The organism is Nocardia sp. NPDC050793 (genome assembly GCF_040654065.1).
GTDB lineage: Bacteria > Actinomycetota > Actinomycetes > Mycobacteriales > Mycobacteriaceae > Nocardia.
On record NZ_JBFAHG010000002.1, the window covers coordinates 56,597 to 113,044 of the forward strand.

The 56,448-nt window shown below is 68.3% G+C and carries 55 protein-coding genes (1 of these 55 running past the window's edge); 27 read left to right on the top strand and 28 right to left on the bottom strand.

The window, feature by feature from the left end; all coding sequences use genetic code 11:
* Positions 1-168 precede the first annotated feature (168 nt).
* Positions 169-672 (bottom strand): 2-oxo-4-hydroxy-4-carboxy-5-ureidoimidazoline decarboxylase, encoded by a 504-nt coding sequence (gene uraD, locus AB0H50_RS05760; RefSeq protein WP_357449304.1) that lies wholly within the window; start codon positions 670-672, stop codon positions 169-171.
* 283 nt (positions 673-955) lie between these two features.
* On the opposite strand from uraD, the gene AB0H50_RS05765 reads away from it, so the two are divergent.
* Together AB0H50_RS05765 and AB0H50_RS05770 are read left to right on the top strand one after the other, a co-directional pair.
* Positions 956-1,567 (top strand): nucleotidyltransferase family protein, encoded by a 612-nt coding sequence (locus tag AB0H50_RS05765; protein ID WP_357447483.1) that lies wholly within the window; start codon positions 956-958, stop codon positions 1,565-1,567.
* Between the two features lie 15 nt (positions 1,568-1,582).
* Positions 1,583-2,623, top strand: coding sequence for an XdhC family protein (locus AB0H50_RS05770; protein ID WP_357447486.1), 1,041 nt, complete (start codon positions 1,583-1,585; stop codon positions 2,621-2,623).
* A 10-nt stretch (positions 2,624-2,633) separates the two neighbouring features.
* On the opposite strand, the gene AB0H50_RS05775 is transcribed toward AB0H50_RS05770, so the two are convergent.
* The 4 genes from AB0H50_RS05775 to AB0H50_RS05790 all read right to left on the bottom strand — a co-directional run bounded on the left by AB0H50_RS05775 (position 2,634) and on the right by AB0H50_RS05790 (position 6,170).
* Positions 2,634-3,728: an ABC transporter substrate-binding protein gene (locus AB0H50_RS05775; RefSeq protein ID WP_357447489.1), complete on the bottom strand. Its 1,095-nt coding sequence runs from the start codon at positions 3,726-3,728 to the stop codon at positions 2,634-2,636.
* A 68-nt stretch (positions 3,729-3,796) separates the two neighbouring features.
* Positions 3,797-4,594 carry an ABC transporter permease subunit gene (locus tag AB0H50_RS05780; protein WP_357447492.1) on the bottom strand — a complete coding sequence of 266 codons (798 nt, stop codon included), beginning with the start codon at positions 4,592-4,594 and terminating at the stop codon, positions 3,797-3,799.
* Complete coding sequence (locus tag AB0H50_RS05785) at positions 4,591-5,337, bottom strand: ABC transporter permease subunit (RefSeq protein WP_357447495.1); 747 nt, start codon at positions 5,335-5,337, stop codon at positions 4,591-4,593. Before AB0H50_RS05785 ends, AB0H50_RS05780 begins: the two co-directional genes overlap by 4 nt.
* Positions 5,334-6,170, bottom strand: a complete 837-nt coding sequence (locus AB0H50_RS05790; protein WP_357447498.1) for an ABC transporter ATP-binding protein — start codon at positions 6,168-6,170, stop codon at positions 5,334-5,336. The genes AB0H50_RS05785 and AB0H50_RS05790 overlap by 4 nt, the downstream gene beginning before the upstream one ends.
* 228 nt (positions 6,171-6,398) lie before the next feature.
* On the opposite strand from AB0H50_RS05790, the gene pnuC reads away from it, so the two are divergent.
* Positions 6,399-7,106: a nicotinamide riboside transporter PnuC gene (gene pnuC / locus AB0H50_RS05795; RefSeq protein ID WP_357449306.1), complete on the top strand. Its 708-nt coding sequence runs from the start codon at positions 6,399-6,401 to the stop codon at positions 7,104-7,106.
* 105 nt (positions 7,107-7,211) lie between these two features.
* Here the strand turns inward: pnuC and AB0H50_RS05800 are convergent, their stop codons facing one another.
* The 5 genes from AB0H50_RS05800 to AB0H50_RS05820 all read right to left on the bottom strand — a co-directional run bounded on the left by AB0H50_RS05800 (position 7,212) and on the right by AB0H50_RS05820 (position 11,825).
* Positions 7,212-8,003 carry a DeoR/GlpR family DNA-binding transcription regulator gene (locus AB0H50_RS05800; protein ID WP_357447501.1) on the bottom strand — a complete coding sequence of 264 codons (792 nt, stop codon included), beginning with the start codon at positions 8,001-8,003 and terminating at the stop codon, positions 7,212-7,214.
* 123 nt (positions 8,004-8,126) lie between these two features.
* Positions 8,127-8,780, bottom strand: coding sequence for a TetR/AcrR family transcriptional regulator (locus tag AB0H50_RS05805; RefSeq protein ID WP_357447504.1), 654 nt, complete (start codon positions 8,778-8,780; stop codon positions 8,127-8,129).
* A gap of 21 nt (positions 8,781-8,801) precedes the next feature.
* Entirely contained in the window at positions 8,802-9,701 is a 900-nt protein-coding gene (locus AB0H50_RS05810; protein WP_357447507.1) for a carbohydrate ABC transporter permease, read from the bottom strand.
* A complete protein-coding gene (locus AB0H50_RS05815; RefSeq protein WP_357447510.1) occupies positions 9,698-10,564 on the bottom strand; it encodes a sugar ABC transporter permease in 867 nt (288 codons plus the stop codon). The genes AB0H50_RS05810 and AB0H50_RS05815 overlap by 4 nt, the downstream gene beginning before the upstream one ends.
* Positions 10,565-10,580: 16 nt before the next feature.
* Positions 10,581-11,825, bottom strand: coding sequence for an extracellular solute-binding protein (locus AB0H50_RS05820; protein ID WP_357447513.1), 1,245 nt, complete (start codon positions 11,823-11,825; stop codon positions 10,581-10,583).
* A gap of 125 nt (positions 11,826-11,950) precedes the next feature.
* On the opposite strand from AB0H50_RS05820, the gene AB0H50_RS05825 reads away from it, so the two are divergent.
* From AB0H50_RS05825 to AB0H50_RS05845, 5 genes are all read left to right on the top strand, one after another.
* Entirely contained in the window at positions 11,951-12,895 is a 945-nt protein-coding gene (locus AB0H50_RS05825) for a sugar isomerase (protein WP_357447514.1), read from the top strand.
* Between the two features lie 85 nt (positions 12,896-12,980).
* Positions 12,981-14,156 carry an ROK family protein gene (locus AB0H50_RS05830; protein WP_357447517.1) on the top strand — a complete coding sequence of 392 codons (1,176 nt, stop codon included), beginning with the start codon at positions 12,981-12,983 and terminating at the stop codon, positions 14,154-14,156.
* Positions 14,157-14,229: 73 nt separating this feature from the next.
* Entirely contained in the window at positions 14,230-15,393 is a 1,164-nt protein-coding gene (locus tag AB0H50_RS05835) for an amidohydrolase family protein (protein ID WP_357447520.1), read from the top strand.
* Complete coding sequence (locus AB0H50_RS05840; protein ID WP_357447522.1) at positions 15,390-16,343, top strand: 1-phosphofructokinase family hexose kinase; 954 nt, start codon at positions 15,390-15,392, stop codon at positions 16,341-16,343. Before AB0H50_RS05835 ends, AB0H50_RS05840 begins: the two co-directional genes overlap by 4 nt.
* A 16-nt stretch (positions 16,344-16,359) precedes the next feature.
* Positions 16,360-17,223 (top strand): class II fructose-bisphosphate aldolase, encoded by an 864-nt coding sequence (locus AB0H50_RS05845; protein WP_357447525.1) that lies wholly within the window; start codon positions 16,360-16,362, stop codon positions 17,221-17,223.
* Here the strand turns inward: AB0H50_RS05845 and AB0H50_RS05850 are convergent.
* Positions 17,199-17,633, bottom strand: coding sequence for a DUF4254 domain-containing protein (locus AB0H50_RS05850; protein ID WP_357447528.1), 435 nt, complete (start codon positions 17,631-17,633; stop codon positions 17,199-17,201). The two genes, AB0H50_RS05845 and AB0H50_RS05850, sit on opposite strands and share 25 nt — an antisense overlap.
* Before the next feature lie 132 nt (positions 17,634-17,765).
* Positions 17,766-18,029, bottom strand: coding sequence for a hypothetical protein (locus AB0H50_RS05855; RefSeq protein WP_357447531.1), 264 nt, complete (start codon positions 18,027-18,029; stop codon positions 17,766-17,768).
* 219 nt (positions 18,030-18,248) lie between these two features.
* Here AB0H50_RS05855 and AB0H50_RS05860 point away from each other — a divergent pair, with 219 nt between their 5' ends.
* Together AB0H50_RS05860 and AB0H50_RS05865 are read left to right on the top strand one after the other, a co-directional pair.
* Positions 18,249-19,109, top strand: a complete 861-nt coding sequence (locus AB0H50_RS05860; RefSeq protein WP_357447533.1) for a helix-turn-helix transcriptional regulator — start codon at positions 18,249-18,251, stop codon at positions 19,107-19,109.
* Between the two features lie 9 nt (positions 19,110-19,118).
* Positions 19,119-19,337: a DUF397 domain-containing protein gene (locus tag AB0H50_RS05865; RefSeq protein WP_357447536.1), complete on the top strand. Its 219-nt coding sequence runs from the start codon at positions 19,119-19,121 to the stop codon at positions 19,335-19,337.
* 289 nt (positions 19,338-19,626) lie between these two features.
* Here the strand turns inward: AB0H50_RS05865 and AB0H50_RS05870 are convergent, their stop codons facing one another.
* The 5 genes from AB0H50_RS05870 to AB0H50_RS05890 all read right to left on the bottom strand — a co-directional run bounded on the left by AB0H50_RS05870 (position 19,627) and on the right by AB0H50_RS05890 (position 24,891).
* Positions 19,627-19,956: a DUF3349 domain-containing protein gene (locus AB0H50_RS05870; protein ID WP_357447538.1), complete on the bottom strand. Its 330-nt coding sequence runs from the start codon at positions 19,954-19,956 to the stop codon at positions 19,627-19,629.
* Positions 19,957-19,967: 11 nt separating this feature from the next.
* Positions 19,968-20,252 (bottom strand): hypothetical protein, encoded by a 285-nt coding sequence (locus tag AB0H50_RS05875; RefSeq protein WP_357447541.1) that lies wholly within the window; start codon positions 20,250-20,252, stop codon positions 19,968-19,970.
* 10 nt (positions 20,253-20,262) lie between these two features.
* Entirely contained in the window at positions 20,263-21,612 is a 1,350-nt protein-coding gene (locus AB0H50_RS05880; protein ID WP_357447544.1) for an inorganic phosphate transporter, read from the bottom strand.
* 106 nt (positions 21,613-21,718) lie between these two features.
* Positions 21,719-23,011 (bottom strand): lipase family protein, encoded by a 1,293-nt coding sequence (locus tag AB0H50_RS05885; protein ID WP_357447547.1) that lies wholly within the window; start codon positions 23,009-23,011, stop codon positions 21,719-21,721.
* Positions 23,012-23,316: 305 nt separating this feature from the next.
* Positions 23,317-24,891, bottom strand: a complete 1,575-nt coding sequence (locus AB0H50_RS05890; RefSeq protein WP_357447550.1) for an ATP-dependent DNA ligase — start codon at positions 24,889-24,891, stop codon at positions 23,317-23,319.
* A gap of 92 nt (positions 24,892-24,983) precedes the next feature.
* Here AB0H50_RS05890 and ramB point away from each other — a divergent pair, with 92 nt between their 5' ends.
* On the top strand, positions 24,984-26,390 hold the full coding sequence (gene ramB / locus AB0H50_RS05895; RefSeq protein WP_357447553.1) for an acetate metabolism transcriptional regulator RamB: 1,407 nt from the start codon (positions 24,984-24,986) through the stop codon (positions 26,388-26,390).
* 1,678 nt (positions 26,391-28,068) lie between these two features.
* On the opposite strand, the gene AB0H50_RS05900 is transcribed toward ramB, so the two are convergent.
* A complete protein-coding gene (locus tag AB0H50_RS05900; protein ID WP_357447555.1) occupies positions 28,069-29,304 on the bottom strand; it encodes an MFS transporter in 1,236 nt (411 codons plus the stop codon).
* Between the two features lie 76 nt (positions 29,305-29,380).
* On the opposite strand from AB0H50_RS05900, the gene AB0H50_RS05905 reads away from it, so the two are divergent.
* A complete protein-coding gene (locus AB0H50_RS05905) occupies positions 29,381-30,328 on the top strand; it encodes a TetR family transcriptional regulator (RefSeq protein ID WP_357447558.1) in 948 nt (315 codons plus the stop codon).
* Positions 30,329-30,453: 125 nt separating this feature from the next.
* On the opposite strand, the gene AB0H50_RS05910 is transcribed toward AB0H50_RS05905, so the two are convergent.
* The gene (locus AB0H50_RS05910) at positions 30,454-32,283 is read right to left on the bottom strand and encodes an acyl-CoA dehydrogenase (RefSeq protein WP_357447561.1); all 1,830 of its coding nucleotides are present in this window, start codon (positions 32,281-32,283) and stop codon (positions 30,454-30,456) included.
* Between the two features lie 461 nt (positions 32,284-32,744).
* Between AB0H50_RS05910 and urtA the strand changes: the two genes are divergently transcribed.
* From urtA to urtE, 5 genes are all read left to right on the top strand, one after another.
* Positions 32,745-34,016, top strand: coding sequence for an urea ABC transporter substrate-binding protein (urtA, locus tag AB0H50_RS05915; RefSeq protein WP_357447564.1), 1,272 nt, complete (start codon positions 32,745-32,747; stop codon positions 34,014-34,016).
* A gap of 219 nt (positions 34,017-34,235) precedes the next feature.
* On the top strand, positions 34,236-35,120 hold the full coding sequence (gene urtB, locus AB0H50_RS05920; protein ID WP_357447567.1) for an urea ABC transporter permease subunit UrtB: 885 nt from the start codon (positions 34,236-34,238) through the stop codon (positions 35,118-35,120).
* A complete protein-coding gene (gene urtC, locus AB0H50_RS05925; RefSeq protein WP_357447570.1) occupies positions 35,117-36,283 on the top strand; it encodes an urea ABC transporter permease subunit UrtC in 1,167 nt (388 codons plus the stop codon). Before urtB ends, urtC begins: the two co-directional genes overlap by 4 nt.
* Entirely contained in the window at positions 36,280-37,140 is an 861-nt protein-coding gene (urtD, locus tag AB0H50_RS05930) for an urea ABC transporter ATP-binding protein UrtD (RefSeq protein WP_357447573.1), read from the top strand. Before urtC ends, urtD begins: the two co-directional genes overlap by 4 nt.
* Positions 37,133-37,825: an urea ABC transporter ATP-binding subunit UrtE gene (gene urtE / locus AB0H50_RS05935; protein ID WP_357447576.1), complete on the top strand. Its 693-nt coding sequence runs from the start codon at positions 37,133-37,135 to the stop codon at positions 37,823-37,825. Before urtD ends, urtE begins: the two co-directional genes overlap by 8 nt.
* Before the next feature lie 6 nt (positions 37,826-37,831).
* On the opposite strand, the gene AB0H50_RS05940 is transcribed toward urtE, so the two are convergent.
* Positions 37,832-38,713: a nuclease-related domain-containing protein gene (locus tag AB0H50_RS05940; RefSeq protein WP_357447579.1), complete on the bottom strand. Its 882-nt coding sequence runs from the start codon at positions 38,711-38,713 to the stop codon at positions 37,832-37,834.
* Positions 38,714-38,920: 207 nt separating this feature from the next.
* On the opposite strand from AB0H50_RS05940, the gene AB0H50_RS05945 reads away from it, so the two are divergent.
* Together AB0H50_RS05945 and AB0H50_RS05950 are read left to right on the top strand one after the other, a co-directional pair.
* On the top strand, positions 38,921-39,466 hold the full coding sequence (locus AB0H50_RS05945; protein WP_357447582.1) for a carboxymuconolactone decarboxylase family protein: 546 nt from the start codon (positions 38,921-38,923) through the stop codon (positions 39,464-39,466).
* A gap of 390 nt (positions 39,467-39,856) precedes the next feature.
* Positions 39,857-40,234 (top strand): VOC family protein, encoded by a 378-nt coding sequence (locus AB0H50_RS05950; protein WP_357447585.1) that lies wholly within the window; start codon positions 39,857-39,859, stop codon positions 40,232-40,234.
* A gap of 61 nt (positions 40,235-40,295) precedes the next feature.
* Here AB0H50_RS05950 and AB0H50_RS05955 read toward each other — a convergent pair whose 3' ends face one another.
* Complete coding sequence (locus tag AB0H50_RS05955) at positions 40,296-41,144, bottom strand: SDR family oxidoreductase (protein WP_357447588.1); 849 nt, start codon at positions 41,142-41,144, stop codon at positions 40,296-40,298.
* A 100-nt stretch (positions 41,145-41,244) separates the two neighbouring features.
* On the opposite strand from AB0H50_RS05955, the gene AB0H50_RS05960 reads away from it, so the two are divergent.
* Both AB0H50_RS05960 and AB0H50_RS05965 read left to right on the top strand, forming a co-directional pair.
* Entirely contained in the window at positions 41,245-41,643 is a 399-nt protein-coding gene (locus AB0H50_RS05960; protein ID WP_357447591.1) for a helix-turn-helix domain-containing protein, read from the top strand.
* Between the two features lie 47 nt (positions 41,644-41,690).
* Positions 41,691-42,107 carry a PPOX class F420-dependent oxidoreductase gene (locus AB0H50_RS05965; protein ID WP_357447594.1) on the top strand — a complete coding sequence of 139 codons (417 nt, stop codon included), beginning with the start codon at positions 41,691-41,693 and terminating at the stop codon, positions 42,105-42,107.
* Between the two features lie 102 nt (positions 42,108-42,209).
* Here AB0H50_RS05965 and AB0H50_RS05970 read toward each other — a convergent pair whose 3' ends face one another.
* Both AB0H50_RS05970 and lpdA read right to left on the bottom strand, forming a co-directional pair.
* Positions 42,210-42,908 carry a polysaccharide deacetylase family protein gene (locus tag AB0H50_RS05970; RefSeq protein WP_357447597.1) on the bottom strand — a complete coding sequence of 233 codons (699 nt, stop codon included), beginning with the start codon at positions 42,906-42,908 and terminating at the stop codon, positions 42,210-42,212.
* A 342-nt stretch (positions 42,909-43,250) separates the two neighbouring features.
* Positions 43,251-44,651, bottom strand: coding sequence for a dihydrolipoyl dehydrogenase (gene lpdA, locus AB0H50_RS05975; protein WP_357447600.1), 1,401 nt, complete (start codon positions 44,649-44,651; stop codon positions 43,251-43,253).
* Positions 44,652-45,045: 394 nt separating this feature from the next.
* Between lpdA and AB0H50_RS05980 the strand changes: the two genes are divergently transcribed.
* On the top strand, positions 45,046-46,095 hold the full coding sequence (locus AB0H50_RS05980; RefSeq protein ID WP_357447602.1) for an AraC family transcriptional regulator ligand-binding domain-containing protein: 1,050 nt from the start codon (positions 45,046-45,048) through the stop codon (positions 46,093-46,095).
* Between the two features lie 246 nt (positions 46,096-46,341).
* A complete protein-coding gene (locus AB0H50_RS05985; RefSeq protein ID WP_357449308.1) occupies positions 46,342-47,361 on the top strand; it encodes an NADP-dependent oxidoreductase in 1,020 nt (339 codons plus the stop codon).
* A gap of 330 nt (positions 47,362-47,691) precedes the next feature.
* Here AB0H50_RS05985 and AB0H50_RS05990 read toward each other — a convergent pair whose 3' ends face one another.
* The gene (locus AB0H50_RS05990; protein ID WP_357447605.1) at positions 47,692-48,666 is read right to left on the bottom strand and encodes a membrane dipeptidase; all 975 of its coding nucleotides are present in this window, start codon (positions 48,664-48,666) and stop codon (positions 47,692-47,694) included.
* A gap of 192 nt (positions 48,667-48,858) precedes the next feature.
* Between AB0H50_RS05990 and AB0H50_RS05995 the strand changes: the two genes are divergently transcribed.
* Positions 48,859-49,404: a hypothetical protein gene (locus AB0H50_RS05995; RefSeq protein ID WP_357447608.1), complete on the top strand. Its 546-nt coding sequence runs from the start codon at positions 48,859-48,861 to the stop codon at positions 49,402-49,404.
* 118 nt (positions 49,405-49,522) lie between these two features.
* The gene (locus tag AB0H50_RS06000; RefSeq protein ID WP_357447610.1) at positions 49,523-51,592 is read left to right on the top strand and encodes a prolyl oligopeptidase family serine peptidase; all 2,070 of its coding nucleotides are present in this window, start codon (positions 49,523-49,525) and stop codon (positions 51,590-51,592) included.
* 185 nt (positions 51,593-51,777) lie between these two features.
* On the opposite strand, the gene AB0H50_RS06005 is transcribed toward AB0H50_RS06000, so the two are convergent.
* From AB0H50_RS06005 to AB0H50_RS06020, 4 genes are all read right to left on the bottom strand, one after another.
* Complete coding sequence (locus AB0H50_RS06005; RefSeq protein WP_357447613.1) at positions 51,778-52,638, bottom strand: alpha/beta fold hydrolase; 861 nt, start codon at positions 52,636-52,638, stop codon at positions 51,778-51,780.
* 62 nt (positions 52,639-52,700) lie between these two features.
* On the bottom strand, positions 52,701-53,333 hold the full coding sequence (locus AB0H50_RS06010; protein ID WP_357447616.1) for a TetR/AcrR family transcriptional regulator: 633 nt from the start codon (positions 53,331-53,333) through the stop codon (positions 52,701-52,703).
* A gap of 252 nt (positions 53,334-53,585) precedes the next feature.
* On the bottom strand, positions 53,586-54,380 hold the full coding sequence (locus AB0H50_RS06015; protein WP_357447618.1) for an HAD-IIA family hydrolase: 795 nt from the start codon (positions 54,378-54,380) through the stop codon (positions 53,586-53,588).
* 165 nt (positions 54,381-54,545) lie between these two features.
* Positions 54,546-55,010, bottom strand: coding sequence for a MarR family transcriptional regulator (locus tag AB0H50_RS06020; RefSeq protein ID WP_357447621.1), 465 nt, complete (start codon positions 55,008-55,010; stop codon positions 54,546-54,548).
* Positions 55,011-55,113: 103 nt separating this feature from the next.
* Here AB0H50_RS06020 and AB0H50_RS06025 point away from each other — a divergent pair, with 103 nt between their 5' ends.
* Both AB0H50_RS06025 and AB0H50_RS06030 read left to right on the top strand, forming a co-directional pair.
* Positions 55,114-56,091: an SMP-30/gluconolactonase/LRE family protein gene (locus tag AB0H50_RS06025; protein ID WP_357447624.1), complete on the top strand. Its 978-nt coding sequence runs from the start codon at positions 55,114-55,116 to the stop codon at positions 56,089-56,091.
* Positions 56,092-56,308: 217 nt separating this feature from the next.
* Positions 56,309-56,448 carry the beginning of a ZIP family metal transporter gene (locus AB0H50_RS06030; protein ID WP_357447627.1) on the top strand. It continues 550 nt past the right edge of the window, so only the first 140 of its 690 coding nucleotides appear in the window; its start codon is at positions 56,309-56,311; its stop codon lies off the right edge, out of view.

Sequence of the window (56,448 nt, forward strand, 5' to 3'; positions counted from 1 at the left end):
CTCACTACGTTCGCTCATGCCTGCACCTCGCTGACGCTCGGCTCCGGCATGCGCGAAGCGCACAGGCACATGATTCGCTCACTACGTTCGCTCATGCCTGCACCTCGCTGACGCTCGGCTCCGGCATGCGCGAAGCGCACAGGCACATGATTCGCTCACTACGTTCGCTCATGACGACTCTCCGAGCATCCACCGCAAGCGGATTCGATTGATCTTCGCCAATTCGGTTCGCATCACAGCCCTTTCGGTCGCCGGGTCGTTGTGCAGCCGGGTGGTGAGCAGGTCGAGCAGTTCCGCGCCGGATCTCCCGGTCGCGCACACCAGGTAGCGGTGGCCGAACCGCTGTTCGTAGGCGCGGTTGCCCTCGGCGAGCGCGGCGCGCACCGCGTCGGTCGCGGCCGTCACCTCGGATTGCTCGCGGGCCGAGGCCGCGCTGTCCGTCCGGTCGCCGATGCGTGGGTGCCCGGCCAGCGCGCGGTCGATGTCTTCCTCGGGGAGTGTGGCGAGCACGGCGTCGGCGGTCTCGTACAGGTCGTCGGCGCTGCGGTACGGCCGCCCCGCGAGCACGTCGCGCGCCCAGGCGGTCGATGCGCAGCAGGCGAGCAACGCGGCGCGGGCCGCCGCGTTGGACAGCGCGTTGAACCGGGTGACGCCGGCCGCCTCGTCCGTCATCGAACCAGCATCGAATACGTCGAGCCCGTGCGCCACCAGAAGGGCGGAGATCACCTTCGGCGTGTCGGGCGGACGCGCCCACCACACGACCCGCCTGCCGAGCGCCGGAGCATGCCTCGCCTGGTCGATGTGTCCGGCGAAGTCGGCGAGCGCGCCGATCCCGTGCTCGCCGTCCACCTCGGCGCGAAGGCGCGGACTCGCCGCTCGCGGTTAACCGCGCACCCCGGTTGTCCGGCACTTTCAGGTAACCCACCGGCAACGCGGGCGGTCTAGCGTGGGACGCGTGGCTACATCGGATCGCACCGGGGACGCCCCGGCCGCGCGCACGGGTTGCGCGGGCATCGTGCTCGCCGCGGGCGCGGGCACCCGCTACGGCCGCCCCAAGGCGCTGGCCGAGGGCGGCGCCTGGCTGCGCGCCGCGGTGGACGCCCTGCGGGACGGCGGCTGCGCGCCGGTGATCGTGGTGCTCGGCGCCACCGGGCCGGCACCGGAGACGGTCGGACTACCGGCGGGCGCGGTGCCCGTCTGGGCAGCCGACTGGGCCACCGGCGTCGGCGCCTCGCTGCGGGCCGGGCTGCGCGAGGCCGCGCGGACCCGTGCGCGGGCCGTCGCGATCATGCCGGTGGACACCCCCGATGTCGGCGCCGACGTCGTCGCGCGGGTGCTCGCGGCGGAGCGGACGGCGCCGAGCGGGCTGGCCCGCGCTGTGTTCCGTAGCACACCCGGTCACCCCGTTGTGATCGACCACAAGCACTGGACCTCGGTGAGCTCCGAGGCGACAGGAGATTCGGGAGCGCGTACCTATTTGTCCAGTAGGGACGATATGGTGTGCGTCACGTGCGACGATTTGGCGACGGGAAGGGATCATGACTTCCCGGCCTCGACCGCACGCTGATCGGAGCGGAAACTGATGCGCGACATCGTCGACGACCTCTTGCGGGTATGGCACTCGGGCCGGATCGGTGGCCTGGCAACCATCGTGCGGACCGTTGGTTCGGGGCGGCTTCCGGTCGGCACAGCGATGCTGATCGACGCCAACGGCGCCGTCTACGGCTCCGGGGTGGGCGGCTCGGTGGAGACCGCGATGCACGAGGCCGCGGTGACCGCGGCGCGCACCGGGCGGCGGACCATGCACCGCCTACCCGTGCCGCCCGGCGAGCCAGGAATGGAGGCGGGCGGCATGATCGACGTCTTCGCCGAACCCTTCTCCCGGCACGATTTCCCCGAATTCCCCACTGTCGCATCCGAAATCGCCGCGCATCGGCGGGTTACCGTGTTCACCGTGGTATGGAACTCCGACCCCGATATGATCGGCCAGCATCTGATCACCGGTCAGCCGCACAACACCGAACTGGTCGCGCTGCCCGAATCGGACGTGTTCATCTCGTCTTTCGCCCCGCCGCCGCGGCTGATCATCTTCGGCGCCAACTCCTACGCCGCGGCGCTGACCGTGCAGGCCAGGCTGCTCGGCTACCGTGTCACCATCTGTGATTCGCGCGAGGAGTTCGCCACGCCCGCCGCCTTTCCCGGCGCCGAAGTGGTGGTGGACTGGCCGCACCGCTACCTGAACACCCTCTCCGCCGCAGGCGAAATCGACTCCACCACAGGCATTGTCGTGCTCGCGCACGATCCGAAGTTCGAAATCCCTTTGCTCACGGTAGCTTTGCGCTTGCCGGAGCTCGGCTACCTCGGCGCGGCGGGCTCGTACTCGGCGCACGCCAGGCGCCTGGAGGACCTGCGGGCGGGCGGTTTCGACGAGGCGACGCTCTCGCGGCTGCACTCCCCCGCGGGCCTCGACGTCGGCGCGCGCACGGCGGCCGAAACCGCCGTGGCCATCGCCGCCGAACTGCTGGCCGCCCGATCGGGTCGGTCGGGGCGACAGCAGTCCGAGAACGCCGAGGTGATCCACGCCGAGCAGGCGTTCGGCGCCAGAGCCACCGTCGGGTTGTGACGCGGCGGGCTCAGCCCTTCAGACCGGGGTTCTCCGCGTAGACCTCGCGCAACACCGAGAGGTCGAACAACTGGTCGGCCTGGATGTCGATCTTCGCGGTGCGCAGCGCGGCGATGTTCTGTTCGATCAGCGAGTCGGTCATGGTGAGCAGACCGTTCGCGGCGGTGCCGGCCGAGACGACCAGGTCGTTCTGCGCGATGGCCTCCTTGGTCTGTTCCGCAGGGTCGAGATTCAGGTCCTTGCCGTAGACCTCGACCGCGAGGCGCGCCGATTCGGCGGGTGCGGCGACCGCGTCCTTCCATCCCCTGATCTCCGCCGCCAGGAACGCCTTGAGCTTCTCGCGCTCGTTGTCGATGGTGGACTGTTTCACGGTGAGCGTCTCCGCGACCAGCGGCAGGCCGAAATCGGCGAACAAGAAATGGGCGTTCGGAAATCCTTTGGCGGCCAGCGTGATCGGCTCGTTCGTCACGTAGCTGACCCAGCCGTCCACCTCGCCGTTGGCCAGCGGCGTCGGGTCGAACTGCGCGGGCACGATGGTCACGTCGCCCGGCTTCATGCCATTGGCGGTCAACAGTGCGGTGAAGATGAGCTGATTGGTGTCCTGCACACCGATCTTGCGGCCCTTCATGTCCTGCGGGGAGTTGATGGGCTCGGCCGCGGAGCTGACGATCGCGAACGGATTCTTCTGGTAGGTGGTCGCGACGATCTTGGCGGGCAATCCCTCCAGGATCGCGGGCGCGGTGGTCTGCGGCGCGGAGAGACCGAGCCACACCTTTCCGGTGTCGAGCCCGGCCTCCACCGACGTGCTCGCCGCGCCACCCGCCATCAGGTTCACCGAGCCGAACCCGGCGTCCCGGAAATAGCCGCGGGAGTCGGCGAAATACTCGCCCGCGAATTCGATGTTCTTGATCCAGGACAGCTGGATCGCCACGGTGCCGTAGCGGGAGCCGTCCGGGGTGGAGCCGCTCGACGAGCCGCCCGCGTCGTCGCCGCAGGCGGCGAGCGCGCCGACGCCGCCTAGCGCGGCTCCGGTGAGCGCCGAATAGCGAAGAAAGGACCTGCGGTTCAGGGTCGCCCCGAACGAAGAGCGGTGCACGGGTGTCATGGGCCGAATTTAGGGGGATTCGGTTTCGTTTTCTTTACTTTCACGTTCCCAATACCGAATCGCGACCATCAGTCGCGCCCGGCGTCGGGGCCGAACCGGGCGAGCACCAGGTTCTCGACGACGCCGACGATCGCGTACAGCAGCACCGACACCAGCGTGACGATCACGATGGACGCCCACAGCTCGTTGTACCGGAACGTAGGTATCGCGCGAATCAAACTGGCTCCCAGACCCGTTCCGCTGCCGAGCCATTCGCCGATCAACGCGCCGATGAGCGCGCCGGGCACCGAGATTCGCGCGGCCGCGAATACCGCGGGCAATGCCGCGGGGACCGCCACCATCCGCAGCGCGGTCCAGCGCGAACCGCCGTACGCCGCAATCAGTTCCATGGCCTGGCGAGGCGCGCTGCGCAGTCCGGTCATGATCATCACCAGGGCCGGGAAGAGCACGACGATCGCGGCCATCACGGTCACTCCGCCCAGCCCGCGGCCGAACACCAGCACGATGATCGGCGTGAGCGCCACCAGCGGCACCGAACGCAGCAGCATGGCCACCGGCATGAACGTGTGCTCCACGGTGCGGAACGACACGAACAGCGCGGCGAGGCCCATGGCCGCCGCCATGCCGACGCCGAAGCCGAGCGCCGCGTCGCGCAGCGTGATCTGCAAGTTGTCGAGAATGGCCGCACGCGCCTGCGGTGCGCCGGGCGAGGTGACCAGATAGCGCCACACGTCGCCGGGCGTCTTGCCCACCCGGGGGCCCACCTGTGGGAACGCCTCCAGGAACCCCCACCAGATCACCAGCATGAGCAGCAGCGAGGTCACCAGCGGAAACAGGAACGCGCCGAGGCGACGCAGCACGGTCATCGCGCCTCCTCCCCGGTCCACGGCGTGACCAACCGCGCTACCAGCGCCACGATCGCGTAGCCGAGGCCGGCCAGCGCCGCGGCGGCCAGCGCCATGCCCCATGTACGCGGCACGTTGTATGCGGTCTGCGCGGCGGTCAGCGCGACGCCGATCCCGCTGTCAACGCCGCCCAGATACTCCCCGATGATCGCGCCGAGCACGGCCGAGGGCGCGGCGATCTTCAACGCCGCGAACGTATTCGGCAGCGCGGCGATCAGCTGGACCCGGTACAGCCGTTGCCAGCGCCCGCCGCCGTAGGCGCGGACCAGGTCCAGGCTCGCCGGATCGGCCGAGCGCAGACCGGCGAGGGTGCCGACCATCGTGGTGAAGAAGCAGTACATCGCGGCGAGGAAGACGGTCGGCGTGCGTCCGCCGAAGACCACCAGGATGATCGGGCCGAGCGCGAGCAGCGGCGTGCAGTAGGACAGGATCGCCAGCTGGGTGGCCAGCGATTCGAATTGCGGGATCAGCGCCACCGCCACCGCGAGTCCGATGGCCAGCGCATTGCCCCAGAGGAAGCCCTTCAGCGCGCCGAGCGCGGTGATCTCGAAGTTCGAGCCGTACAGCTGCCAGCCGTCGGTGTACATGGTGTGCACCACCCGCCACGGGCTCGGGATGGTGCCGCCCGCGAGGCCGAGAGTCGAGGCGAGCCACCATATTCCGACGAGGCCGAGCAGGCCGAGCAGACCGCCGAGCCGCTTCACGACGCACCGCCCGCGTCGGGCGCGCCGCCGCGCTCGAAGGCGACGCCGCCCGTGCCGGTCTTGCCGAACAGCAGCTCGGAGAGATAGTCGGACAACTTGTGGAATTCCGTGGTGCGCATCATCTCCGGCAGCCGCGGCCGCGGCAGATCGATCTCCACCAGCTCGAGCACCCGGCCAGGGCGCGGGCTCATCACCGCCACCACGTCGGACAGGAAGACCGCCTCGGCGATGCCGTGCGTGACCATCAACGTGGTCGCGGGCTTCTCGGTCCAGATCCGCAGCAACTCCAGATTGAGCTTCTGCCTGGTCATGTCGTCGAGCGCACCGAAAGGCTCGTCGAGCAGCAGCACGGTCGGCTGCACGACCAGCGCACGCGCGATGGACACGCGCTGCCGCATGCCGCCGGACAGCTGCGCGGGTTTGGCCTTCTCGAAGCCCTCCAATCCCACCAGCGCGACGAGGTCGGCGATCTGCGCGGAATCCGGTTTCAGACCGGCCACCTGCAACGGCAGCTTGATATTGGATTCCACTGAGCGCCAAGGCAGCAGCGCCGCGTCCTGGAACGCGATGCCGAGCTCGTGGCGGCCGCGCAGTTGCGCGGGCGTCTCGCCATCGATCAGCGCGGTACCCGCGGTCGGCTCCTCCAATCCGGCCAGAATCCGCAGCACGGTGGACTTTCCACAACCGGAGGGACCGAGCAGCGACAGGAATGTGCCCTGCTCGGTGTGCAGATCGACACCGTCCAGCGCGTGCACCGTGCGCCGCCCGGCCCGGAAGGACTTACTCAGCCCGCTGATGTGGATACCGGTCCCCCCGGCGTGCTCGGTGGTCATTCGGTCACGATAGAAGGGCCCGGTTGCGCCGATATTGCGTTTCGCGTGGCCAGATTGCGCCATCGTTACGCGCCGGGGGTTTTCGCGACCAGGTCCAGCGGATCGGTCGCCGACCGCGCCGTCCGTGCATCGGACGAGCGCCGTCCGTGACCGTGGACGTTTCGCATCACGCCGAGCGGAACCCGCCCCTCGCGGATGAGATCGCGAGCTCCGCTGGTTGCACAGCAGGTGAACCCGCTCAGCACCCTGCTCGACGCCGAACTGCACATCGCGGGCTCGGCGATCCTCTGGCGCGAGGTCATCGGCAACGGGTTCGGCCTGGCCGCCGCGGTGGGCGGCATGCGTCGGCGCGTGTGGGCGTGGCCGGTGGGCATCGCGGGCAACGCGCTGCTGTTCACCGTGTTCGTCGGCGGCGTCTTCAACACACCGCAGCAGCTGAACATGGCCGGGCAGGCCGGGCGGCAGCTGATGTTCATCGCGGTGAGCGTGTTCGGCTGGTGGCAGTGGTACCGGCACGCGCGCCTCGACACCGGATTGGAACACCGCGGCGTGGTTCCGCGCTGGGCCACGACGCGCGAACGCGTGCTGCTGGTCGCCGCGATGCTCCTCGGCACGGCGGCCTTCGCCCAGCTGTTCGCCTGGATCGGTTCCTACGGCCCGTGGGCGGAGGCCTGGATCTTCACGGGCTCGGTGCTCGCCACCTACGGCATGGCCCGCGGCCTTGCCGAATTCTGGCTGATCTGGATCGCGGTCGACATCGTCGGCGTCCCGCTCCTGCTGAAGGCGGGCTACTACCCGTCGGCCACGCTGTACCTGATCTACGCGGGCTTCGTCGCCTGGGGTTTCGTCGTCTGGGTCCGCACCATGCGCACCGAATCGGCGACAACCGACGCTCAACAGACAGTGGTGGTATCGGGCCGCGGCGCGACCGACTGATCACACCGGCGCGGAGTCGCAGTCCTGCCGCTCAGCGGCCTGCGCGAGCAGGTCCGTGCGGGTGACACCGCTGGGGGTATGCCGGCCCGCGGTCTGGAGCGGGAACTACACCAGGTCCACCCGGACCCCCTGCGCGCGAATGGCCGCGACGGCGGCGGGATCGGCGTCGGTGTCGGTGACGAGGACGTGCACCTGATCGATGCCGCAGATGCGGGCCAGGGCGGAGCGTTCGAGTTTGTCGGAGGTGGCGACCACCATGACGTCGCCGGAGCGGCGCACCATCTCCGTGGTGACCCCCGCCTCGTCGATGTGCCTGCACTGCGCTCCGCCCTCGGCGGAGATCGCATTGACACCCAGAATCACAGTGTCCAAACGCAATTCGGCCAACGCGCGCTCGGCGAGCGGCCCGTGCAGTTCGTACGATTCCCGGCGCGCCACGCCGCCGAGGCAGATGGTGCGCAGATGCGGACGCAGCACCATCTCGCCTGCGATGTTGAGCGCGTTGGTGACGATGGTCAGCTGGTCGTCGCCGGAACTGGCCAGATCGGTGCGGCCTGCCAGCGCCCTGGCCACCGCGGTGGTGGTGGTTCCGCCGTTCATGCCTACCACCGCGGAGGGGTCGACCAGCGCCGCGGCGTGCTCCGCGATGCGCTGTTTGGCCTCGCCGCCGGTCTGCCGGTAGCGGGCGGGCAGGTCGTAGGCGACCGTGGTGGCCACGACGCCGCCGTGCGTCCGGGTGGCCAGCTGCTGTTCGGCGAGCGCGGTGAAATCGCGGCGCACCGTCGCGGGCGACACCTGCAGCCGCTCGGCGGCCTCCTCGACCGAGAGCCGCCCCGATTCGGCGAGCAGCTCCAGCAGTCGGTTCCACCGTTGCGGACGATCCGTCGGTCCGGTCATCTCACACCGCCCCGACCCGGACGACGTGCTGTTTCTCCATGCACGCCAACAATCTGACCACAGCCACGCTGCCAAACCGTAGAGATTCTCCGCGCCGTGTGCCAAAGCGGGCCGCGCGCGGGCTCACCCCGCGGCGAGCCCGGAATTGACCACGTAGGCGATCTCCTCACAGATGTCGTCCAGCGAGATCCGCACGTCGGGCTGGGTGCTGTGCACCAGTTCCTGCGCCAGCGAGTTCACCGCCCCGAGCACCGCGAGGGCGAACAGGTCGAAGCGGCGGCGCTTGGTTTCGCCGCGTTCGACGGCGCGCTCGGCCTCGGCGATCAGCAGCGCCGAGAGCAGCCTGCGCTGTTTCCTACGCCATTCCTCCACCGCCGGGCTGACCCCCACCACCTCGACGTAGCAGACGCGCACGGACCGCTGGTCGGCGCAGGTCACCTCGAGGTAGGCGCGGAAACCCGCGGCCACCCGGTTCGCCAACGGCTCGTTCGCGGTGTGCGCCAAAGCTTCCGAAGCCCGGGCCACGGCCCGCTTGGTGATCCGGTCGACCAGGGCGATCAGCAGCGCATCCCGGCTGCCCATGTCCTCGTAGAAGCTGCGCGTGGAGACGTTCGCGGCGGTGCACAGGCGCTCGATGGAGGTGGCCGCGTACCCCTGGGTGCCGAACAGTTCCAGTGCGGCGTCGATGAGCCGGTTCCGCCGCTGCGCCACGCGCTCCTCCTTGGACAGTCCCGCGTAATTGCGCCCGTCCGTGGATCCGCCGTCGTGCCGTGCCACGGCTCGATGCTACTCGTCACCTCACTTCACGCTGCCCGCGGTCAATCCCGCGACCAGGCGCTTCTCGATGAGGGCGAACAGGACGACCACCGGGACGATACCGACGGTGGAGATCGCGAACACGTACTGCCACGCGGTGTCGTACTGGCCGACGAACTTGGTCAACGCCACCGACAGCGGCTGATTCTCCGGCGTCGTGAGCACGACCAGGCTCGCCGCGAATTCGTTCCAGCAGGCGACGATCGTGAAGATGGTCGCGGTGACGATGCCCGGCCAGACCAGGGGCAGACTGACCTTGGTCAAGATCTGCCAGCGGTTCAGGCCGTCCAACTGGGCGGCTTCCTCGATCTCCACCGGGATAGCGGCGAAGAAGCTGTGCAGGATCCACACCGCGAAGGACAGATTGAACGCGGCGTTCACCAGGATCATGGCCAGCCAGGTGTCGTTGACGCCGAGCGCGAAGAACTGCCGGATCAGTCCGGTCACCAGCACCGTCGGCTGCAACATCTGGGTGATCAGCACCAAGCCGAGGAACGCGGCGCGTCCCGGAAAGCGATGCCGCGCCGTGTGATACGCCGCGGGCACGGCGACGACGAGGACGAGGAGCGTGGCGCTGACCGCGATGGCGATCGTGCTGACCATGTTGAACGGCAGAGGCGTTTCCGGGGTGTCCCACATCGTCGCGTAGTTGTCCGGGTGCCAGGACTGCGGCAGGTAAGTCGGTGGGATGCGCAGGATCTCGGCCTTGCTCTTCAACGAGCCCAGCACCATCACGACGAACGGCGTCAGGAAGATCGCCGCGATCACCACGCCGATCGCCGTCAGGTCCCAGCGACGACGCCTCGCTCGCGGAGTCGCTTCGCCACTTGTGGCGCTGGGCTTTTCGTCCGCGCGCACCCTGATGTCCGTCCCGGCGGTCATGCGTCGACCTGCCTTGTCGGCCGCACCAGTCGCACGTAGATCGCGATGATCACCACGATCAGCGCGAAGTTCAGCACGCTCATCGCGGCGGCGGTGTCGACCTGCTGATTCTGCCGGATCAGCTTGAAGGTCAGCGTCGTCGTGGTGTCGGCCGAGAAGCCCGCGATGCTGCCGGTGATCACCTGCAGAATCGGCAGCGAATTGAACACGTTGATGATGTTGATGACCGTGGCGACCGCGATGGCCGGACGCAGCTGCGGCAGCGTGAGATGGCGGTAGCGCTGCCACGGTCCCGCGCCGTCGACGCGTCCCGCTTCCTCGATATCCGCCGGAATCGATTGCAGGCCAGCCAGAATCGTGTACGTGGTGAACGGGATCGAGACGAACACCGCGACCCCGATCGCCACCAGGAACGCGCTCGTCGGCTGTTTGGTGAATCCGTATCCCCGGTCGAGCAGGCCGATGTCGACGAGGAACCGATTGGCGATGCCGACGTCGGGATCGAGCATGTAGTAGAAGATCGTCGTCGTCATCACCACCGAGGCGGCCCACGGCACCAGGATCGCCAGACGCACGGCGGTGCGGCCGGGGAAGTCCTTGTTCAAGAACTGGGCCAGCCCCGCCGAGAGCACCAGGGTGATCAGCACCACGCTGACCACCCAGACCACGGTGTGCGCGAGCACCGAGCCGAGTTCGCCGATGTCGAACAGGGCACGGTAGTTCGCCAGTCCGGCGGGCCCGCGATCCTGACCGTAGGCGCTGAGGTCCCTGGTACTGGTCCACAGCATGTAGCCGACGGGGAACGCGACGATCGCCGCGATCAGCAGCAAGGCGGGCCCGAGCCACGGGACCGCCAGGAGCATCGCTCTGCGCCGCACGCTATTTCGCGGCTTCCTGAATGCGCGCGAGCACCTGCGCCGGGTCGGCGCCCTGCGCGATGGTGCCCATCTGCTGCCGGATAGCGCCTTGCGCCGCCGCCCATTTCGGATTGTTGCTCGGGTAGAACTTGGCCACCGGCAGCGTCGCGGCGAACGCCTTGGTGACCGGATCCTGCGCGAGTTCGGCCGCACCGCTCTGGGTGATCGGGATGAAGCCCTCGTTCTTCACGAAGTTCGCGTACACGCTCGCGCCGTAGAAGTGATCGAGGAACTTCTTGATCGTCTCGGTCTTCCTGCCGTCCTTCTTGAACGCCATCAGATGGTCTGCGACACCGAGGGTCACCGGCTCGCCGGATTTGGTCGGCGAGGCCGCGGTGGCGTACTTCAGCGCCGGATTCTTGGCGGCGATCTGGCCGATGGTGGGCGGCAGGCCCTCGATCATGCCGACCTTGCCCTGGATGAAGGCGTTGATCACGTCCTTGCGGTCGGTCGCGCCCGGATTCGGCTGTGTCGCAGTGGCATCGATGAGCGAGCGCATGGCGCGCACGCCCTCCAGGTTGGCCGGGGTGTCGACGGTGATCTCACCGCCCTGCGACCAGTCGCCACCAGCGCCGAACGTCCAGATCGAAGTCTCGCCCTGCGCCTCCTCGCTGCCGAGCGGCAGACCGTAGCCGGAGACGCCGTCGCCGAGCGCCTGGATCTTCGCCGCGGCCTCGGTGAGCTCGGCCCAGGTCTTGGGCGGCGTGGTCACCCCGGCCCGCGCGAACAGGTCGGTGTTGTAGAACAGCGTGCGTGTCGAGGCGAAGAGCGGCAGCGCGTACTGGGTTCCGTCGAGCGAGGCGTTCTTCGCGAAACCGGGCTGGATGTCGGTGAGCACCTGCGGAGAGACGATTTCGGCTGCGGGGTAGAGCATTCCGTCGCCCGCGAAGCTGGCGTACGCGTCGATGTTCAGTACGTCGGGCGTGGTGGACTGCGACTGGAGCTTGGTCCGCACCACGTCGTTGATCGAGTTCCATGACTCCAGTTGGAGATTCACTTTCAGGCCGGGATTCTGCCGCTCGAAATCGGCGATGATCCCGTCCCACAGCGCCTTTGTTCCGTTGGCGCCGTCGCTGTAGACCGGGGCGAGGAAGTTGATCGTGGTGTCGGAGTCGGCGGAATCGTCGGAGCCGAAGCCGCACGAGGCGGCCGCGAGGGCGGCGGCCAGCGCGGGGCCCGCGAGCAGGCGGCGGAGTGATCGTTTCACGAAGCGAACCTTTCAAATCTGCACCTCGGCGCCTACCGACCGCCGATGATGAAGCGACACGTGTCGATGGATCGAACCTAGCGTGAATGATGATCAAATGTGACTGCTTTGAGCATTAAGTTGACATGAACGATCATCCGACCGATGCTGTTCTCGTGCCGATCTCCGCGAACTCAGACCCCGCCACCCACCTGGCCACCGAGGTCGCCACCCAGCCCGACGACTGGGCGCGCGCCGCAAGCACCGCTGCCGAATACCAAGCCGCACTACCCCGGCCGGGCGAGCGGGTGGCGGTGATCGGCTGCGGCACTTCGCTGTTCATGTCGCGCGCGATCGCCGCGCTGCGCGAGGACGCGGGCCATGGCCTCACCGACGCCTGGCCGGCCAGTCAGGTGCGCCGCGACCGCGACTACGACCGCTACCTGGTCATCTGCCGGTCGGGCACCACCACCGAGGTGATCTCGGCGATGCGCGAGATCCCCGCGCATATTCCGCGAACGGTGATCTGCAGCAGCCCGGGCACTCCGGTGCTGGAGCTGGGCGATCCGATCCTCATCGAAGAGGTCGACGAGCGCTCGGTGGTGCAGACCCGCTTCGCCACCACCACGCTGGCGATCCTGCGCTGGCATCTCGGCGAGGACCTCGGCCCGGCCGTCGAGCAGGCGCGCGCCGTGCTCGCCGAGGATCCGGCGCGGTCGCTGGCCGCGGTGCGCGGCGCGGAGCAGATCACCTTCGTCGGCATGGGATTCGCGGCCGCGCTGGCCGAGGAGGCCGGGCTGAAGCTGCGCGAGTCCTGCCAGTCCTGGGCCGAGTCCTACCTCGCGACGGAGTACCGGCACGGTCCGATCAGCATCGCCGCACCCGGCCGCGCGGTCTGGGCGCTCGGCCCGCTGGTGCCGGGCTTCGCCGCCGACGTCGCCGCCACCGGAGCCCACCTGGAACATCGCGCTGTCGATCCGATGGCGGAACTGGTCCGGGTGCATCGGCTCTGCATCCTCCGCGCCGCCGACCTCGGCCTCGATCCCGACCATCCGCGCAGCTTGAATCGGTCAGTTGTCCTGGACCAGTGACCGGTACACCGCCGTGTTCGCGCTCCCGCCCCGGTTCCCGGAGTCGCCGACGACAAGATTGCTCTCGGTAACTACGCTCCCGAAGATGGACACGCACCGCGTCGGCAGCAGCGCACCCGCGCCGACGTCGAGCGCGAACTCGTCCACGGGGTCGCCTGCGCCGGATGCGCGCGCAACGGTGTCGAATTCGCCGACGCCGAGGCCCAACAAGCCGACGCAGGGCCCGGATGCGCCGGCGCCGAGACGGAACGCACTGGCTACCCGTCCGCATGCGCTGCCTACGGGCCCGAACGCACTGATGCCGGGCGCGAGTGCGCCGACGCAGCGCCCAGATGAGCTGACACTGGGCGCTGATGCGCTCACCCTGGGCGTGGATGTCGGCGGCACCACCATCAAGGGCGAGATCGCCGACGCGTCCGGCGCGGTCATCGCGGCGGGAGCGGTGCCGACCCCGCGAGGTGCGGCGGCGTTCGAGGCTATGGAGGCTCTCGGTGACAGCTTGCTCGCCCAGGTGCCCGCGGATCGGCGCGGACGGCTCGGCCGGGCGGCGGTCCTGCTGCCCGGCATCGTCGACACGGCGCGATCGATCGCCGTCTTCAGCGGCAACGTCGGCTGGCGTGACGTGCACGTCGGCGATCGGTTCGCGCGACGCTGGGGCGTCCCGGTCTTGATCGAACACGATGTGGCCGTGGCGGGCTGGGCCGAATGGCGTTTCGGCGCGGGGCGCGACCACGACGACGTCGTGGTGATCGTGCTCGGCACCGGCGTGAGCGGCACGCTCGCCGCGGGCGGCCGCTTGGTGCGCAGCGGGTTCGGCCAAGCGGGCGAATACGGACACATCCCCGTGCGCCCCGCCGACGGGTTGCCGTGCCCCTGCGGCAATGTCGGCTGCGTGGAGACGCTGGCCTCGGCGGCCGCCATCGCACGCAACTACATTCGTCGGTCGGGCCGCGAAGTCAATGGCGCGGCAGATGTTTTCGCGCTCCTGCCCCGCGATTCCGATGCGGCGCGAGCGGTGGACGACGCCGTCGCCGCGCTCGCGGACGGACTGCTCGGCATCATCCACGCGGCCTGCCCCGAGCTCGTCGTGCTCGGCGGCGGCCTGGCCGGTGCGGGCGCCGCACTCAGCGACCCATTGCAGGCTGCGTTGGCGCGGCGCCTCCGCGTGGTCCCGGTCCCCGAGGTTGTGCTCGGCGAATTCGGCGCGCGCGCCGGACTCACCGGCGCGACGCTCTTCGCCAGGTACGGAGCCCTGCTATGAGCGCGCGCCGGGATGCACAGCGCCTGACGGAATCTCGATTCCACCGTGTCGGCGCGCGGCGAACGGCGACGCGATGACAGGCACTTCGATCGAGCTGGAAATCCGCGGCCGGATCATCTCCGCATCGTTCGACCTGACCGACGGCGTGATCTCGGTGCGCGGCGATCGGATCGTCGCGGTCCGGCCGATGGCCGAATGGCTTGCCTTCCACCCGGATTCGCCTCCGCCCAAGTTCGCCGGCGTGATACTCCCCGGCCTGGTGGACATCCACAACCACGGCGGCTTCGGCCACCGGTTCGACACCGTCGACGTGGCGGAGGCGAGCGCGGCCGCTCGGTTCCACCACGCGCACGGTTCGACGACGGTGCTCGCCAGTGTGGTGACCGGACCGGTGGACGACATGGTCGCGCAGATCGCGACGCTGCGCACGCTCGCCGCCGACGGCACGCTCGCGGGCATCCACGCGGAGGGCCCGTTTCTCGCGGCCGCCCGCTGCGGCGCCCAGGATCCGCGCTACCTGCTCGATCCCGACCCTGCCGTGATCGATCGGCTGCTGGCAGCGGCGGACGGCTGGCTGCGGGTCTGCACGATCGCGCCGGAGCTGCCCGGCTACGACGTGGTCGCGCGACGGCTCACCGACAACGACGTGGCGATCTCGCTCGGCCACAGCGACACCGATTTCGCGCGCTTCCGTCAGGCGCTCGCGCCGAGCGGCTCGGCGCGTCTGGTGACCCACCTCGCCAACGGCATGCCGCCGCTGCACCATCGCGAACCGGGTCCGGTCGCGGCCGCGCTCACCGCCGCCGCCTCGGGCCACGCGGTGGTCGAGCTGATCGGCGACGGTGTGCACGTCGACGCCGGTTTCGGCGCAATGGTTTTCGCGGCGGCACCGCGACAGGTCGCGCTGATCACCGACGCCATGCAGGCCGCGGGCATGCCGGACGGCGAGTATCGGCTTGGGCCGCAGGCCGTCCGGGTGGTCGACGGCGTGGCCAGGGTGGCCAACGGGTCGATCGCGGGCGGTACGGCGACTCTGGCGCAATGTCTTACGTGGGCGGTCCGGGATTGCGGCGTGCCGCTCGCCGACGCGGTGCGCGCCGCGACCGCCGTACCAGCCGCGGCCGCGGGCTTGACCGATGTCGGCGACCTCCGGACCGACCAGTACGCCGACCTGCTGGTTGTCGATGACGGCCTGCAGTTGCGCCGGGTGCTCAGACATGGACAGTGGTTGACGTGATCCTCACTGTGACAATGAATCCCGCCTACGACATGACCTATCGCGTAGAGCGTTTCGAGCGGGGTCAGGCGCACCGCGTTCGCTCCGTCGAGCAGCGCATCGGCGGTAAGGGCATCAACGTGACGCGGGTGCTGAACCAGCTCGGCAAGTACGCGCGGGCGACCGGGTTCGCCGACCACGCCTTCGCGGCCGCCGCCGAACTGGAGATGCCGGTCGATTTCGTGCACGCGCTGCCGTGGGTCCGGCGGACAGTGGTGATCAGCGAATCCCGCGACGGCACCGCGACGGCGCTGTGGGAGCCGGGCGCCCGCGTCTCCAACCCGCACGCCGCCGAGCAGCTCGCCATCCGGGTCTCGGGCCTGCTCCCCGATATCAACGGCCTCGTCATCTCTGGATCGCTGCCGGGCGGAGTAGACCCCGGCCTACCCGCCGAACTCGCCCGCTCCGCGGTCGCCGCGGGCGTACCCACCATCTGCGACGTGGACGGCGAGGCGCTGCGGCTGGCCTGCGCGGTCCCCGGGGTGGTGCTCATGCCGAATGCCGAAGAGCTGGAACGTCTTTCCGGACGGCCTCTGAATACGCCGGAGGAGGTGGTTGCGGCCGCCCGCCCGCTGATCGATCGCGGCGTGCGAGCCGTCGTCGCCACCCGTGGTCCGGACGGCATGATCGCGGTCACCGATGAGGGCGCGTGGTTCGCCGGGCTGCCCGAGCCGATGGCCGGAAACCCCACCGGCGCGGGCGATTCCGCCGCGGCGGCGGTGATCGCGGCGCTGTCCGCCCGCACCGAACCCGACTGGCCCGCGATCCTCACCGACGCCGTGGCCACCGCGGCGGCGGCCGTGGTCATCCCGGTGGCCGGGGAGATCGACCGCTGCCTACGCACCCGGCTCACGCCGACCGTCCGGGTCGACAAGCTCGCCGCCCCGGAGTCCGAAGAGACCACGCCATGATCGCGGAGGCCCGTCGATGCCCCTGACCCCTGTGCCCGATCTCATCGCCGCCGCGAGACCGGGCGGCCTCGGCGCCTTCAACGTGATCACCCTCGAACACGCCGAGGCCATCGCCGGTGCCGCCGAGACCACGAAACGTCCCGTGGTCCTGCAACTTTCCGAGAACACCGTCCGCTATCACGGAGCTCTCGCCCCGCTGGCGCTGGCCTGCCTGCGCATCGCCGCGGACAGCTCGGCCCCTGTCGCGGTGCACCTCGACCACGCCACCTCCTTCGACCTGGTGGCCGCCGCGGTCGAGCTCGGCATCCGGTCGATCATGTTCGACGCATCCGCCCTCGACTACACGGGCAATGTCGCCGCCACCGCCGAAGTCGCGCGGTGGTGCCGCGACCGCGGGGTGTTCGTCGAGGCCGAGCTCGGTGAGGTGGGCGGCAAGGACGGCGCGCACGCGCCCGGCGTCCGCACCGATCCGGACGAGGCCGTCGAGTTCGTCACCGCCACCGGCGTGGACGCGCTGGCCGTCGCGGTCGGTTCCGCGCACGCCATGCACGCACGCAACGCCGAGCTCGACCTCGAGCTCATCGCCCGGCTCGCCGCGAAAGTCCCTGTGCCGCTGGTGCTGCACGGCTCCTCCGGTGTGCCCGACGCGGGTCTGCGGGCCGCCGTCGAGCACGGCATGACCAAGGTCAATATCGCGACGCGGCTCAATGTCCTGCTGTCCGATGCGGTTCGCGCCGTTCTCGACGGCGACGCAGAGCTCTCCGATCCACGCAAATACCTCGCGCCCGGCCGCGCCGCGGTGCGCGCGGAGGTCGAGCGTTTCCTGCGCCTGCTGGCCAGTCAGCCCGAGAGCGCTCATCGGCACGGACCGCCGAGATAGGGCAGCCGCCGGACGCCCGCCGAGACCTCGAGCGCCAGATCCTGGTAGCCGAGCGCCAATTCGGCGAGGCGCTCCCAGTCGTCGTGCACTACCCAATCCGGTTCCGACGCCAGCGAGGCGAACGCGCGGGCGGAGAACTGGGCGAGGCGGTCGATCACCATGCCCACGGATTCGGTGTGCATGTGCGCGCCGCCGTGGGCGGGCGGCAGTTCGGTGGCGACCCAGCGGTCGATACCGAGCACCAGGCGCACCCGGTGCTGATCGATGTCCCCGGTCGCGTCGGTTTCGGTGTGCAACCGCTGCGCGTGCAGTCCGCCGAGCGAGTAGGCGGCTTGCAGCACCGGGTGTTCGTCGCTCGGCTTGGCGCGAAACGCCCTGAGCACTTGCTTTTTCGATGGCAGTGGTTCCACCGCGCATCCCCCTGTTCGGATCGTGTGGCAGGACAAGCTGTTACGAGACGCCCGAATCCGGCCGGGCAGGCGGCCGGAAGCATGCGCGGACCGGAGGCGCGAGGCAGCGAGCCGCGCGCCGACCGGCCGAATTCAGCGGCGGCGACCGGCGCGATCGCCGAAGAGCCGACGCGGTAGTGCCTTCTCCCAAGGCCTTTCGTTGACCGCGAGGCCGATGGCCTCCAGCGCGGTGAGACCCACGTGCGCGGCCAGATCGTCCATCAGCGCGACGGTGTCGGCCGCCTGCATCGCGGCGGCCGCCTGCTCGGTCGTCAGCATCCGGCCGCGCAGATAGGACACCACCCAGGCGTCGTCGCTGACCCGCCGCGCCTGGTGCGGCGTTCGATCGCCGACCATCCAGAAACTATCCACAACATGCACAGACATCCGACCCCTCGATCCCGCCGGGCGGGACCGGCCGGCGAACACCCGCGATGTGACATGAGACATACTGAGGCTAAGTGAGTATCGTGTTTTGAGTCAAGTTGACCACTTGACCGGGTTGTGCGGGCCGGTCATCGCAGGGAGTACGGTTCTCTGCACGCATCGCTAGAGCTGGAAGGACACCATCCAACGATGGCACCACTCTCGCCGACGGTCGCGCGTCGGGAACTGATGCTCCGCATCGGGCGGAGGCGCAAGCAGCACGATGTCAGTGTGTCCGCGATCGCCAAGGAACTAGGCTTTTCGATCTCCTACTGGTCGAAGGTGGAGAAGGAGCGCGTCCTCGCCGAATCGAAACTCGACGAGCTGATGAAGCTGCTCGATTTCGACGCGGCGGAACGCGAAGAGCTGCACGAACTTCGCGACATCGCCAGGCGGCGCGGGTGGTGGACGAACTACTCCGAACTGCTTTCCGACGAGATCAGCCGCCTGTACGGCCTCGAACACGGCGCCGACAGCGTGCGCACCTACGAAAGCATCCTGATTCCAGGCCTTTTGCAGACCGCCGACTACGCACGCGCGCTGATCGCGAACGATCGCGCCCGGATCCGCCAGGTCGAGATCGACCGGCTGGTCGAGATTCGGCTGCGCCGCCAGCAGCGGCTGAACGGCACGGAACCGTTGCGGCTCACCGCGATCGTCAACGAGGCCGCGCTCACCCAGCAGATCGGCGGCCCCGAGGTCATGTCGGACCAGGTCCGCCACCTCACCGCGCTGATCGAGGAACACGTCGAAACCTTGGACCTGCGCGTCATTCCGTTCGAGGCGACGGGCGGCGGATTACTCGGCGGCGCAACGTTCCACCTGCTCGGCTTCGACAAGTCGGTGCTGCCCGATGTCGCGTGGACCGAGACGCTGGTCCATCACGCCGTCATCGAGGAGACCGAGCCGGTGCGCCACCTCGACACGTTGTTCGCGAACGCCCTGGCCGAACAAGCACTTTCGCGCGAAGAGTCGCTGTCGGCGCTGGAACGCCGGATTTCCGGCACGTAGCATCGCGGTATGAACAGCATGTCGTCAGCCGGGACGGGCTGGTTCAAGTCGTCGTATTCCAGCGATTCCGTGGCCTGCGTGCAGGTCAAGTTCGAGTCGGGCCGGGTGCTGATCCGGGACACCAAGTACCGGGGCGCGCCGGACGAGCGGCCGATGCTCGCCTGCTCGCCCGCGGACTGGGCGGCGCTCACCGCGGGCATTCGCGCGGGCGAATTCGACCGCCGCTGAGCTCGGTTCACAGCCGACTCCCAGCCTCGCCACCGCCGATCTCGAGGTGAGCGGCCGAGGATCGACACCGTCGACGAACGGAAGGCCCCGCGGCGCTCCACGCGGGGGCCTCCACTTCCCTTCGCGACACGGTGGCTCACTGCCCTGAGCACCACACCGCCGGTCCGGCGGCGCCGCCCCCTCGCAGGCGCCGCTGGCCCGCACCCTGAGAGTCAGAGCTCGGGATCGGGCCACGCGTCGAGGTGGGCGCCCACCCGCGACGTCACCCGTCACTTTGGCTGCTCTCGGCTCAGTCGCTCTCGGGCAACGGCTCGGCCAGCGACCAGCCGCCCGCGGCGAGACGCGAGGCGACCCGGTCCACGTCGAGCTGATCCGGCTGTTCCTTGGCGATCTTGGCGATCGCGGCCACGATGTCGTCGCGGCCGATCTCGGAGTCGGGATTGCTATTCGCCAGTTCCTCGGCGATGGCGGCAACTTCGTAGTCGGTGAGGTGGCGGTGCAGCACCGCGAACAGTGCGACGTAATCCGACTGCGGAATGCCCTGCGGGTATCCGGCGCGCAGCCAGCCGAGGACGCGGCCGAGGACCTTGGGCCGGGAGGTGTGCGTGTGATCGGTCAATGCAGCGCCCTTCAGGACTGTCCGAACAGGTGAATGCCGAACTTGGCGGCCAGGAACGCCTTCGCGGTGTAGAGGATCCCGGTGACGATCGCCAGGACGATCAGCGCGAAACAGGCGTAGGCGCCGGCCAGCGCGGGATAGTTCCGTCGAGCGACGCTGCCGTCCTTGTCAACGGTATCGGCCGAGGACCACAGCCGAACTCCGACCGCGAAGACGATCGGCAGGCCGGCCCCGAGCACCAGGGACACCGCGACGACCTTCCACAGCGAGTTCAGGTTCGTGACGAGTGTGTGCACTGCTGCTCCTCTAGCGCTGGGCGGAACGGGTGGGCGGATGCGCGGGCGCGGGAGAACCGCCATTGCGCGGCTTGGCTTCGCGCGGGCGGTCCTCTGCCTGATGGGCGTCGTGCCGTCGGTCACCGCGCGATTGTTCGTCGTGCGGGTGATCGTCACTGCGTGGTTCGTCGCCGGGCTTCGCTACAGCGGAAGCACCCGTCGGCGTGTCCGAGGGTCCTGGGGCTTCGCCGCCCGGCCACTCGTTGACGTTGGTCGTGTCGACCGGGTTGCGACGGGACCGCAGCCACATCGCCGCCGCCAGCACGACGAGGATTCCGAACACCACCAGCACGCCGGGCAGGCCGCCGATGAAATGCGCGACGGCCCAGCAGATCGCGCCCGCCAGACCGGCCAGCGGCAGCGTGAGCAGCCACGCGACGACCATCCGTCCCATCACCGACCAGCGCACCTCGGCGCCCTTGCCGAGCCCGCTGCCCAGGATGGAACCCGTGGCCGTTTGGGTGGTCGAGAGCGGCAGCCCGAAGTGGGCCGAGGTGAGGATGATCGCGGCGGAGGAGGACTCGGCGGCCAGTCCCTGCGGCGAATCGATCTCCACCAGGCCCTTGCCGAGGGTGCGGATGATGCGCCAGCCGCCGAGATAGGTGCCCGCGGCGATAGCCACGGCGCACGCCGCCATCACCCACAGCGGCATCTCGTCGTTCTTGGTGAGCGTCCCGTGCGCGACCAGCGCGAGGAAGATGACGCCCATCGTCTTCTGCGCGTCGTTGGTGCCGTGCGCGAGCGACACCAGCGAGGCCGAACCGATCTGTCCCCAGCGGAAGCCCGTCTCGACCTTCCCCTTGTCGGACTTGGCGGTGATCCGGTAGACCGCGCGGGTGCCGACGGCCGAGACCAGTGCGGCGACCACCGGTGCGAGCACGGCGGGCAGCACGATCTTGGTGAGCACACCGTCGGAGCCGGACGCCCAGATCACCCCGCCCCAGCCGAGCGCGGCGATGGTGGCGCCGATGAGTCCGCCGAACAGCGCGTGCGATGAGCTCGACGGCAGGCCGAACAGCCAGGTCAACAGATTCCAGAGGATGCCGCCGACCAAACCGGCCAGGACGATGATCAGCAGATCGTGTCCGCTCACCGCACCCAGCTGCACGATGCCTTTGGCCACGGTGGCCGCCACCTCGACCGAGAGGAACGCGCCGATCAGGTTCAACACCGCCGAGACCGCGACGGCGACCCGCGGCCGCAGCGCACCGGTCGCGATCGACGTCGCCATGGCGTTCGCGGTGTCGTGGAAGCCATTGGTGAAATCGAAAGCGAGTGCCGTGACTATCACGATCAGCAGAACCAGTAATTCGACGGTCACGACTCCAGTGTGAGGCACCGCCGGTCCCGATTGCCATGCGGTAACCGCCTGCCGGACAGCCATCCGGATGCACTAGCGTGGACGCCCGAGGTGGCGCCCGTCGAGGTCAGTAACCCCGAAACTGGGAGCACCCGCTCGGCACGGGCTTGCCCGCGAGGCGATCATCGATCCAAGCGTTGGCGCCCGGAATACCGCTGGTCCCGACAATCACGTGCTCGCCGAGATAGACCTCGAACCGCACCGACGCCCCCTGCGCGCACCAGTCCTCGTAGAGATTCTGAGCACCCTCCAGCGGCACCCACAGCTCATGCGCACCGTGATACATGAACACCGGAATCCGCGGCGCCGCCGAGCCGAGCCGGTTCTCGGCGAGAATGCGCTGGATCATCGGTGTCCCGATCGGGTCGGGGACCTTGGCGAGCATCTCGACGGGCATCGGCGCGACCGCGCCGAGCAGCGCCTCGGCGGGATAGCACAGATCCCGCGCGAGCTTGGCCAGCCGCCAGCCGTTGTCGTTGAAAAGCCACATCATTTCCGGATATTCACGGGCCACACCGAGCGTCGCGGCGAGGAACACCCCGCCCGCGGCGTTGCGACCGTTCATCGTCTGCAAAAGCATCCCGAAATCCGCAGGGACGCCGCCGAACACGGCCCCGGCCAGATTCAGCTCCGGCGCGTACTCCGGCGCCAGCTCGGCGGCCCAGCCCGAGGCGATCGCGCCGCCGGAGTAGCCGGTCACGATGGTCGGCGACGCGGGGTCGAGGCCGAGATGCGGCGTATCGACCGCCGCGCGCACCGAATCGAGCACCGCGTGTCCGGCCATCCGGCCCGCCGCGTAGGCCTGCCGGGGTCCCTGGTGATCGGGCACCAGCACGGCGTAGTTCTTCGCCAACGGGATCTGCGCCGCGAGCAGGTCGATGAACTGGCCGTTCCGCAACGAGTGCGACGGCGCACAGCTGTGGCCGAGCGAGTCGATAGCCATGTTGTAGGAGATCAGCGGGCGCGGGCCGGGCCCGGTCCAGGCCGCGAGCGGCACCAGCAAAGTGGCGATCACCGCCGCCGGCCTGCCTTTGGCATCGGTGGAACGGATCAGCATTTCGGTGGAGTGCACCGGCGCGAGGGCCGGCCCGATGCCGCCGGCCCGGCTGGCGAGCAAGGTGCCGGGTTCGGTGCGCTCGTATCCGGGCGGGGGCAGATAGAAAGGATCGTCGATCGAGGTCGGCAACACCGTCGCCGGATCGCGCGAGGGGCGCAAGAGGTCGCCGAACAGGTCGGCGCGCGCCGGGCCCACGCCGACGCTCAACGCGCCGCACAGGCACCCGACGACAGTCAGCAGCGTGGCCCGCCGCATCGAGCGAGCGGCGTTCGAGGCCGACCGCGTCCACCGCTTCCGTTTCACGAATTCCGAACCATGCATCGAGTTTGGCTCCCGTCCGAGGGTGTACCGGACCATTCGGCCACCAAGTGTGGACCACCGCCGCGGCGGCGCGCGGGAACCTCGAAACGCGCGTCGGACCTGGTCAGGCGCTCAGTGACGGGCGGAGGACGAGGTCATGTCGGCGGGGAGGTGGCGGCGTAGCCTCGGGGCGATCGAATCGGCGGGGCGGTCACGGCAGCAGCGCGATCACAGCACCGGCAGCGGGATCACAGCAGCGCGGTCACGGCGGCAACGACAGCGGACTCGGCTGTCGACACGCCGCGGGCTCACGGCAGCAGCGCGCGGACGGCGTCGATGGTGTCGGCGTCGATGGGCTCCTTGTCGGGCCGGTACCGGACGACGCGAGCGAACCGAAGCGCCACGCCGCCGGGATAGCGGGGACTCACCTGGACGCCGTCCAGAGCGATCTCCACCACCAGCTCCGGCCAGAGGTAAACGGTGTGCTGGTCGCGGGAGCGCTCGTGGCGCGGGAACTCGGCGGTCTGCCACTGCAACAGCGCGTCGGTGAGGCCCTTGAAGGTCTTGCCGACCATGACGGGCTCGCCGCTCATCGGGTCGCGCGCGCCGAGATGCAGGTTGGACAGATAGCCGGTCCGGCGACCGTATCCCCACTCCGCGCCGAGCACGATCAGGTCCATGGTGTGCGTCGGCTTGATCTTCAGCCAGGCGCGGCCACGGCGACCAGCGGCGTACGGCGCGGTCAGCGACTTGACCATCACGCCCTCGTGCCCGGCGGCCAGCGCGCCGTCGAAATACTCGGCGGCGGCCTCGGCGTCAGGGCGGATCAACGCGGGGATGGTGTGCTCGCCCGCCACGTGCGACAGCGCGGCGCGGCGCTCGGAGAGCGGGGCGTCGAGCAGGTCCCGGCCGTCCAAATGCAGGCAGTCGAAGAAGTACGGGTGCAGCAACAGTTCCCTGGTCGAGCTCACCGCGGGAACCAACGGCCCCACGGCGGCGCCGGGCGGCAGCTTCGCCTCGCCGCTCGGATCCGCCGTGGCGAAGCGGCTCATGGTCTCCTGGAACGGCCGAGGCCGCCCGGAATCGGTGAGCGCCAACGTCTCTCCGTCCAGCACGACGCTGGTGCACCGCAGCCCCGCGACGAGCCGCACCAGTTCGGGGACGCCCGCGGTGATGTCGCGCAGGTTCCTGGTGAAGACGCGGACCTCGTCGCCGTCGCGGTGCACTTGGATCCGCGCGCCGTCGAGCTTGTGCTCGACGCTGACCTCGTCCTCGAACTCGGCCATCGCCTCGTCGAGCGCAGAACCCGGCGAGGCGAGCATCGGCTGGATCGGCCTGCCCACCTCGAGCCGGAACGCGGCGAGCGCCTCCGCCCCGCCGGTCAGCGCCGCGGCGGCGGTGACAGGCAGCTGCCCGGAGAGCATGTACGCGCGCCGGACCTGATCGACCGGCACCGCTGCGGCCGCCGCGACCGCCTCGGCGACGAGCGCGGTCAGCGCGCCCTGCCGGATCTCCCCGGTGAGCAAGCGCAACAGGAACGATTGCTCGGTGGCGGTGGCCGAAGCCCACAGTGTGGTCAGCAGCTCCTTGCGCCGGTTCGCCGATCCCTTTCCTGCGACGGTGGCCAGTTCGCCGAACACCGTGTCGACCGCCGAAACCGACAGTGTCGCAACTGGGGACGGCGTACCGTCCAGCCCCGTGAGGGTGCGCCAGCCGGTGCCGATGCGACCCTGGCGCAACTCGCCCGAGACCCACGCGACCACGGGCGCGAGCTCGTCCGGCGCGGACGCGCCGAGCAGCTCCGCCAGCGCGGCGACCTTCGTCTTCCGGGACCGAGTCGCGCGAACGGTCTCCGATGTCTGCACGACTTCCGAGAACAGCACCCCTCGACGGTAACCCGAGGCTGTGACATATAGCTCAGCTCCGCTGCTAATTTCCATTGGCAAGGCTGCAAAGCACCCCATATTCTGGACATATGGCCAAAACGTACGTCGGCGCGCGCCTCCGTCAGCTGCGTACCGAGCGAGGGTTGAGCCAGGTCTCGCTCGCACAGAAGCTGGAGATCTCGGCCAGCTACCTGAACCAGATCGAACACGATGTGCGCCCGCTTACCGTGCCGGTCCTGCTCAAGATCAGCGAGGTCTTCGGGGTCGACGCGACCTTCTTCTCCTCCGCCGACGACACCCGGCTCATCGCGGAGTTGCAAGAGGTCGTCATGGATCAGGAGCTCGGCATCGAGGCCGACACGCAGGAGATCGCCGACATGGTCTCCGCGCATCCGAGCCTGGCTCGCGCGATGGTCGCCATGCACAACCGTTACCGCAACACCAGCGCCCAGCTCGCGGCCGCCACCGAGGACCGCTTCGCCGACGGCGCCGGCAGCGCCACCATCAGCAAGCCGCACGAGGAAGTGCGCGACTACTTCTATCAACGGCAGAACTACATCCACGAATTGGATACCGCCGCAGAGGAACTCACGGCCCGCATTCGCTTCCACGGCGGCGACGTGCCCAGCGAGATCGCGAGCAGGCTGCGTTCGCACGACGTGAAGATCCTGGAGCGCATCGATCTCGGCGAGGGCGTGCTGCACCGCTACGACACCGAGGCAAGGGTGCTGGAGATCGCACCGCACCTGTCCGGCGGCCAGCGCACCTTCAAACTCGCCGCCGAACTCGCTTACTTCGAATGCGGCGACCTGCTCGAAAAGCTAGTGGAAGAGGGCAATTTCGCGTCCGAGGACACCCGCAAGCTGGCCATGCTCGGCTTGGCCAACTACTTCGCCGCGGCGACTGTCCTGCCCTACACGCACTTTCACGAGGTGGCCGAGGACTTCCGCTACGACATCGAGCGGCTCTCGGCGTTCTTCAGCCAGAGCTACGAGACCATCTGCCACCGGCTGTCCACCCTGCAACGGCCCAAGCTGCGAGGCGTCCCGTTCTCCTTCGTCCGGGTCGATCGGGCGGGCAATATGTCGAAGCGCCAGTCCGCCACCGGTTTCCACTTCTCCTCCAGCGGCGGCACCTGCCCGCTGTGGAACGTCTACGAGACTTTCGCCTACCCCGGCAAGATCATGACCCAGATCGCGCAGATGCCCGACGGACGCAAGTACCTCTGGATCGCCCGCACCGTCGAGCGGCGCGCCACCCGCTACGGCCAGCCGAGCAAGACCTTCGCGATCGGCCTCGGCTGCGAACTGCGGCATGCGGGCCGGGTCGTCTACGCGGACGGCATCGACCTCGACGAGGTGCAGCCGACCCCGATCGGCGCGGGCTGCCGGGTCTGCGAGCGGGCCAACTGCCCACAGCGCGCCTTCCCCCCGCTCGGCAAGGTTCTCGACATCAGCGAGCACCGCAGTTCGGTGTCGCCCTACGTGCTGAAGTGAATTCCGCCGCTTTGATCTGAAATGGGCGTGATCGCGGGGGGGTGCGATCGGCGCGGGGATCGGGGCGTCTGTTCCGGCTTCGGATCGGCCGGATCAGGGCCGCGCACAGTGACGATCAGGCGGGGTGGGAGTACACGCCTGAGTGCTGGCAGGGGTACCACCACACCTACTGCTCGTAAGCATGCGGCTCGCGGGCTCGTGTGCCCCGCGTGGTGGGCAGGGCGGCGCGCGCAGCCTTGGGTTGCGGTTGTCGCCGGTCGTAGGTCGCTACCCAGGTCTCGGCTGGGTTTCATGCGACGCGTGCGTGTGATCGCCGGTTCCCATTAGTCACAGTGCCGAAGCGGGTTCGCCCAGTTAGCGTTCGGTTGGGTGCGTGGCTGGGTTTCGTGCGGAGCGTCTGATTGGAGAACGGTGCCCCGTCGCTCACAGTTCGAAACGGGTCCGCCTACCCCGCATTAGATTTGATGGTTGGTCGCGTTTTCGTGCGGCGCTTGCTTGTGGTCGGTGGTGCCCAGTGTTCACCGTTCGCAGTGGGGATACCTACCCAGGTATTCCTCTAACGGTGCTGGGCACGTCGTCTGCCGTACCCGGCTTACCTCCCGCAGTAGGGGTGCGACGCTGCGGTTCCGGCCGGGTCGACCGGCTGTGGTTGCGTTCAGAGAACGCAAGCGGAAAGAGAGCTCGACCCTGTCAACCCACCAACCACCATTTGACTACCGTCGATAGAGAAATGGATTCGACGGTAGTCATTTGGTGGCATTTCAAGATCAACTAGCCGCCATTTGACTACCGTCGATTCGGCCACCATTTGGCTCCCGTCGATCTGCGCACCACCCCCGCACCCGTTCCCCCTGTAGGAGCAACTCCGCCCGCTCGGCACCACAACCCCAACCGCCCACCGCTGACGTTCCCACACATCGCGTGCACGCTTCGCATAGGCACCGCCTGTGTGAGGCGTACGAAAAGTGTGTGACGTCAGAAATGGCGCAGGGCCTTCCTCCGAAGAACGCAACCACGGCCGGTCGACCACGCTGGAAGCCGAGCGACGCGCGCCCGACTGCGGGAGGTAAGCCGGGTACGGCTCTCAACGCGCCCAGCACCGTTCGAGGAATACCTGGGACAACCGTGCGTGAATCGCAGGTTCACCTCCGGAATCACGTTCGCCAACGCACCCGCAGCACCCAACCGAACGAGACCACCCCGACCGCCCCTACCAGAAACGCAACCACAGCCGGTCGACCACGCTGGAACCGCACCAACGCGCACCCGACAGCGGGAGGTAAGCCGGGTACCCCACCCAACGCGCCCAGCACCGTTCGAGGAATACCTGGGACAACTGCGCGTGAATCGCAGGCCCGCCAACGGAACTCGTTTCCCGACGCAACTCACCGCCCAACCGAACGAACCCGCTCCACAGAGAAGGCCTGCAGCCGAAAGCCGGAACCCCAACACCGCGATCCTCAGCTCACCCGCGGTTGTCACCGCCCGCTGGATTGCGACGCCGAAAGCCGGAACCCCAACACCGCGACGCTCAGCTCACCCGAGGTTGTCACCGCCCGCTGGATTGCGACGCCGAAAGCCGGAACCCCAACACCGCGACTCTCAGCTCACCCGAGGTTGTCACCGCCCGCTGGATTGCGACGCCGAAAGCCGGAACCCCAACACCGCGACTCTCAGCTCACCCCGCGGCTGTCACCACCCGCTGGATTCGGATTCCGAGCAGGGTCAACCCGAGCGCGGCGAGCAACAGCGCCGCCAGCGTCCACGCCAGCGTCGAAAACCCGTGCGGCGCAGTAGCTGCCGCCACCACTGGACCCATCGTGGCGCCGACGTAGAAACTGAACATCGCCACCGATGACGCTGCGGCCCTGGATTCGCCGCCCAGCTCGCCCGCGCTCTGCAACACGGCGGGCGCAATGATGCCCAGTCCGCCGACCAGTACGGCGAGCAGCACGGTCAGTATCGCCGGGTGGGTGCCCTCGAAGATGGCCGTCACCATTGCCGCGGCCGCGATGAGTACGCCGAGCACGATCTGACCGTGTTTGGACAACCGGGACAGCGGGACGGCGAGCAGCGGAAGCGCGAACATCACCGGCAGTGCTCCCGCTCGCAGGGTCAGCAGTTCGGCGGAACCGTGCACTATGCCGACCAGTTCGATGCCGGTGTACACGCCCACCATCACGGCCATGCTCAACGCGCCCGCGCCGAGCATCGGCAACAGCGGACGAATCCGCAGCACCGCGGGGATGGCGGCGTAGCTGTGCCGCAGCGGTCGGTCGCGGCCGGTTGGCGCGTCATCGAGCATCACCATGCGCAGTGCACCGGCCAACACGACGAAAATCATTGCCGAGCCTAGGAATACGGCACGCCATGACAGCGACGCGACGAGAGACTGCGAGACGATCTGGGCGACCACCGTCGCGGCGAGAAACGAGGTCGCCACCGACATGGTGACCACCGCGCGATGCGCGGGCGCGACACGAGTCGCGACGTAGGCCATCAGCGCGGGCGGAATCGAGCCGACCACCAGCCCTTGCACGATGCGCAAGGCGACCGCCATCGGCGCGCTCACGGCCAAACCGGTCAACAGGGTGACCACCGCGGCGGCCAGCATGCCTGCGACCAGCACTTTGCGATGGCCGTACCGATCGGAGAGCGGGCCGAAGAGCACGAACCCGCCCGCGTATCCGAAGGCGAACGCGCTGATGAGCCAGGTCATCACGCCCGAGCCCACCTGCCACTCGGCCCGCATTGCCGTGAACAGCGGAATCGGTACGTACATCTGGCCGGTGGCCAGGAGTGCGGACAGGACGAAGACGGGCAGGATACGACCGGTGTGCGCCCCCGGCGAGGCTTCTCGCGAGGACGAGCGGACCGGAACGTCGGCCGCGGCGGGGATTGTCGGCGTTGCCATAGCGATGAAGGTACGACCGCTCACAACGAAATGTCAACCAAATAGTTGGTTTAGTGCGGTGGTAGAGTCATGGACCATGACGGTCACCACCAAGCGCAGCGACGCCACCCGGCAGGCGCTGCTGCGGGCCGCCCGCGCCGAATTCGCCGAGCACGGTCTCTCCGGAGCGCGCGTCGACCGGATCGCCGAGGCGGCCGGTGTGAACAAGGAGCGGATCTACGGCCTCTTCGGCAGCAAGGACAAGCTTTTCGACGTCATCATCGTCGACACCATGCGTGAGTTCATCGACGTGGTGCAGCCGCTCGCCGAATCCGATCCCGGTGAGTACGTGGGCAAACTGTTCGACTATCACCGCGCGAACCCCCAGTTCCTGCGCCTATTGCAGTGGGAAGCGCTGCACCGCGGCGCGGACGCGCACGACGTGAACGGCTGGCGCGCCGCACACTACGAGCGCAAGTTCGACTACGCCCAGAAGAATTTCACGGACGAGCCCGACCCGAGACTCGTGCTGCTGGCACTGTGCGGCCTCGCGAACTGGACCCACGCCGTCCCGCAGGTCACCCGGCTGCTGCTCGGGGCGGCGGCCGAGGACGCCGACGCCACCCGCGATTTCATGAAGCGGTTCGCCAAGTCCGCGCTCGGCAATGCCGTGGCGGAACGACCCACACAAGTGGTCAATACGTTGACCGCCACCGAATCGGCCATCGGCGCAACACCACGGTCCAACGCCGCGCTCACCGACACCTCGTCCGCCGAAACCACATACGCCCAGCACCCGCCCACCGAGACCAGAAACGCAACGCAAGCGCCCTCGACCGACGGTGCGCCCAACGAGGAGGGCGATCCGGTCGACCGCGCGGCCGCCCGGCTACGCGCGGCACAGGCCGCGGCCGAGAGCGCGCGCGAGGAACTCGCGGCGGCCCTGCGGTCGGCGCACGCCGAGGGTGCAGGCGCCAACCAACTCGCCAGGCAGGTCGCCGGAACCCTGTCCCGCCCGGTCGTGCTCAAACTCCTCGCCGACTGAGCACCGCAACAACGAAACGACCGAGTTCCCGCAACAGCGCGGCTCCCGCGACGCGAAGCGCTCGCAACGGCACGGCGCTCCGCATCGACAGGGCAAACCCGCAACAACGGACGCTCGAACGACCCTCAGAACGCCGCTTCGTCCAACTCCATGATGTCGTTGTCGATCGCCGCGAGGACCTTCCTGATCGCCGTCAGCTGCGGCAGCGCGTTCTTGGCGAAAAAGCTTGCCACCGCGACCTTTCCGGCATAGAACGCCCGATCCTTCGCGTCCGCGTCGCCGGCCAGCGCGGCGGCGGCGATCTCGGCCTGGACGAGCAGTCGCCAGCCGATGAGCAGGTCGCCGACGGCGAGCAGGAAGCGCACCGAACCGAGGCCGACCTTGTACAGCTCGGCGGGCGACTGCTGGGCCGCCATCACGAATCCGGTGAGCGTCGCGGCCATCGCTTGCACGTCGGCCTGTGCGGTGCGCAGCAGTTCGCGCTCGGTCTCGAAGCGGCCGGTCGGGACGTCGAGGAAGGCGGTGATCCGGCCGTCGACGTGGGCCAGCGCCGCGCCCTTGTCCCGAACAATCTTGCGGAAGAAGAAGTCCTGCGCCTGGATGGCGGTGGTGCCCTCGTACAACGAGTCGATCTTGGCGTCGCGGATGTACTGCTCGATCGGATAGTCCTGCAAGTACCCCGAACCGCCCAGCGTCTGAAGGGATTCCGTCAGCAACTGGTAGGCCCGCTCCGAGCCGACACCCTTCACGATGGGCAGCAGCAGATCGTCCACGCGATGCGCCAGGTCGGCGTCGGCACCCGAAACCAGCTGCGCCACATCGGCATTCTGGTGTGCGGCGGTGTAGAGGTACACCGCGCGCAGACCCTCGGCGTACGCCTTCTGCATCGCCAGCGAGCGGCGCACGTCCGGATGGCGGGCAATGGCGACGCGCGGCGCCGCCTTGTCCGCCATCTGGGTCAGGTCCGCGCCCTGCACGCGCTCCTTGGCGTAGTCCAGCGCGTTCAGGTATCCGGTCGAGAGGGTGCCGGAGGATTTGACGCCGACCATCATGCGGGCGTTCTCGATCACCTGGAACATCTGGGCGATGCCGTTGTGCACGTCGCCGACCAGCCAGCCCTTGGCCGGAACCGGGCCGCCGCCGAAGGTCAGCTCACAGGTCGGCGAGGACTTCAGGCCCATCTTGTGCTCGACGCCGGTCACGTAGACGCCGTTGCGGTCGCCCAACTCGAGCGTCTCGTGATCGAAAAGGAACTTCGGCACGTAGAACAGCGACAGCCCCTTGGTGCCCGGCCCAGCGCCTTCTGGACGGGCCAGCACCAGGTGGAAGACGTTCTCGGCCGTGTCGCCGACGTCGCCGCCGGAGATGAAGCGTTTGACGCCCTCGATGTGCCAGGAGCCGTCCTCCTGCGCGATCGCCTTGGTGCGGCCCGCGCCGACATCCGAGCCGGCGTCCGGCTCGGTCAGCACCATGGTGCCCTGCCAGCCCTTCTCGTAGCCGAGGGTGGCCCAGTGCTTCTGCTGCTCGTTGCCGACGTTGTACAGCACCGACGACATCACCGAGCCCATGCTGAAGAAGCTGGCCGACGGATTGGCGCAGGTGATCATCTCGTTGACCGCCCAGACCACCGCGTTGGGCGCGGGCGTGCCGCCCATACCCTCCGGCATGCCGAGCCTGCCCCAGTCCGCCTCGTGCACCGCCGCCACGGTTTTGCGCAGCGGCTCCGGTACGGAGATCTCGAAGGTGGTCGGGTCGTAGACAACGGGCTCACGGTCGGCCGCGGCGAAGGAATCCGCGATCGGGCCCTCGGCGAGGCGCTTCACCTCGGCGAGGATCTCGCGCACGGTGTCGGAGTCGAGGTCGCCGTAGGCGCCGGTATCGAGGAGTTTGTCGAGTCCGAGCACCTCGAAAAGGTTGAATTCGATGTCGCGTACGTTCGCCTTGTAGTGCCCCACCTGGTCCTCCTCGACTCGTGCGCCGTGGTCCGCCACTCCATGTTCCGGCGCTTCTGACGATGTACAAAACGCAGCCTGCCGCGCCGCGAATCGGCTACGCAACCGTAGGAAATCCGGAACGGGCCCAGCCGGACAAGCTTCCGCCGATGACCTCCGCCGCGACGAGCAACGGCGGAGCATCCACTACGGAGACGTAGCGAACTCGCCGGTATTACGATCCGGCTACGGACCTCACGCCAGCCGAACCGAGGGTTGCGAAAAGGTTTCACACAGGCGAAACATCGGCAACGGACTCGTCACCGAGAGATATTCCGGCGCAACAACTTCTGTCTACTCTTCGCACCACGAATACCCGTTGTATACACCCCGGTCGACAGCCGTGACCGGGGCAAACACGACGTATTCGGACGTGGCGCAGCCAGCGCCGCCGCACATTGGACGAAGTGAGAGGGTCCCGCCCGATGTCAGATTCCCGTGCCGCTCATCGGCATCGTTCCCGCCTGACCAGAGCACTGGTCGCCTCCACCGCGGTGGCGCTCGCCGGCCTGTTGCTGACCGCATGTGGCGCCAAGGACGACGCCGCGACCGGTTCCAACACCGCATCCTGCGTCGACACCTCGGCAAACACCATCAAGGTCGGTTCCCTGCACTCGCTGTCGGGGACCATGGCCATCTCCGAGGTCACCGTCGCCAACTCCACCAAGCTGGCCGTCGACCAGATCAACGCGACGGGCGGCGTGCTCGGCAAGAGGATCGAGCTGGTACTGGAGGACGGCGCTTCGGACCCGAAGACCTTCGCGGAGAAGGCCGAAAAACTCATCAGCTCCGACTGTGTCGCCGCGGTGTTCGGCGGCTGGACCTCGTCGAGCCGAAAGGCCATGAAGCCCAAGTTCGAAAACCTCAACTCGCTGCTCTACTACCCCGTCCAGTACGAGGGGCTGGAGGACAGCAAGAACATCTTCTACACCGGCGCCACCACCAACCAGCAGATCGTGCCCGCGCTGGATTACCTGAAGCAGAAGGGCATCACGTCCCTGTACCTGGTCGGCTCCGACTACGTCTTCCCGCAGACCGCCAACCGCGAGATCAAGGCGTACGCCGCGGCCAACGGCATCGAGATCAAGGGCGAGGACTACACGCCGCTCGGCTCCACCGACTTCTCGACCATCGTCAACAAGGTGCGAAACGCCAAGGCGGGCGCGGTCTTCAACACGCTCAACGGCGATTCGAACGTGGCGTTCTTCCGCGAGTACACCAACGCCGGACTGAAAGCCGCTGACATGCCGGTGGTTTCGGTGTCCATCGCCGAGGAAGAAGTCGCCGGCATCGGCGCACAGTACATCGCGGGCCAGCTGACGGCGTGGAACTACTACCAGACGGTCGACACCCCGCAGAACAAGGCGTTCGTCGACGCGTACAAGGCCGCCTTCGGTGCGGACAAGCCCACCTCGGACCCGATGGAGGCCGCCTACGCCTCGGTCTACCTGTGGAAGAACACCGTCGAGAAGGCCGGCTCGTTCAAGACCGAGGACGTGCAGGCCGCGGCCGACGGCGTCAGCTTCGACGCGCCGGAGGGCCTGGTCACCATCGACGGCTCCAACCACCACATCACCAAGACCGCCCGCATCGGCGAAATCCGCGCCGACGGCCTGATCTACACGGTGTGGGACTCCGGCAAGCCCATCCAGCCCGACCCGTACCTGAAGTCCTACGGCTGGGCCAAAGACCTGTAACGACATCACCCGCTGCCGCGGCGCTGACAGGTGCGAACGCACCACCCGCGCACTGCCAGCTACCCCGAGGGCGAGTCTTACGAGCCCGTTCGCGGCCGTCTCGCTTCCGAGCGGTCGAAGCGCATGCGACGAAGTCGCGAGTCTCGACCGCTCGGAAGCGAGACATAAAAGGCCGCGAACCCGCGCGCGCCAGCGCGCCAACAACACAGGAGCTACTTCATGGACGTGTTGATCGGCCAGCTCTTCACCGGGTTGAGCCTGGGATCGATTCTGCTGCTCGCCGCCCTCGGCCTTTCGCTCACCTTCGGCCAGATGGGCGTGATCAACATGGCGCACGGCGAATTCATCATGGCAGGCTGCTACACCACCTACGTCGTGCAGAAGGTGATCTCCTCGGCGGGGGTTTCGCTGCTGGTGTCGCTGGTGGTCGGGTTCCTTGTGGGCGGCGCGCTCGGCGCGGCGCTGGAGATGGGCCTGATCCGCTGGATGTACGACCGCCCGCTGGACACCCTGCTCGTCACGTTCGGCGTCGGCCTGGTGTTGCAGCAGTTCGCGCGCGACATCTTCGGCGCGCCCGCCAAGAACGTGCTCGCTCCCGAATGGCTCAGCGGCGGCGTCACCATCATCGGCGCGGTCGTGCCCAAGGCGCGCATCTTCATCCTGGTCCTCGCGGTTCTCGCGGTGACCGTGCTGGCGGCCGTGCTGAAGGCGACGCCACTCGGTAGGCGCATCCGCGCGGTGGTGCAGAACCGCGGCCTGGCCGAAACCAGCGGCATCTCCAGCCGTTTCACCGATATCAGCACCTTCTTCATCGGCTCCGGTCTGGCCGGCGTCGCTGGCGTCGCGCTGACCCTGATCGGCTCGACCAGCCCCACCATCGGCCAGAGCTATCTGATCGACGCGTTCCTCGTGGTGGTGATCGGTGGGCTCGGTCAGATCAAGGGCACGGTGATCGCGGCCTTCGCGCTCGGGCTGCTCAATTCCTACATCGAATACGAAACCACCGCGTCCATCGCGAAGGTCGTCGTCTTCGTGCTGATCGTCGTCTTCCTGCAGATCCGTCCGCAGGGCCTGTTCACCGTCCGGACAAGGAGTTTGGCATGACCACGCTGACCAGACGCAGGCGTGAGCGCTCCGCACTGACCACGCTCGGCGGCTTTGCCCTCGCGGCGATCCTGTTGTTCGCGGTGGCGCCCGCGGTGCTCAGCGACTTCCGGCTGAACCTGCTCGCGAAGTTCCTGTGCTTCGCGATCGTGGCCGCAGGCATCGGCTTGGCGTGGGGACGCGGCGGCATGCTGACACTCGGCCAGGGCGTGTTCTTCGGCATCGGCGCGTATCTCATGGCGATGCACCTGCAGATGGCCGACGCCGCGCGGCTCGGCAACGACGTGCCGGAGTTCATGGAGATCGCGGGTATTCGCGAATTACCGGGATTCTGGCAGCCTTTCGCGTCCGCGCCGGTGGCGATCATCAGCATTCTGGTGCTGCCCGCCGCGGTCGCGGCCCTGCTCGGCTACGGCGTGTTCAAGCGACGGGTCAAAGGCGCCTACTTCGCCATCCTGAGCCAGGCGCTGGCCGCCGCGCTGGCCATCCTGCTCACCGGGCAGCAGGCGCTCGGCGGGTTCACCGGGCTCTCGGACTTCCGCGCCTTCTTCGGATTCAAGCTCTCCGACCCGGTCAACCGGCAGATGCTCTTCTTCATCGCGGCGGGCACGCTGCTGGTGGTGGTCGCGCTGGTTCGCCAGTTGACGCGCAGCCGCTACGGCGAATTGCTCGTCGCGGTGCGCGATCAGGAGGAGCGGGTGCGCTTCCTCGGCTACGACCCGGCCAATATCAAGATCGTCGCGTATGTCGTCGCCGCACTCTTCGCCGGCATCGCGGGCGCGCTGTTCACGCCGATCGTCGGCATCATCTCCCCCGCCGATATCGGGGTGGTGCCCTCCATTGCCTTCCTGATCGGCGTCGCCATCGGCGGACGCACGACCTTGCTCGGTCCGGTGCTCGGCGCGATCGGCGTCGCTTGGGCGCAGACCGCGTTCTCCGAACAGTTCCCGTCCGGCTGGACCTATCTGCAAGGCGTGTTGTTCATCGTGGTCGTCGGATTCGTCCCGGCCGGTCTCGCGGGTGTGTGGCCGATGCTGAAGGAACTGCTGGAGAGCAGGTTCCGTCGCCTCGGCTCGGGCACGTCGGCCACGGTTCGCGAGAGTGCGCCGGACGCCGTACCCGTCGAACCACAGGTCGCCGAGGAGAAGGTGGAATCCCGATGACGACATCGACCAATGAACCGAAGCTCGGCGGCAACGCCGGCATGGCCAGCGAGTACCTCGAAATCCGCGGGCTCTCGGTCAGTTTCGACGGCTTCAAAGCGGTCACCGATGTGGATCTGACGGTGCTGCAAGGCGATCTGCGGTTCCTGATCGGACCCAACGGTGCGGGCAAGACGACGCTCATCGACGCGATCACCGGCCTCGTCCCCGCGACGGGCTCGGCGCAGAAGTCCGGCACCGAACTGCTCGGCAAGAAGGTGCACCAGATCGCCCGCCTCGGTGTCGGGCGAACCTTCCAGACTGCGAGCGTGTTCGAGCAGCTCAGCGTGTTGCAGAACCTCGACATCGCAGCGGGCGCGGGCCGTTCGCCGCTGAGCTTGTTGCGCAGGCGCAAGTCCGTGCTGCCGAGTATCGAAGAGGCGCTGGAGATCACCGGGCTCGCCGCCCTGCGCGACCGACCCGCCGGCGTGCTCGCGCACGGCCAGAAGCAGTGGCTGGAGATCGGCATGCTGCTGGTGCAGAACGCAGCCGTGCTACTGCTCGACGAACCGGTCGCCGGCATGAGCGCCGAGGAGCGCGAGGAGACCGGAAACCTGTTGCGCCGCATCGGAGCCGAACGTGTCGTGGTGGTGGTCGAGCACGACATGGAGTTCATGCGCTCGTTCGCCACCTCGGTGACCGTCCTCGCGGGCGGCCGGGTGCTCAGCGAGGGCAGCGTCGAACAGGTACAAGCCGATCCGCGGGTGCAGGAGGTCTACCTCGGGACCGCGGCGGCCATCGGTACCGAGCTCGAAGACGAAACCACCGCGCGCAGCGTCGAAGCCCCCGCGCAGAACAAGGAGTCCGCCGATGCTTGACCTGGTCGACGTCCACTCCGGCTACGGCCGGACCGAGGTGATTCACGGTGTGTCGGTGACGGTTCCGGACGACAGCGTGGTGGCGATCATGGGCCACAACGGCGCGGGCAAGACCACGCTTCTGCGTACCGCGGTCGGCTTGGTCGCCACCAAGTCCGGGCGGATCACCTTCGACGGCGAGGCGATCACCAAACTCTCGCCCTCGCGCCGGGTCGAACGCGGCATCGCGTACGTGCCGCAGGGCCAGCAGAGTTTTCCACAGCTCACCACAGCGGAGAACCTCCAGGTGGTGGCCGACGGCCGCAAGCGCGGCAAGTCGCTGATCGACGAGTCGCTCGATCTGTTCCCGGCGCTGCGAGAGCTGTTGAGCCGCAAGGCCGGTCTGCTCTCCGGTGGCCAGCGTCAGCAGCTGGCCATCGCGCGCGCCCTCATCACCGAGCCCAAGCTGCTCATCCTCGACGAGCCGACCGAGGGCATCCAGCCGTCGGTGGTGGCCGAGATCGAACGCACCATCATCGAATTGACGGCGCGGGGCGGGTTGAGCGTGCTGCTGGTGGAGCAGCACATCGGTTTCGCTCTGCAAGCGGCGCAGCGGTATTACGTGCTGCAATCCGGCCGGGTCACCTCCACTGGCGACGGCGGGGCGAGCGCGGAGACCGAAGTCCGCTCGGCGATGGCGATCTGAGGCCGTTCAGCAGTCGGTCTGGAACGGATAGCAGTCGCGCGGCCGATAGGGCGGCGGGGACGGAGCCACCGTACTGGACGTGGCTTCCGGTTCCGAACCGGGATGCGGCTCGTCGCGCGCCACCGCCGTGGCGACCACGCCGAACACCACCAGCATGCCGATCACGGCCACCGCGACGACCGCCCAGGTCACCGCGTGCTGGGAGCGGGTCGGCGGACTCGGCGGCGGCGGAGCGGGCGGCGGGGGCGCGAGGGCGGCGGGCAGGTGCGAATGCGCCGCCTGTTCATCGAATCCGTCGGCGATCAGTTCGGCCCGGGACGGCGCGGTCACACCGAGCGCCGAGGCCGCCGAGATCACCCGGTCCGCGCTCCAGCTGCGCGGCCCGGCCGCGAAACCCTCCAGGTAGATGCGCAATTCGGTGGCATCGGGGACGTTGGCCACGATGACGTCGATACCGGAGCGCACGTTCGTCCGCGCGGGGCGCACCACCACGCCGCGGAACGGAATCAGCGCGACCACGCCGCACACGTGGCCCGGATCGATCAGCGCCCGTTCGAGTTTGCTCTTCACCGCGAACACGGCCTGCTCCAGGCGTTCGATCGGGTTCGCGACGTTCTCGTCGTCGAAATCGGCTGGGGTGCCACTGATGGTGAACGGTTCGTCGTCCGAGACGCCGAGAATGCCGCTCTGGCGCCGCCGGAATCCTCTGACCTCGACCACCGTGACACCGCGCGGCGTGATCACCACCGCATCGATCTGACGAGTTCCGTTGTCTCCCACCTGCGCGTCGACCGCGGCGAAAGCGGTCGACGGAAGGGCCCGCAGGCAGTCCACGAATTCCTGCTCTGCACCGGAGAGCTGCGCTCCGGGCCTGATCTTCACCAACATGTGCCTCGACCCCTGATCGACCTGTTCGCACCCGAGGCGCAGCCCGCCCACGGCCCCGGCGGTCCGCACCGGTACTGATGATGCCGGTCCGCACCCGCGAAAACCACTGGAAAGCGGAAAGCGCGGGTAGGCTCGGCTCTCGGTCCGGCGCGAGGCGACCGGACCGAACACGACGGCGGGGAGGCCCTCACCGCGGAAGGCGGAAGCATGGTTTCGATGTCGCAACCACGAATCGCACCGGGACGTCTCAAGGAGCTCGGGCCGGTGAATTGGGCTGTCTGGCAGGTGCTCTCGCGCGCCGCTGGCACGTCCGACGCGCACCTGTTCAGCACGCTCGGCCGCACCAAGGGACTGTTCCGCGGCTGGCTGCACTACTCAGGGCGACTGATGCCGGGCGGACGACTGCCGCGACACGAATCCGAGCTGGTCATCATTCGCGTCGCCCACCTGCGCGGCTGCGAATACGAGATGGACCATCACATCCGGCTCGGCCGCCGCGCCGGCGTCACGCCCGAGATCCTGGAGCGGCTGCGCACCGGACCCGCCGATCCCTACTGGACGGACAAACATCGCGCGCTGCTCGAGGCGGTCGACCAGCTCGTGGCGACCCGCGACATCGACGACGCCACCTGGGCGCGGCTGGCCGCCTACTACGACGAGCGCAGCCTCATCGAGATCGTGCTGCTGATCAACCAGTACGAGGGGCTGGCCTCGACCATCACCGCCTTGCGCATCCAGCGCGACGGGCTCTGAGCGCACACCTTTTTCGATCGGCCGCGTCGAAGCGGCAGGTCGTAGGCGCGGCAACGCCACCGGAGCCGCCGGTTCCCAGCACGGTCGATCGGTAAGCCACCGATGGATGCCTGGCCAGGCGCATCCAGTTCTCTTTGCGATCATCGCGACCCGCTCGCCCGGCAGGCGTGGCAGCTCGGCGCGCGGCATCTCGCGGTAGACCGGTCGCCAGCACGAGGTCGATCACCTCGGCTTGCGGCGTCGGTGGCGCGAGGCCGAGCTCCGCGTCCCAGGTCGATTCCCCGCTCCGCCGCCCGGCGTGATCCAGCTCATAGTGCACGCTTCCGGAAATTTCCCTACAACGTATAGCGTACTAAGTATAGAGTTATTTCACCGCCCCGAGGAGGACCCATGCGCATCACCGCTTCCGCCATCTCGCTCAACGTCGCCGACCCCCAGGCCTCGGCGAAGTTCGTCATCGACCATCTCGGGTTCACCGAGCAGATGTCCGCCGACGGGTTCGTCTCGTTGGAGCGGCCGGACGCCGGGATGAACCTCATCTACCTGCGCACCGGGCTGCCGACCTTCAAGCCGGCGAGCGCGGCGGGCAGCGCGGGCGACGGGCTGCTCGTGGTGTTCGTGGTCGACGACATCGACGCCGAGTACGCCCGCCTCCAGGCCGAGGGGGTGCCGATCGTGACGCCCATCGAGACGGAGGAGTGGGGCGAGCGGTACTTCCAGATGTCGGACCCGAACGGGATCGTCATCCAGCTCGTGCAGTGGGTATGACGACGAACGCCGGTGCGCGGTCCACGAGCGCGGATCGCGCACCGGCGCAAGAGTTCTCAGGTCAGGAGAGGGCGGCGCGGAAGACCTCGACCGCCGGAGTCGACGGACGGCCGAGCAGCTTCTGCAGGTCGCCCGAGTCGACGTCGAGCACACCTGCGGCGATGCCGGTGTCGGCGTCGGCCAGCGCCTTCGCGTATCCGGCGGGCAGCCCGGCCTTTTCGAGCACGGCCGCGTAGTCCGCCTCGGCAAGATTCTCGTACCGCACCGGCTTGCCCGCCGCCTCCGAAATAGCGTGCGCCAGTTCGGCATAGGTGAGCCGATCGTCGCCGCCGAGTTCGTAGACCCGGCCCTCGTGACCGTCGGTGATGAGCACGCGCGCGGCGGCCGCGGCGTAGTCCGCGCGGGACGCACCGGCTACCCGGCCCTGCCCCGCCGCACCGTGCAGCACACCGGATTCCACCGCGTGCGCCAGGCCACCGAGGTAGTTCTCCCAGTACCAGCTGTTGCGCAGCAGCGTGTACGGCACGGTGGACTCGGCCAATACCGCCTCGGTGCCGCGGTGTTCCTGTGCCAGGATCAGCGGGTTCTCGGTGGCGCCGGGAATGCTGGTGTAGGCGAGCAGCTCGACGCCCGCGCGCTCGGCGGCGCGAATCACGTTGGTGTGTTGCGCGACTCGCTCACCGAACTCGTTGCCGGAGATCAGCAGCAACCGGTCGACGCCCGCCAGCGCGCGATCGAGCGCGGTGGTGTCACCGTAGTCGGCCTGCCGCACCTCGACGCCACGCTCGGTCAAGTCGGCGACCTTCCGCGGATCGCGCACGATCGCGACGGGCGCTTCGCCCGCGCGCAGCAGTTCCTCGACGACTAGCCGGCCCAGCTGTCCGCTTGCTCCCGCGATGGCGACGGTCATGACTTCCTCCAAGGTTGTGCACTGAACTGCTTGTACTAACTATTAGTAAGCACTATTCCTTTTGTCGACGCTTTGGTCAAGTCGGGTACTATCGAGAACCATGACCACCCAGCGAACCTCGTCGGAGGACACCGACGATCCCACGCTGGAAGCCGACGTCTTCGCGCGGAATTGCACGTCGCGGCCGGTTTTGCAGAATGTGGCGAGCCGGTGGGGCATCCTGGCCATGGTGGCGCTGCGGGAGGGGCCGTACCGCTTCAGCGCGCTTCGCAGGCGGGTCGACGGCGTGAGCGAACGCATGCTCTCGCAGACACTGCAAGCACTGGAACGCGACGGCATGGTGCATCGCGAGGTCCAGGAGACCATCCCGCCGCGCGTGGAATACACCCTCACCGAACTCGGCGCCGAGGTGGCGGACCAGCTCGAGGCACTCATTCAGGTGGTGGAGAAGAACATGCCACGGGTCAACGAGGCCCAGGCCGCCTATCACCGCGATTGATCTCGCCCGCCGGGAACGACCGCGCCCGGCGATCGGTTGCAGGTGACATGGAACTCTCCGAAGCCGTCGATTTCGCCCGCTCCGCCCGCCGTTCCGTGCTGACCACCATCCGCCGCAACGGCAGGCCGCAACTGTCCAACGTGCTGCACGTCGTCGGAGACGACGACATCATCCGCATCTCCATCACCGCCGACCGCGCCAAGTACCACAATCTGCGCCGCGACCCGTGGGCCGCGCTGCACGTCACCCGCGACGATTTCTTCGCCTATGCCGTCCTCGAAGGAACCGTCGAACTCACCCCCGTCGCCGCCGACCCCGACGACCCCACCGTCGAAGAGCTCGTCGCCTACTACCGCGCGGCCTCCGGCGAACACCCCGACTGGTCCGACTACCGACGCTCCATGGTCGAAGAACACCGCGTCCTCGCCCGCTTCACCCCCGACAACGCCTACGGCATGCTCTGATCCACTCGATCGCACGGTGCGACGAAACATTTACCGGCCGAGCGCAATCCGATGACTGTGCCTCGCCGGGTTCGAACACGCCTCGGCCCGGTCGTCGGCCGCTCAGCGGGTGAGGAGTTGCGAGATCGGTAGGAAGGTGTAGCCGTCGGCACGCAGTTGGGCGACTATGCGGGGGATGGCGGCGAGGGAGTCCGGGTTGCTCATGACGTGCAGCAGGACGATGGAGCCGGGGCGGACCTCGGCGACGGTTTCGCGGACGATCTCGTCGGTGGTGGCCACTTTTCCGGAGTCCGGTTCGACGTCCCACATGACGGTGGTGCGGTCGTGGTCGGCGAGATATTCGGGCAGCGACCAGAGTTTCTTACCGTAGGGTGGGCGGAAGGTGATGGGGCCGCGGTAGCCGGTTTTCGCGATCTCGGCGTCGGTGTCCTCGATCTCGGCGCGCACGGTCTCGTCGGAGACGAACACCATGCGGCGGTGGTTGTAGGTGTGGTTACCGATCTCGTGGCCCGCGGCGGCGATCGCCCTGCCCGCCTCGGGTCGCGCGGCGAGATCGCGCCCGTTCAGGTAGAAGGTGGCCGTAATGCCCGCGTCGGCAAGGACTTTCAGCACCTCGGGTGCGTTGTCGGAAGGTCCGTCGTCGAGCGTCAACGCGACCACCTTGTCCGCGGTGTCGACTCGATCCACCAGCCGCCCCGCCACCTGATAGGTGCGCGAGTTCATCAGGAAATAGGTGCCGATCCCAACCAGCACAACGAGCACGAGGGCGAGCGCGAACCCGATCGACAACCGGCGAAGCATCTTCGCTGTATATCAGAAGTCGCGACCGAACCCCCTCGGCGAGAACCATATTCGGGCGAACGCATCCTCCGCGCCCTACCAGCCACCCCGAGGGCGAGTCTTACGAGCCCGTTCGCGGCCCGTCTCGCTTCCGAGCGTTCGAGACGCATGCACCGAAGGTGCGAGACTCGAACGCTCGGAAGGGAGTCACCAGGGGGGCGGGAACCCCCGCGGGCCCGCCCGCCGCACTCATCCCCCCATCGACGCCCACACCACGAACCAGTAGGGCTCTGACTCGAACGCTCGGAAGCGAGACACCAGGGGGCCGCGAACCCGCGCGCGCCAGCGCGCCGAAAACACCGCTCAGAAGTTGATCATGTGGCCCGCGAGGCCGTGGATGGCCTCCTGCAGCGCCTCGCTGAGCGTCGGGTGGGTGTGCACGTTGCGCGCGAGCTCGTTGACCGTGAGGTCCCACTTCTGGGCCAGGGTCAGCTCGGGCAGCAGCTCCGAGACGTCGGGTCCGATCAGGTGGCCGCCGATCAGCTCGCCGTACTTGGCGTCGGAGATCAGCTTCACGAAACCGGTCGCGTCGCCGAGACCGTGCGCCTTGCCGTTGGCGGTGAACGGGAAGGTCGCGACCTTCACGTCGTAGCCCTCGGCGCGCGCCTGCTCCTCGGTCAGCCCGAAGCTGGCCACCTGCGGCTGGCAGAAGGTGGCGCGCGGCATCATCCGGTAGTCACCCAGGGTGAGGGTCTCCGCACCGCCGATGGTCTCGGCGGCGACCACGCCCTGCGCCTCCGCGACGTGCGCGAGCTGCAGCTTCCCGGTGACGTCACCGATGGCGTAGATATGCGGCACGTTGGTGCGCATGTAGTCGTCGATCGCGATGGCGCCGCGCTCCAGCTGCACGCCGGTGTTCTCCAGGCCGTAGCCCTCCACCCGCGGCGCGAAGCCGACGGCCTGCAGCACCTTGTCGACGGTGACGGTCTCCAGCGCGCCGGTCTTGTTGTCCTTGATCGAGACGGTGACCTTGGCACCGTCGTCGTCGATGGACTGCACGGCCGCACCGGTGGTGATGGTGATGCCGAGCTTCTTGTACGCCTTGGTGATCTCCTTGGAGACGTCGGCGTCCTCGTTGGGCAGCGCGCGGTCGAGGAACTCCACGATGCGCACATCGACGCCGTAGTTCTTCAGGACGTAGCCGAACTCCATGCCGATCGCGCCCGCGCCGACGATCAGGACCGAACCGGGCAGCTCCCGGGTCATGATCTGCTCTTCGTAGGTGACGACGTTGGCGCTGAGCTGGGTGCCGGGCAGCATCTTGGTGACGGTGCCCGTCGCGATGATCACGTTGTCGAACGTGACGGTCTCGGTGCCGCCCTTGGACAGCTCGACCGAGAGCGTGTTCGCGTCGACGAAGCTGCCCTTGCCGTCGAACTCGTCGATCTTGTTCTTCTTCATCAGGAAGTGGACGCCCTTGACCCGGCCGTCCGCCACCTTGCGGCTGCGGTCGAACGCCGCGCCGAAGTCGAAGCTAGCCTCACCGGTGATGCCGAAGGTCTTGGCTTCTTTGGTGAAAATGTGCGCGAGCTCGGCATTGCGCAGCAACGCCTTCGACGGGATGCAGCCCACGTTCAGGCACACACCGCCCCAGTATTTCTGCTCGACGATCGCTGTTCGCAGGCCGAGTTGAGCGGCGCGGATCGCGGCGACATAACCGCCGGGACCAGCGCCGAGAACGACGACATCGTAGTGGGAAGTCACGTCACCGAGCCTAACTCCGCCGCGCGGAGTTCACCCATCGTGCCCCCGCTTCGGTGAGATGCCGAGCACTCGAGGTCGGAGCGGCGCGAGACGAGGGGCGCCGAGCCTGCGACGAGCTGGGCGTCAGCGGCCTCGACCGGGCTCCGCCGTGCGTCGTTCACCCATCGTCCCCCGCTTCGGTGAGATGCCTAGCACTCAGGGTCGGATCGGCGCGAGACGAGAGCAGGCGAGGCCTCGGCGAGCTGGGTGTGAGCGGCCTGGGCCAGGCTCCGCCGTGCGTAGTCCACCCAGCGCCGCCCGCGCCGGTGACATGCCGGCCTCCCGCGTCGAATCGGCATCGAACGGGCACCACCGAGCCCGACGTGAGCGGCTTCGGTGGCACTACTGTGAGCTCGTGACGAACAGCGGATCGAGCGGCGCGAGGCCGTCCCGTCCGCTCGATGCGATCGACGGCACCACCTCGACTCATCTCGTTCGCCTGGTCCGTGATGTCGTCCGGCTATCGAACGTCGACCCCGCGCGGCTGGCCCGTATTCCCGCGATCGACGACGCCGCGCTGACCAGCGAGCTCAATCGGATTCCGCTGCGCTCCCTGGTCGATCTGTGGGAGCTACTCGCGCAGGCGAGGCCGGGGCCTGGCGCCGGTCTCGCGGTGGCGGCGGCCGCACCGCTCGGCACTCTGACGACGTGGGACTACCTCGTCACCAACGGTCCGACGCTGGCCGAGGCGCTGCGGGCGGCCCAGCCCTATCACCGGCTGGTGACGGCCGCCGAGGAGGGCTTCGAGCTGGAACATCCCGGCGAACTCACCGTCGGCTATCGCACCTCGGCGGGCGACCCCGCGGTCGCCGCGGTGGTCAACGAGTACGTTCTCGCCTACTACCTGCGGCGCGCCCGCGAGGCGATCGGCCGCCCGGTGATCCCCGTCCGCCTCACCCTGAGCCGGTCCGCTCCCGCCACCCACGACGCACTGACCGCCGCCTTCGGCACCGATCGCATCGAATTCGACGCGCCCGCCGACTCCATCACCTTCACCGAGGCCGACGCCGCCGCCCCGCTGCCGCGCGCCGACCCGATGCTCGCCGACCTGCTCCGCAACCACGCCGACCTGGTGCTTGCGACGGCCAAGCCGCTCCCCGGCCCGCTGGAAGCCTTCCGCCTGGCCCTGAACACGACCCTCGACGATGGCCAACCATCACTCGCATCGGTCGCCCACCGCTTGGCCGTGAGCCCACGCACCTTGCAGCGTCAACTGGCCGAACACGACACCGGCTGGCGCCACGAGCTCGACCTCGCCCGCTACGAACGCGCGAAATCCCTTCTCGACCAAGGATTCACCACCGCCACCGTGGCAGACCGCCTCGGCTTCGCCGACGACCGCGCCCTCCGCAAAGCCTTCCACCGCTGGACCGGCACACCCCCTTCCACCCGCCGCCCCGCCTGACACCTCCCACCCCTGCGGCACCGATGCTCCATGCACCTCGCAGACCTTCCATACGCTTCGCAGACCGCACAACCTCTGCGAAGCGTGCGAAACCTCTGTGAGGAAGCGGCCGGTGGCGCGTTTGGACCGGGTGGTGGCGTTGCGGGACCTGGGAAGGGGGCGTGGGCGCTCATAACGTCGGAGGCGCCGGATGGAACGGTCCGGAAGGTTCTCGGAGAAAGCGCGAAACAGATGAGTACTCAATCCATTTCGACGACAGCATTGCCGGTCGGCACCCGCGGGATTCAGCTGGCGTCGCGTCCTGATGGTGTGCCGGGCGCGGCGAACTTCGCGTTGGTGAGCCGCCCGATTCCCGAACTCGCGGACGGGCAGATTCTGGTGCGCAACACCTGGATGTCGGTCGATCCGTACATGCGTGGGCGGATGGACGATCGCCCGTCTTATATCGCACCGTTTCAGGTGGGCGAGGTCATGGAGGGTTCGGCGGTCGGGGAGGTGATCGCGTCGCGGTCGGCACGGATTGCGGTGGGTGCTCAGGTGACCCACTTCGCGGGGTGGCGTGAGCACGCGGTGCTCGACGCGGAGCTCGCGACGCCGATCGACGCAACCGTGGCCGCGCCGCAGCATTACCTCGGTGCGCTGGGGACCACCGGTCTCACCGCGTATGCCGCGCTGACCGACGTGTCGCCGGTCCGGCCCGGCGACACCGTCTTCGTTTCGGCGGCTGCGGGCGCGGTGGGCAGCGTCGCCGGACAGCTCGCCAAGGCGCTGGGGGCGGGACGAGTCGTCGGCTCGGCGGGCGGACCCGCGAAAACCGACCTACTGCTGGACGAATTCGGATTCGACGCCGCCATCGACTACCGCGCGGGCGATCTCGCCGGACAGCTCGCCGCGGCGGCGCCGGAGGGCATCGATGTCTACTTGGACAGCGTCGGCGGCGAGCACCTGCGCGTCGCCGTGGCGGCCATGCGACCGAAGGGACGCATCGCGCTGGTGGGCGCGATCAGCGGCTACAACGGCGCGACCGGCGAGCCTGGTCCCGACCTGTATCTTGCTGCCACCAAGGAGGTTTCGCTACGCGGCATGCTGGTGACCAGTTACCTTCCGATCTTCGGCGAGTACATCGCGAAAGCCGCCCCCTGGCTCGCCGACGGAACCCTGCGCACCAGGGAAACGGTCTACGAAGGGCTCGAGCAGGCACCCGCCGCATTCCTCGGCGTACTGGCCGGCGCCAACACCGGCAAGATGCTCGTGCGCCTGGGATGACGACGGGCTCGAGCCCGCCCAGACCGTGCTCGGCGGACCCCGCGGAGATCCCTACCGAAGGTCTCGGGGCCCGCCGACGGGCACGAGCAGTACGAGCCCGCCACACCCTCCTCGGCGGACCCACGGGCGGACCCACGCGGAGATTCCCGCCGAAGGTCTCGGGACCCGCCGACGGGCACGAGCAGCACGAGCCCGCCGGACCCCCTCGGCAGCGATGGACATGCGCAAGATCCCGCGGGCCCGGCCAAGGGTGGAGCCCGCCAGACCCACTCGACAACCCCACAGAGAATCCGCCGACATCGCGGGCCCACTCCTCCGCGGTAAGCCGATTCAGTCCCGCCACACCTGCTCGGCAACCCGGCGGAAGTTCCCGCCGAACACCGCGATCCGCTCCTCCTCGGTGAACCCGCGCGCGGCGAGTTCCGCGTCCAAGCCGGCTCCCACTCCGACGCCGAGCAGGTCTTCCGGTGGAACCCATTGCAGTGGACCCCATTTGGTGTAGGACTCGGAGAACGCCTCGGGATTCGCGAACAGCTCGGCATTGAAGTCCTCGGCGTCGAACGAGTAGTCGGAGCCGATGCCGATGTGTTCGACGCCGACCAGGTCCGCGCCGTAGCGAATGTGGTCGGCCATCGCCGCGACGCGCTCGGCTCGCTCGTCGGCCGCGTTGTGGCCCAGGAAGATTCCGACGCCGTTGATGCCGATGACGCCGCCGGTCTCGGCGCACGCCCTGGCCTGGTCGTCGGAGATGTTGCGCGGGTGATCCCAGAGCGCTGCGAAATTGGCGTGGCTGTAGATCATCGGCACGGCGGTGCACGCGGCGAGGTCGAGACCCGTGCGCCGGGAACAGTGCGAGCCGTCGACGAACACCCCGACCTCGTTGAGCTTGCGCACCAGGTCCCTGCCGTAGGCGGTGAGGCCGGTGTCCTCGGTGTCCAGGCAACCGCAGCCGGCCTCGTTGGCGTAGTTGTAGGTCGGCAGCAGCGAGCGCACGCCGAGTTCGTGGAACACCTCGACATTGTCCAGGTCGCCGCCGAGCGGACCGGCGTCTTCGAGATCGAAGGAGAGCGCGATCCGCTCCGGATCTCCGATGTCGTCCAGACCGGCGACCAGCCGGAATCGCCCGTCCGCCAGCGTATCCCGGCGGAACTTGTGCACCAGTGCCAGCGCGTCGGCGGTGTGCTGCGGCGAGTATCCGATGTTCACCGACAGGTGGGAGCCGAGCGGATACCTGGCCAGCTCGGTGATGTCCGCGGAGGGCAGCAGCGGCAGGCAGCAGTGCTGTTCCCACAGGAAGGGGGGCAAATCGGACTCCTGTCGCTCGGTACGGGATTCCGATCCTAGAAGCAGAGCCGAACGGAACCCGTCCGCGCGTGCGCAGGGTGAAGGGCGGTGCGAATTCGAGACGGTTTCGCGACCCGACTGCGGCTAACGGACCACCCGATTCGACCGATTTCCAAGTTGTTTCAATCCCCCACCTGCCCAAGGCGGTGCGACGTGCGTCGATTCCTCGTACTGATTTCCGCGCTGGTCGCCGGAATCGGACTCATGATCATTCCCGGCCCCGCTCTCGCGACTCCCTCCTACTGCGGTTTGGACTGGGGTTCGCTGGAGGAGGCGAACCCCAATCACTCGACCGCTCCGATCACGAATGTGCGCTCCGGTCGTCACCAGTGTTTCGACCGGCTCGTCATCGACGTCGCGGGCCCGGTCACCGGCTACCGGGCCGGTTACGTCGGCTCGGTGACGATGGACGCGTCGGGCGCGCCGGTGCCGCTGCGCGGCGACGCGTTCCTCAGCGTGACGGTGCACGCACCCGCCTACGACGACGCGGGCAACGGCACCTACCATCCGGACGATCGCGGCGAACTGGCCAGAGTCGGCGGCTATCAGACCTTCCGCCAGGTCGCCTGGGCAGGTTCGTTCGAAGGCCAGACCACCTTCGGCGTCGGCGTGCGCGCGCGGCTGCCGTTTCGGGTGTACACGCTGGACGGACCCGGCGCAGGATCGCGGGTAGTGCTCGACGTCGCACACTTCTGGTAACCGCGCACGCAGGGACGACGCCGCTCAGCAACAATATTGGTATGAGGGAACGCAGTAACCGAATCATGTGCCAGCGCGCTTCACGCATGCCGGAGCCGAGTGCCAGCGAGGTGGAGGCATGAGCGGCGTTGAGCAGAACGTGACGGATCGATACCTCTGGCTCGAGGAAGTGACGGGCGAGCGACCCCTGACCTGGGCGCGCGCGCACAACGAGGTGGTCGGTCAGCGCTTCGCCTCGACCGAGCGGTTCGCCGACCTCGAGCACCGCATCCTGGACATGCTCGACACCGACACCAAGATCGCCTACCCGGGCCGTCGCGGGCGCTGGCTGTACAACTTCTGGCGCGACGCCGAGCACCCGCGCGGCCTGTGGCGCCGCACCACGTTCGCCGAATACGCCAAGGAATCGCCCGACTGGGACGTCCTGATCGACCTGGACGCGCTGGCCGGCGCCGAGGACGAGAACTGGGTGTGGGGCGGCGCCGCGGTGCTGCGTCCCGAGCAGTCGCGCGCGCTCATCAGCCTGTCGCGGGGCGGCGCCGACGCCAAGGTCGTTCGCGAATTCGACATCGAGCGAAGGGAATTCATCGACGCGGCGGACGGCGGCTACTTCCTACCCGAGGCGAAATCGGAGATCAGGTGGATCGACGTCGACTCGGTGTACGTCGGCACCGATTTCGGCCCTGGTTCGCTGACCGAATCCGGGTACCCGCGCATCGCCAAGCGCTGGCGGCGCGGCACCGAACTCGCCGACGCCGAAGCGGTTTTCGAAGGCACCGTGGACGACGTCGCGGTGTCGGCGGGCTACGACCGCACCCCCGGCTACGAACGCCATTTCGTCGGCCGCGCCACCGACTTCTTCAACGAAGAGGTGCACCTCATCGAGCCGGACGGCACGCTGCGCCACATCGATGTGCCCAGCGACGCGAGCGAATCCTGGTACAAGGACTGGCTACTGGTCCGGCTGAAGTCGCCGTGGGAGGTGGGCGGCGTGACCTATCCGGCGGGCGCCCTGCTCGCCACTGACTTCGAGAGTTTCCTCTCCGGCGCAAGGGATTTCGAGGTGCTCTTCATGCCCGACGCGCACACCTCGCTGCACGGCTACGGCTGGACCGAGAACCACCTGCTGCTCATCACTCTGCAAGACGTGCAGACCAAGCTGCACGTGCTGACCCCGGGATCGGACGGATGGACCGTCGAGCCGCTGGCCGACACCCCGCCGATGGCGACGACCAGCGTCATGAACCTGGACCCGCTGGAGGGCGGCGACGAGTTCATGCTCACCACAAGCGGATTCACCACGCCCGCCACGTTGCTGGCCAGCGCGGTCGGCGGTAGCACCGAGCAGCTCAAGCAGGAGCCGGCCTTCTTCGACGCGGACGGTGTGGAGACCGAGCAGTTCTTCGCCCGCTCCGACGACGGAACGATGGTGCCGTACTTCGTGATTCGGCATCGCGACCGCAAGGACGTCCCCGGTCCAACGGTCATGTCCGGCTACGGCGGCTTCGAGGTCTCCCGCACGCCCGCCTACAGCGGCGCCTCCGGCATGGGCTGGCTGGAGCGCGGCGGCACCTGGGTGATGACCAACATCCGCGGCGGCGGCGAGTACGGCCCGGAATGGCACACCTCGGTGCAGAAGGCCAACCGCCACAAGGTGTACGAGGATTTCGCGGCCATCGCAAGAGATCTGGTCGACCGGGGCATCACCACGCCCGCACAGCTCGGCGCGGTGGGCGGCAGCAACGGCGGTCTGCTGATGGGCGTGATGCTGACCCGGTATCCGGAGCTGTTCGGCGCCATCGTCTGCCAGGTCCCGCTGCTCGACATGAAGCGCTACCACCTGCTGCTGGCGGGCGCCTCGTGGATGGCGGAGTACGGCGACCCGGACAAGCCGGAGGAATGGGAGTACATCGGCAAGTACTCGCCGTACCAGAACACCAGCGCCGACGCCGACTACCCGCCGATCCTGATCACCACCTCCACCCGCGACGACCGCGTGCATCCCGGCCACGCCCGCAAGATGGCGGCGCTGCTGGAGGAGCAGGGCCACACGTTCTGGTACCACGAGAACATCGAAGGCGGACACGGCGGCGCCGCGGACAACAAGCAGATGGCGTTCCAGGCCGCGCTCATCTACGAGTTCTTCACCCAGATGCTCATGGAGGGCGGCGGACAGCAGGCCGGCTGAACTACGCCGTGACGCGCTCGGCCAGCCCCTCCTCCAGGTGCCGGAGGAGGGGCACAGGGCGGCGGGTAGCCGACCACCTTCGGCAGCTGCGCGAACCACCCCGGAAAACCTGCCGTGGCAGGAGGATCGGCATGACTACGCGATCACGGGCCGGCTGGCGATCCGCCGCTGAGCCCGCCGCGCGATCACCGGTCGCGCAACCACTTCTCGATGCGGTCGACGGTGGAGTTCGGATCCGGGATCCAGCCGTTGTGTCCCAACGGTTCCGGCTGATACCAGGTGGTCAGCTCGGCATCGGGCATCTTGCCGACCAAGTGCTCGGCCGACCCGCGCGGGGTGAGTTCGTCACCCGCGATGGTGACCGACAGGACCGGCAGCTTCAGCCGGGCGATGCGTTCCTCGTAGTCGATATCGGCGCCGACCGGCACGAATCGGCCGGTGCGCGCCAGCCGCGCCCAGTCGGAGATGAGCACCTTCGACTGCGGACCGAAGCCGCCGACCGTGATCCGATCGCCCGGCCAGAAACCGGCGAGGCTGGCGGTCAGCGAGGCCGCCGCGGTGCCGAACAGCATGCCGGGACTGAACAATCCGCGATAGCCCCGGTAGTACGGCGTGCCCGAGGCGACGAGGATCAGCCCACCCAGCCTGCCGCGAATCCGCGCCGCGTACATCACGGCGAGCTGACCGCCCATGCTGTGCCCGAGCAGATACGGCGTGCTGGCCGGGAACCGGTCGCGCACCACCTGGAAGATCGCGGGGAAGTCCACCGACACCAGCTCGTGGTAGCCGTAGGTGCTGGTCGGACTCGGCCGGGGGCGGCTGTCGCCGTTGCCGCGCAGTTCACCGATAGCGGCGTCGAATCCGCGCGCGGCGAGCTGCTGGGCGACCAGTTCGTAGTAGGCGCCGGGCACGCCGAGCCCCGGCACGATCACCACGACCGGGCGCGGCGCGTCGGGCGTGACCGCATGCCGGTGCTGACCCCCGGCCGGTATCAACCGCACCGGAATGGTGCTGCCGTCCGGCACCTGGATCGGAACTGTCTCCATGCAGCGCACGCTACCGCGCGGCATCGCACATCGCCGCGCGGGCAGCCCGACCACCCGGTCCGCTACGCGCCGACCGCGCCCATGATCACTCGGCTGAGCACGTGGATCACGTCGTCCAGCGGCGGGCGGGGATCCGAACCGCTCCACGAATCCACCACGTAGTTGACCGCGCCGATGATCGCCAGCACCCGCATTTCGTAGTCGCCGGGCGGGATTTCGCCTTGCATGGCCGCGTCCTCGGCCGCGCTGGCCAGCAGCGAACCCCACACGCGACGTAGCTCGAGGCGGAACTTCTCCACCTTGGGTCCGGCGCCGACCACCTCGACGAGCGCCACTCGCGCCTTGCGCGGATCCGACCCGATGGACTGGACGTAGGCGCGCACCGCGGCGTCGATGAGGTCGAGCGCTGAAGCGTCGGTCTTCTTCTCCAGCGCGGCCGTCACCGCTTCGCGCGACTCCTTGTCGATTTGCTCGTAGAGCTCGAGTAGGAGCGACTCGCGTCCGGTGAACTCCTCGTAGAACTGTCGTGAGGAGAGTCCGGCGTCTTTACAGATGGCGCCCACCGAACTATTGGCGTATCCGTCGCGCGCAAAGACCGTCAGGCCTGATTCCAGAAAACGCGCACGCCGCTGGCGTTGCCGGTCCTCTACGGGTTGCCCGGCATACATTCGTCCCGTATTCGCATCCTGTGACATTGCGCCAGACAATACCGAAGGGCCCGATCCCCTCGTCATGGATCGGGCCCTTCGTCTCAACCTTCGACCGACCGCGCGTTAGCCGAAAGTTGGCAGCCTGGTAGCTAGATCAACCATTCCTCCGATCCGACCATCGCGACTCCGTCGTCACTGGCTGTTTGCCGAAACGGACGATACCCAGTGATGCGCCGCGCGGGAAGGCTTTTGGAGGAATTTAGTAGAACTTTTTTCGAACGAACCGGTCCCTCTCGTTCACCCGGCGTCGCCGCTGGTCGGCAGCAGTTCCGGCAGGACGGCGACGGAGTCGATCACGTGGTCCGGCGCCGTGGTGGCCGCCGCGAGCACGCCGGGCCGGAATTTGCCGGTACGGACCAGCACCCCGGACATGCCGACGGCCTGTCCGGCCAGCACATCGGAATGCAGGTCGTCGCCGACCATCACGACCTCGCAGGGCTCCAGACCCATGAGTTGCGCGCAGGTGCGAAACCCCGTCGGAGCCGGCTTGCCGATCACCTCGATCTCCGCGTTGCCCGCCGCCGAAAGTCCCGGTAGATACGCGCCCGCGTCGATGCGCAGTCCGTCGTCGGTGGCCCAGGTGAGGCCGCCCTGCATCGCCACCGCGGGCACCCCGTCCAGCATGAGCTCGGCGACCCGGCTGAGCGCGCGATGCGTGAATTCCGTTCCGGCGCCGCCGATCACGACCACGTCGGGACGGTCCTCGACAAGCTCCAGCCCGGCGAGATCGTCGGCGATGTCGCCGTGATTCAACACCCAGACCCGCGCACCCGGATAGCGGCGCCGCAAAAATTCGGCCGTCAACCGGCCCGCCGTGACGATTTCCCCGGAATCGATCTCGAATCCAGCCGTCTGTAAACGCTCGCCGATCTCGGCGCAGGTGCGTGATGTGGTATTGGTGAGAAATGCTCGGCGCAAACCTCTTTCGCGCAATTCACGCACGGCGTCGCGCGCTCCGTCGATCGGCCGCCAGGAAGTAACCAGCACGCCGTCGATGTCGTAGAGCACGCCTCTGATCTCGCCGCTCGACATGAATTCAGCCTACGACCGCATGGGGTATCCCGCGCCAGGAACGCCCGGACCGGGCGCACGCCACAGACGAAGAACGCCGCACTCGCCACCAACTGCGCCAGCGCGCGAGTCGATGCCGCCTTGCGGCCGACAACGTTGCGCGCCAGCGGTTCTCGCGTAACAGGACTATTCCGTCGGCGTCGGCGCTTCGTTCGTGCGGGTCGCGTCGTAGGCGTCGGCGCAGCGGGTGAGCAGGTCGCGGAGGGTCTCGCGTTCGGCGGCGGTGAACGCGGCGTCCACCGCCCGCTCCACCCGGATCGCGCGCGCGTCGGCGTCTTCCATGACCGCTTCGCCGCGTTCGGTCAGGCGGGTCTCCAGCACGTTCTTGTGCCAGGCGTGCGGGGTCCGTTCGATGAACCCCCGCTCCTGCAAGTTGCCGAGCACGGTGTTCATGGTCGGCGGCGTGACGCCGCAGAGCCGGGCGAGGGCGGCGGCGGAGATCCCCGGGTTCTCGGCGAGGTGCAGCAGCGCGGCGTACTGGGCCACCGTGACGCCAGCGGGCTTGAGCGCGGCGTTCTTCGCTGTGTTCAGCGCCTGCTCCGCGCGCTTGACATAGGAGCCGATGCGTTCGGAGGCGGGCATGGACGTCATGCCTGGCATCGTATCCGTCCGCCACTTCATTAGAATCTTGACGGATATTAGAACCCTAATCTATGTTCGTGCTCGATCTACAACGGATACGAAAGGCTCGAGCATGCCAACCACACGCCCCCTGGCGATCGCAGCCCTCGCGCTGGCCGCCGCGATCTCCGCGTGCGACTCCCCCGACGACGGCCCCCGCGTCACCACCGCGTACGAACTCCCTGGCGATCGCGTCTATCCCGAGGGAATCGCGCGCGATGCCCGCACCGGAGACACCTACGTCGGCTCGTACACCACCGGCGCCGTCTACCGCGCCACCCCGGGCGCGCAGAAGGCGGAGGTCTTCCTGCCCGAGGGTGCCGACGGACGAAAGACCGCGAACGGAATGAAAGTCGACGGCGCAGGCCGACTCTGGGTGACCGACTCGACCGCCGGTGTCGCGGTGTACGACACCGCGACCCGCGCGCTGATCGCGCGCTTCGATGTCCCCGGCGCCGACCCGCGCTTCGTCAACGACGTCGTCATTACCCCGGACGGCGCCGCCTACCTCACCGACAGCCTCCGCGCCGTGGTCTACCGGGTCACGCCCGATCAGGTGAGCGCGGCCGTCGCTCAGGGCGGGCGCGGGGAACTGACACCGCGATTCGAGCTGGTGAGTGTCATCGAGCCGCGCGAGCAAGGGGGATTCAACCTCAACGGCTTGGTCGCGGACTCCTCCGGCCGGTACCTGCTGGTCGTCGACATGGTCGGCGGCGACCTCTACCGCGTCGACCTCACCGCCGACGCACCGATCCGCAAGGTCGACCTGCGCGGCGGCGACCTGACCCATGCCGACGGCCTCGACCTGCACGGCGACACACTGTGGGTGGCGCACAACAGGACCAACACGATCTCGCGCTGGACACTGACCGATGAGGGCGCGTCCGCTCGGCTGGACGAAACCCTCACCGACGAGACACTGAGCATTCCAACCACTTTGGTGCGCGACGGCGAGCGCACGCTGGTGGTCGCCTCGCAGTTCGACAAAGGCGGGCCGATGAGTCCCGGCACGCCGAGCGCCTTCCGCGTCGTCTCGGTCAGCGGCATCTGAGCGAGTTGTCTTGTCCGGGCGCTCAACTGGCAGTCGCACGTCCCCTCCGGCCGTGGACCGACGACGGACCTCGTCCCGCTGCGGCCGAGTTGCCGCAGCCCCGCGCGGGGCCTGAGCCTGAACCGCGGTTTCGCCTCGGCGTACCTCCGCCTTCGCTTCGGCCATGCGCAGGCTGACGACGGGACTTCGCCCGGCAGCGCCCATTAGGGTGAGCCGCATGCTGAAGGCACTGCTCTACGGTCTCGGCACCGCGGTGCCGCTGCTGGTCGGCGCGGCCATCGGCCTGCGCTGGTCGCTGCCGCGGCCGCTGCTCGCCTCGCTGATGGCGTTCGGCGCGGGCACCATGATCGCGGCGGT

Excerpts from the sequence above, each read along its gene's own strand:
- uraD (WP_357449304.1), bottom strand. The coding sequence starts at position 672 with ATGACGGACGAGGCGGCCGGCGTCACCCGGTTCAACGCGCTGTCCAAC.
- AB0H50_RS05770 (WP_357447486.1), top strand. The coding sequence starts at position 1,583 with ATGCGCGACATCGTCGACGACCTCTTGCGGGTATGGCACTCGGGCCGG.
- AB0H50_RS05775 (WP_357447489.1), bottom strand. The coding sequence starts at position 3,728 with ATGACACCCGTGCACCGCTCTTCGTTCGGGGCGACCCTGAACCGCAGG.
- AB0H50_RS05780 (WP_357447492.1), bottom strand. The coding sequence starts at position 4,594 with ATGACCGTGCTGCGTCGCCTCGGCGCGTTCCTGTTTCCGCTGGTGACC.
- AB0H50_RS05790 (WP_357447498.1), bottom strand. The coding sequence starts at position 6,170 with ATGACCACCGAGCACGCCGGGGGGACCGGTATCCACATCAGCGGGCTG.
- AB0H50_RS05800 (WP_357447501.1), bottom strand. The coding sequence starts at position 8,003 with ATGACCGGACCGACGGATCGTCCGCAACGGTGGAACCGACTGCTGGAG.
- AB0H50_RS05810 (WP_357447507.1), bottom strand. The coding sequence starts at position 9,701 with ATGACCGCCGGGACGGACATCAGGGTGCGCGCGGACGAAAAGCCCAGC.
- AB0H50_RS05815 (WP_357447510.1), bottom strand. The coding sequence starts at position 10,564 with ATGCTCCTGGCGGTCCCGTGGCTCGGGCCCGCCTTGCTGCTGATCGCG.
- AB0H50_RS05825 (WP_357447514.1), top strand. The coding sequence starts at position 11,951 with ATGAACGATCATCCGACCGATGCTGTTCTCGTGCCGATCTCCGCGAAC.
- AB0H50_RS05830 (WP_357447517.1), top strand. The coding sequence starts at position 12,981 with ATGGACACGCACCGCGTCGGCAGCAGCGCACCCGCGCCGACGTCGAGC.
- AB0H50_RS05835 (WP_357447520.1), top strand. The coding sequence starts at position 14,230 with ATGACAGGCACTTCGATCGAGCTGGAAATCCGCGGCCGGATCATCTCC.
- AB0H50_RS05845 (WP_357447525.1), top strand. The coding sequence starts at position 16,360 with ATGCCCCTGACCCCTGTGCCCGATCTCATCGCCGCCGCGAGACCGGGC.
- AB0H50_RS05855 (WP_357447531.1), bottom strand. The coding sequence starts at position 18,029 with ATGGTCGGCGATCGAACGCCGCACCAGGCGCGGCGGGTCAGCGACGAC.
- AB0H50_RS05860 (WP_357447533.1), top strand. The coding sequence starts at position 18,249 with ATGGCACCACTCTCGCCGACGGTCGCGCGTCGGGAACTGATGCTCCGC.
- AB0H50_RS05865 (WP_357447536.1), top strand. The coding sequence starts at position 19,119 with ATGAACAGCATGTCGTCAGCCGGGACGGGCTGGTTCAAGTCGTCGTAT.
- ramB (WP_357447553.1), top strand. The coding sequence starts at position 24,984 with ATGGCCAAAACGTACGTCGGCGCGCGCCTCCGTCAGCTGCGTACCGAG.
- AB0H50_RS05900 (WP_357447555.1), bottom strand. The coding sequence starts at position 29,304 with ATGGCAACGCCGACAATCCCCGCCGCGGCCGACGTTCCGGTCCGCTCG.
- AB0H50_RS05905 (WP_357447558.1), top strand. The coding sequence starts at position 29,381 with ATGACGGTCACCACCAAGCGCAGCGACGCCACCCGGCAGGCGCTGCTG.
- urtA (WP_357447564.1), top strand. The coding sequence starts at position 32,745 with ATGTCAGATTCCCGTGCCGCTCATCGGCATCGTTCCCGCCTGACCAGA.
- urtB (WP_357447567.1), top strand. The coding sequence starts at position 34,236 with ATGGACGTGTTGATCGGCCAGCTCTTCACCGGGTTGAGCCTGGGATCG.
- urtC (WP_357447570.1), top strand. The coding sequence starts at position 35,117 with ATGACCACGCTGACCAGACGCAGGCGTGAGCGCTCCGCACTGACCACG.
- urtD (WP_357447573.1), top strand. The coding sequence starts at position 36,280 with ATGACGACATCGACCAATGAACCGAAGCTCGGCGGCAACGCCGGCATG.
- urtE (WP_357447576.1), top strand. The coding sequence starts at position 37,133 with ATGCTTGACCTGGTCGACGTCCACTCCGGCTACGGCCGGACCGAGGTG.
- AB0H50_RS05940 (WP_357447579.1), bottom strand. The coding sequence starts at position 38,713 with ATGTTGGTGAAGATCAGGCCCGGAGCGCAGCTCTCCGGTGCAGAGCAG.
- AB0H50_RS05945 (WP_357447582.1), top strand. The coding sequence starts at position 38,921 with ATGGTTTCGATGTCGCAACCACGAATCGCACCGGGACGTCTCAAGGAG.
- AB0H50_RS05950 (WP_357447585.1), top strand. The coding sequence starts at position 39,857 with ATGCGCATCACCGCTTCCGCCATCTCGCTCAACGTCGCCGACCCCCAG.
- AB0H50_RS05955 (WP_357447588.1), bottom strand. The coding sequence starts at position 41,144 with ATGACCGTCGCCATCGCGGGAGCAAGCGGACAGCTGGGCCGGCTAGTC.
- AB0H50_RS05960 (WP_357447591.1), top strand. The coding sequence starts at position 41,245 with ATGACCACCCAGCGAACCTCGTCGGAGGACACCGACGATCCCACGCTG.
- AB0H50_RS05965 (WP_357447594.1), top strand. The coding sequence starts at position 41,691 with ATGGAACTCTCCGAAGCCGTCGATTTCGCCCGCTCCGCCCGCCGTTCC.
- AB0H50_RS05970 (WP_357447597.1), bottom strand. The coding sequence starts at position 42,908 with ATGCTTCGCCGGTTGTCGATCGGGTTCGCGCTCGCCCTCGTGCTCGTT.
- AB0H50_RS06000 (WP_357447610.1), top strand. The coding sequence starts at position 49,523 with ATGAGCGGCGTTGAGCAGAACGTGACGGATCGATACCTCTGGCTCGAG.
- AB0H50_RS06005 (WP_357447613.1), bottom strand. The coding sequence starts at position 52,638 with ATGGAGACAGTTCCGATCCAGGTGCCGGACGGCAGCACCATTCCGGTG.
- AB0H50_RS06010 (WP_357447616.1), bottom strand. The coding sequence starts at position 53,333 with ATGTCACAGGATGCGAATACGGGACGAATGTATGCCGGGCAACCCGTA.
- AB0H50_RS06015 (WP_357447618.1), bottom strand. The coding sequence starts at position 54,380 with ATGTCGAGCGGCGAGATCAGAGGCGTGCTCTACGACATCGACGGCGTG.
- AB0H50_RS06020 (WP_357447621.1), bottom strand. The coding sequence starts at position 55,010 with ATGACGTCCATGCCCGCCTCCGAACGCATCGGCTCCTATGTCAAGCGC.
- AB0H50_RS06025 (WP_357447624.1), top strand. The coding sequence starts at position 55,114 with ATGCCAACCACACGCCCCCTGGCGATCGCAGCCCTCGCGCTGGCCGCC.